The organism is Microbacterium sp. C5A9, from assembly GCF_022627955.1.
Lineage (GTDB): Bacteria > Actinomycetota > Actinomycetes > Actinomycetales > Microbacteriaceae > Microbacterium.
The window spans coordinates 1-56649 of sequence record NZ_JABXGD010000007.1; the positions used below are offsets into that span (position 1 = coordinate 1).

General features: G+C 65.8%; 53 protein-coding genes (1 of these 53 only partly in view). 30 read left to right on the forward strand and 23 right to left on the reverse strand.

Annotated features, from left to right (window positions below; all coding sequences use genetic code 11):
* Positions 1–275 precede the first annotated feature (275 nt).
* Positions 276–842 carry a dihydrofolate reductase family protein gene (locus HWD99_RS13525; protein ID WP_241796780.1) on the forward strand — a complete coding sequence of 189 codons (567 nt, stop codon included), beginning with the start codon at positions 276–278 and terminating at the stop codon, positions 840–842.
* A gap of 88 nt (positions 843–930) precedes the next feature.
* Here the strand turns inward: HWD99_RS13525 and HWD99_RS13530 are convergent, their stop codons facing one another.
* Both HWD99_RS13530 and HWD99_RS13535 read right to left on the reverse strand, forming a co-directional pair.
* Entirely contained in the window at positions 931–1299 is a 369-nt protein-coding gene (locus HWD99_RS13530; protein ID WP_241796781.1) for a hypothetical protein, read from the reverse strand.
* Positions 1300–1533: 234 nt separating this feature from the next.
* The gene (locus HWD99_RS13535; RefSeq protein ID WP_241796782.1) at positions 1534–1923 is read right to left on the reverse strand and encodes a cupin domain-containing protein; all 390 of its coding nucleotides are present in this window, start codon (positions 1921–1923) and stop codon (positions 1534–1536) included.
* Positions 1924–2111: 188 nt separating this feature from the next.
* On the opposite strand from HWD99_RS13535, the gene HWD99_RS13540 reads away from it, so the two are divergent.
* The 4 genes from HWD99_RS13540 (at position 2112) to HWD99_RS13555 (ending at position 4363) form a co-directional block, all read left to right on the forward strand.
* Entirely contained in the window at positions 2112–2699 is a 588-nt protein-coding gene (locus HWD99_RS13540) for a hypothetical protein (protein ID WP_241796783.1), read from the forward strand.
* Positions 2699–3220, forward strand: coding sequence for an RNA polymerase sigma factor (locus tag HWD99_RS13545; protein WP_241796784.1), 522 nt, complete (start codon positions 2699–2701; stop codon positions 3218–3220). The genes HWD99_RS13540 and HWD99_RS13545 overlap by 1 nt, the downstream gene beginning before the upstream one ends.
* An 89-nt stretch (positions 3221–3309) precedes the next feature.
* Complete coding sequence (locus tag HWD99_RS13550; protein WP_241796785.1) at positions 3310–3879, forward strand: TetR/AcrR family transcriptional regulator; 570 nt, start codon at positions 3310–3312, stop codon at positions 3877–3879.
* A 73-nt stretch (positions 3880–3952) separates the two neighbouring features.
* Positions 3953–4363 carry a DUF1428 domain-containing protein gene (locus tag HWD99_RS13555; protein WP_241796786.1) on the forward strand — a complete coding sequence of 137 codons (411 nt, stop codon included), beginning with the start codon at positions 3953–3955 and terminating at the stop codon, positions 4361–4363.
* A gap of 6 nt (positions 4364–4369) precedes the next feature.
* Here HWD99_RS13555 and HWD99_RS13560 read toward each other — a convergent pair whose 3' ends face one another.
* The 3 genes from HWD99_RS13560 to HWD99_RS13570 all read right to left on the reverse strand — a co-directional run bounded on the left by HWD99_RS13560 (position 4370) and on the right by HWD99_RS13570 (position 6180).
* A complete protein-coding gene (locus tag HWD99_RS13560) occupies positions 4370–4753 on the reverse strand; it encodes a hypothetical protein (protein WP_241796787.1) in 384 nt (127 codons plus the stop codon).
* A 32-nt stretch (positions 4754–4785) separates the two neighbouring features.
* Positions 4786–5097, reverse strand: a complete 312-nt coding sequence (locus tag HWD99_RS13565) for a hypothetical protein (RefSeq protein ID WP_241796788.1) — start codon at positions 5095–5097, stop codon at positions 4786–4788.
* 90 nt (positions 5098–5187) lie between these two features.
* A complete protein-coding gene (locus HWD99_RS13570; protein ID WP_241796789.1) occupies positions 5188–6180 on the reverse strand; it encodes an SDR family NAD(P)-dependent oxidoreductase in 993 nt (330 codons plus the stop codon).
* 133 nt (positions 6181–6313) lie between these two features.
* On the opposite strand from HWD99_RS13570, the gene HWD99_RS13575 reads away from it, so the two are divergent.
* The 6 genes from HWD99_RS13575 (at position 6314) to HWD99_RS13600 (ending at position 14546) form a co-directional block, all read left to right on the forward strand.
* Positions 6314–7591, forward strand: coding sequence for a DNA cytosine methyltransferase (locus tag HWD99_RS13575; RefSeq protein WP_241796790.1), 1278 nt, complete (start codon positions 6314–6316; stop codon positions 7589–7591).
* Positions 7592–7594: 3 nt separating this feature from the next.
* Positions 7595–8551 (forward strand): NaeI family type II restriction endonuclease, encoded by a 957-nt coding sequence (locus tag HWD99_RS13580; protein WP_241796791.1) that lies wholly within the window; start codon positions 7595–7597, stop codon positions 8549–8551.
* Positions 8552–8735: 184 nt separating this feature from the next.
* On the forward strand, positions 8736–11054 hold the full coding sequence (locus HWD99_RS13585; protein ID WP_241796792.1) for an ATP-binding protein: 2319 nt from the start codon (positions 8736–8738) through the stop codon (positions 11052–11054).
* Positions 11051–12235: a hypothetical protein gene (locus HWD99_RS13590; protein ID WP_241796793.1), complete on the forward strand. Its 1185-nt coding sequence runs from the start codon at positions 11051–11053 to the stop codon at positions 12233–12235. Before HWD99_RS13585 ends, HWD99_RS13590 begins: the two co-directional genes overlap by 4 nt.
* The gene (locus tag HWD99_RS13595; protein ID WP_241796794.1) at positions 12232–12942 is read left to right on the forward strand and encodes a hypothetical protein; all 711 of its coding nucleotides are present in this window, start codon (positions 12232–12234) and stop codon (positions 12940–12942) included. The genes HWD99_RS13590 and HWD99_RS13595 overlap by 4 nt, the downstream gene beginning before the upstream one ends.
* 2 nt (positions 12943–12944) lie before the next feature.
* Entirely contained in the window at positions 12945–14546 is a 1602-nt protein-coding gene (locus HWD99_RS13600) for an Eco57I restriction-modification methylase domain-containing protein (RefSeq protein ID WP_241796795.1), read from the forward strand.
* Positions 14547–14813: 267 nt separating this feature from the next.
* On the opposite strand, the gene HWD99_RS13605 is transcribed toward HWD99_RS13600, so the two are convergent.
* The 6 genes from HWD99_RS13605 to HWD99_RS13630 all read right to left on the reverse strand — a co-directional run bounded on the left by HWD99_RS13605 (position 14814) and on the right by HWD99_RS13630 (position 22448).
* On the reverse strand, positions 14814–15698 hold the full coding sequence (locus tag HWD99_RS13605) for a metallophosphoesterase (protein WP_241796796.1): 885 nt from the start codon (positions 15696–15698) through the stop codon (positions 14814–14816).
* 40 nt (positions 15699–15738) lie between these two features.
* A complete protein-coding gene (locus HWD99_RS13610) occupies positions 15739–16761 on the reverse strand; it encodes a LacI family DNA-binding transcriptional regulator (protein WP_241796797.1) in 1023 nt (340 codons plus the stop codon).
* Entirely contained in the window at positions 16758–18551 is a 1794-nt protein-coding gene (locus HWD99_RS13615; protein ID WP_308220733.1) for an iron ABC transporter permease, read from the reverse strand. The genes HWD99_RS13610 and HWD99_RS13615 overlap by 4 nt, the downstream gene beginning before the upstream one ends.
* 79 nt (positions 18552–18630) lie before the next feature.
* Positions 18631–19647 (reverse strand): ABC transporter ATP-binding protein, encoded by a 1017-nt coding sequence (locus HWD99_RS13620; RefSeq protein ID WP_241796798.1) that lies wholly within the window; start codon positions 19645–19647, stop codon positions 18631–18633.
* A gap of 40 nt (positions 19648–19687) precedes the next feature.
* Positions 19688–20764: an extracellular solute-binding protein gene (locus tag HWD99_RS13625; RefSeq protein WP_241796799.1), complete on the reverse strand. Its 1077-nt coding sequence runs from the start codon at positions 20762–20764 to the stop codon at positions 19688–19690.
* Positions 20765–20945: 181 nt separating this feature from the next.
* Complete coding sequence (locus HWD99_RS13630) at positions 20946–22448, reverse strand: SulP family inorganic anion transporter (protein WP_241796800.1); 1503 nt, start codon at positions 22446–22448, stop codon at positions 20946–20948.
* A 174-nt stretch (positions 22449–22622) separates the two neighbouring features.
* Here HWD99_RS13630 and HWD99_RS13635 point away from each other — a divergent pair, with 174 nt between their 5' ends.
* The 5 genes from HWD99_RS13635 (at position 22623) to HWD99_RS13655 (ending at position 27766) form a co-directional block, all read left to right on the forward strand.
* The gene (locus HWD99_RS13635; protein WP_241796801.1) at positions 22623–23897 is read left to right on the forward strand and encodes a hypothetical protein; all 1275 of its coding nucleotides are present in this window, start codon (positions 22623–22625) and stop codon (positions 23895–23897) included.
* A gap of 138 nt (positions 23898–24035) precedes the next feature.
* A complete protein-coding gene (locus HWD99_RS13640) occupies positions 24036–24791 on the forward strand; it encodes a Rossmann-like and DUF2520 domain-containing protein (protein WP_241796802.1) in 756 nt (251 codons plus the stop codon).
* Positions 24788–25669, forward strand: coding sequence for a pantoate--beta-alanine ligase (gene panC / locus HWD99_RS13645; protein ID WP_241796803.1), 882 nt, complete (start codon positions 24788–24790; stop codon positions 25667–25669). Before HWD99_RS13640 ends, panC begins: the two co-directional genes overlap by 4 nt.
* The gene (gene panB, locus HWD99_RS13650; RefSeq protein ID WP_241796804.1) at positions 25666–26535 is read left to right on the forward strand and encodes a 3-methyl-2-oxobutanoate hydroxymethyltransferase; all 870 of its coding nucleotides are present in this window, start codon (positions 25666–25668) and stop codon (positions 26533–26535) included. Before panC ends, panB begins: the two co-directional genes overlap by 4 nt.
* Before the next feature lie 232 nt (positions 26536–26767).
* The gene (locus HWD99_RS13655; protein WP_241796805.1) at positions 26768–27766 is read left to right on the forward strand and encodes a hypothetical protein; all 999 of its coding nucleotides are present in this window, start codon (positions 26768–26770) and stop codon (positions 27764–27766) included.
* A gap of 248 nt (positions 27767–28014) precedes the next feature.
* Here HWD99_RS13655 and HWD99_RS13660 read toward each other — a convergent pair whose 3' ends face one another.
* Positions 28015–29223 carry an MFS transporter gene (locus HWD99_RS13660; protein WP_241796806.1) on the reverse strand — a complete coding sequence of 403 codons (1209 nt, stop codon included), beginning with the start codon at positions 29221–29223 and terminating at the stop codon, positions 28015–28017.
* Positions 29224–29337: 114 nt separating this feature from the next.
* On the opposite strand from HWD99_RS13660, the gene HWD99_RS13665 reads away from it, so the two are divergent.
* Positions 29338–29643, forward strand: a complete 306-nt coding sequence (locus tag HWD99_RS13665; RefSeq protein ID WP_241796807.1) for a helix-turn-helix transcriptional regulator — start codon at positions 29338–29340, stop codon at positions 29641–29643.
* A 97-nt stretch (positions 29644–29740) separates the two neighbouring features.
* Here the strand turns inward: HWD99_RS13665 and HWD99_RS13670 are convergent, their stop codons facing one another.
* Positions 29741–30016, reverse strand: a complete 276-nt coding sequence (locus tag HWD99_RS13670; protein ID WP_241796990.1) for a helix-turn-helix domain-containing protein — start codon at positions 30014–30016, stop codon at positions 29741–29743.
* 38 nt (positions 30017–30054) lie between these two features.
* Between HWD99_RS13670 and map the strand changes: the two genes are divergently transcribed.
* Positions 30055–30825 carry a type I methionyl aminopeptidase gene (map, locus tag HWD99_RS13675; protein WP_241796808.1) on the forward strand — a complete coding sequence of 257 codons (771 nt, stop codon included), beginning with the start codon at positions 30055–30057 and terminating at the stop codon, positions 30823–30825.
* Between the two features lie 51 nt (positions 30826–30876).
* On the opposite strand, the gene HWD99_RS13680 is transcribed toward map, so the two are convergent.
* Positions 30877–32421, reverse strand: a complete 1545-nt coding sequence (locus tag HWD99_RS13680; RefSeq protein WP_241796809.1) for a glycosyltransferase family A protein — start codon at positions 32419–32421, stop codon at positions 30877–30879.
* A 143-nt stretch (positions 32422–32564) separates the two neighbouring features.
* Here HWD99_RS13680 and HWD99_RS13685 point away from each other — a divergent pair, with 143 nt between their 5' ends.
* The 3 genes from HWD99_RS13685 to HWD99_RS13695 all read left to right on the forward strand — a co-directional run bounded on the left by HWD99_RS13685 (position 32565) and on the right by HWD99_RS13695 (position 36997).
* On the forward strand, positions 32565–33164 hold the full coding sequence (locus tag HWD99_RS13685) for a PadR family transcriptional regulator (protein WP_241796810.1): 600 nt from the start codon (positions 32565–32567) through the stop codon (positions 33162–33164).
* A 24-nt stretch (positions 33165–33188) separates the two neighbouring features.
* Positions 33189–34892 (forward strand): AarF/ABC1/UbiB kinase family protein, encoded by a 1704-nt coding sequence (locus HWD99_RS13690; protein WP_241796811.1) that lies wholly within the window; start codon positions 33189–33191, stop codon positions 34890–34892.
* A gap of 107 nt (positions 34893–34999) precedes the next feature.
* Positions 35000–36997, forward strand: a complete 1998-nt coding sequence (locus tag HWD99_RS13695) for a BCCT family transporter (protein WP_241796812.1) — start codon at positions 35000–35002, stop codon at positions 36995–36997.
* A 272-nt stretch (positions 36998–37269) separates the two neighbouring features.
* Here HWD99_RS13695 and HWD99_RS13700 read toward each other — a convergent pair whose 3' ends face one another.
* Complete coding sequence (locus HWD99_RS13700) at positions 37270–38874, reverse strand: SDR family oxidoreductase (protein WP_241796813.1); 1605 nt, start codon at positions 38872–38874, stop codon at positions 37270–37272.
* A 91-nt stretch (positions 38875–38965) separates the two neighbouring features.
* Here HWD99_RS13700 and HWD99_RS13705 point away from each other — a divergent pair, with 91 nt between their 5' ends.
* The 3 genes from HWD99_RS13705 to HWD99_RS13715 all read left to right on the forward strand — a co-directional run bounded on the left by HWD99_RS13705 (position 38966) and on the right by HWD99_RS13715 (position 41153).
* Entirely contained in the window at positions 38966–39217 is a 252-nt protein-coding gene (locus HWD99_RS13705; protein WP_241796814.1) for a hypothetical protein, read from the forward strand.
* A gap of 63 nt (positions 39218–39280) precedes the next feature.
* Positions 39281–39451, forward strand: a complete 171-nt coding sequence (locus HWD99_RS13710; RefSeq protein WP_241796815.1) for a CsbD family protein — start codon at positions 39281–39283, stop codon at positions 39449–39451.
* Between the two features lie 100 nt (positions 39452–39551).
* Positions 39552–41153 (forward strand): MFS transporter, encoded by a 1602-nt coding sequence (locus HWD99_RS13715; RefSeq protein WP_241796816.1) that lies wholly within the window; start codon positions 39552–39554, stop codon positions 41151–41153.
* Between the two features lie 45 nt (positions 41154–41198).
* Here HWD99_RS13715 and HWD99_RS13720 read toward each other — a convergent pair whose 3' ends face one another.
* Both HWD99_RS13720 and HWD99_RS13725 read right to left on the reverse strand, forming a co-directional pair.
* A complete protein-coding gene (locus tag HWD99_RS13720; RefSeq protein ID WP_241796817.1) occupies positions 41199–41756 on the reverse strand; it encodes a MarR family winged helix-turn-helix transcriptional regulator in 558 nt (185 codons plus the stop codon).
* Entirely contained in the window at positions 41756–42019 is a 264-nt protein-coding gene (locus HWD99_RS13725) for a hypothetical protein (RefSeq protein WP_241796818.1), read from the reverse strand. The genes HWD99_RS13720 and HWD99_RS13725 overlap by 1 nt, the downstream gene beginning before the upstream one ends.
* A gap of 100 nt (positions 42020–42119) precedes the next feature.
* On the opposite strand from HWD99_RS13725, the gene HWD99_RS13730 reads away from it, so the two are divergent.
* The 4 genes from HWD99_RS13730 to HWD99_RS13745 all read left to right on the forward strand — a co-directional run bounded on the left by HWD99_RS13730 (position 42120) and on the right by HWD99_RS13745 (position 44643).
* Positions 42120–42575, forward strand: coding sequence for a MarR family winged helix-turn-helix transcriptional regulator (locus HWD99_RS13730; RefSeq protein ID WP_241796819.1), 456 nt, complete (start codon positions 42120–42122; stop codon positions 42573–42575).
* A gap of 120 nt (positions 42576–42695) precedes the next feature.
* Positions 42696–43028, forward strand: a complete 333-nt coding sequence (locus HWD99_RS13735; RefSeq protein ID WP_241796820.1) for a hypothetical protein — start codon at positions 42696–42698, stop codon at positions 43026–43028.
* Between the two features lie 3 nt (positions 43029–43031).
* Positions 43032–43328 (forward strand): hypothetical protein, encoded by a 297-nt coding sequence (locus HWD99_RS13740; protein ID WP_241796821.1) that lies wholly within the window; start codon positions 43032–43034, stop codon positions 43326–43328.
* 91 nt (positions 43329–43419) lie between these two features.
* A complete protein-coding gene (locus HWD99_RS13745; protein WP_241796822.1) occupies positions 43420–44643 on the forward strand; it encodes an MFS transporter in 1224 nt (407 codons plus the stop codon).
* Positions 44644–44783: 140 nt separating this feature from the next.
* Here the strand turns inward: HWD99_RS13745 and HWD99_RS13750 are convergent, their stop codons facing one another.
* The 5 genes from HWD99_RS13750 to HWD99_RS13770 all read right to left on the reverse strand — a co-directional run bounded on the left by HWD99_RS13750 (position 44784) and on the right by HWD99_RS13770 (position 49513).
* On the reverse strand, positions 44784–45536 hold the full coding sequence (locus tag HWD99_RS13750) for an SDR family NAD(P)-dependent oxidoreductase (RefSeq protein WP_241796823.1): 753 nt from the start codon (positions 45534–45536) through the stop codon (positions 44784–44786).
* 303 nt (positions 45537–45839) lie between these two features.
* Positions 45840–46886, reverse strand: coding sequence for an NAD(P)-dependent alcohol dehydrogenase (locus HWD99_RS13755; protein WP_241796824.1), 1047 nt, complete (start codon positions 46884–46886; stop codon positions 45840–45842).
* 342 nt (positions 46887–47228) lie between these two features.
* The gene (locus HWD99_RS13760; RefSeq protein ID WP_061016784.1) at positions 47229–48032 is read right to left on the reverse strand and encodes a hypothetical protein; all 804 of its coding nucleotides are present in this window, start codon (positions 48030–48032) and stop codon (positions 47229–47231) included.
* A gap of 72 nt (positions 48033–48104) precedes the next feature.
* Positions 48105–48824, reverse strand: a complete 720-nt coding sequence (locus HWD99_RS18580; RefSeq protein ID WP_079112065.1) for an RES domain-containing protein — start codon at positions 48822–48824, stop codon at positions 48105–48107.
* Complete coding sequence (locus tag HWD99_RS13770; RefSeq protein ID WP_061016786.1) at positions 48740–49513, reverse strand: hypothetical protein; 774 nt, start codon at positions 49511–49513, stop codon at positions 48740–48742. The genes HWD99_RS18580 and HWD99_RS13770 overlap by 85 nt, the downstream gene beginning before the upstream one ends.
* Positions 49514–49825: 312 nt before the next feature.
* On the opposite strand from HWD99_RS13770, the gene HWD99_RS13775 reads away from it, so the two are divergent.
* Positions 49826–53527: a hypothetical protein gene (locus HWD99_RS13775; RefSeq protein ID WP_241796825.1), complete on the forward strand. Its 3702-nt coding sequence runs from the start codon at positions 49826–49828 to the stop codon at positions 53525–53527.
* Positions 53528–53573: 46 nt separating this feature from the next.
* On the opposite strand, the gene HWD99_RS13780 is transcribed toward HWD99_RS13775, so the two are convergent.
* The gene (locus tag HWD99_RS13780; protein WP_061016790.1) at positions 53574–54224 is read right to left on the reverse strand and encodes a hypothetical protein; all 651 of its coding nucleotides are present in this window, start codon (positions 54222–54224) and stop codon (positions 53574–53576) included.
* A 282-nt stretch (positions 54225–54506) separates the two neighbouring features.
* On the opposite strand from HWD99_RS13780, the gene HWD99_RS13785 reads away from it, so the two are divergent.
* Positions 54507–56649, forward strand: partial view of an NACHT domain-containing NTPase gene (locus tag HWD99_RS13785; protein ID WP_241796826.1) — the 5' portion only. 590 nt of this gene lie beyond the right edge of the window; the window shows 2143 of its 2733 coding nt (coding positions 1–2143); the start codon lies at positions 54507–54509; the stop codon falls past the right edge of the window.

Sequence of the window (56649 nt, forward strand, 5' to 3'; positions counted from 1 at the left end):
ACGAAACGTGGTGACTTTCCGGGATCGGCTCGCGACGTTTCGTCTCAGTCGACTTCGTCGTCTTCGCTCAACGACCGTGACTTCCCCGGTCGTTGAGCGAGGCCCGCGGAGCGGCCCGAGACGAAACGTGGTGACTTTCCGGGATCGGCTCGCGACGTTTCGTCTCAGTCGACTTCGTCGTCTTCGCTCAACGACCGGTCCTCGTGCGTCGCTGGTTGGCTACGCTGACCCATATCCCGCACCACCCACCGTCCGCATCGAAGGAGATCGGCGAGATGAGACCACTGCGCTACGCGATCAACGTCACGCTCGACGGATGCGTGCATCACGAGGCGGGGGTCGCGCCGGACGAGGAGCTGATGGGCTTCTGGACCGCTGAGATGCAGCGAGCGGATACCGTGCTCTACGGCCGCACGACGTACCAGATGATGGAGTCCGCCTGGCGGCGTCCGGAGTCGGGGGTGTGGCCGGATTGGATGGACGAGTGGGAGGTTCCGTTCGCGGACGCCCTCGACCGCATACCGAAGTACGTCGTCTCACGCACGCTGGATGCCGTCGACTGGAACGCCGAGCTCGTGCGGGGCGATGTCGGTGAGGCGGTGCGCGCCCTCAAGGAGCAGCCGGGTGAAGGGCTCTCGGTGGGTGGCGTGACTCTGCCGCTGACGTTGGCCGAGCGGGGACTGATCGACGAGTACACCTTCGTCGTGCATCCGATCATCGCCGGGCACGGTCCGAGACTGCTCGACGGGCTGAGCGAACGCACCCGTCTCGAGCTCGTCGAACGGCGGGAGTTCGCATCGGGAGCGGTCGCGACGCGGTATCGGTCTCCGGGCGGTTCTTGAGCACGCGGGGAACAAGGGCTCACCTTCTACCGCCGAGTCGGGTTCGACGCCACCCCGATCAACTGGTCACGGCCACCGAGAATGGCCGTCAGCTCTGATCGAGGGCGACGTCATCGCGGTGGTGACCGTAGAACTGCGATTGGCTGCGCATCACGTCACGCATCGACACGTCGTTGCCGACCCCATAGACGGTGCCGACAAAGTCCAACTTCTGTTGAACGGCCCAGATCTCGTCGTGGCGTTCAGCCGGCAGAATGTGGGCCGGGTTCCCCACGGCGACCCAGCCGATCGGCACGACCATGCCAGGACCGACGGTGGTGTTCACCTGCACGACGCCGTTGATCCGAACCTCGGCACCTGCACCGATCACACTCCCTGGGAACAGTGATGCCCCGGTGGCGATGAATGCCTCGTCTTCGACGGTGCTGCCGTTGATGTGCGTGTGGGGGCCGATCATGACGGCGGCTCCCACCACTGCGGGGTGTGTGGCCCTGCCCCGCACGAGGGCGTGCTCCATGATGACGGTGTCTTCACCGATGGACACGAACCCGTCTTCACCGCTGAGGACCGCACCGTGGAGGACACGAGCACCGGCAGCGACTCTGACGTCACCGACGAGTACCGCTGTCGAAGCCACGTATGCGTCCGGATCGACCGACGGTTCGAGGTCGCGGTGTCGAATCAGCATCCGTCACTCACGATCGGATCGGTCATCGTCGCCCAGTTCGCGAAGGGGCGAGGTCATGTCCCCTCCGGCGTCGCCGGTGTTGACCGTTCCCTGCGGTTCGAACAGCAGCGCCTGAACCTCGTTCTCGGCCTTGGGGCAGTGCTCGACACCCTTGGGGACGACGAACATGTCCTGAGGCCCGAGAACGACGTCGCGGTCACGGAGTTGAATCGTCAGCTCGCCGCTCACGACGAAGAAGAGCTCGTCTGTGTCGGGATGCGTGTGCCACACGAACTCGCCCTGAATCTTGACGACCTTCACGTCGTAGTCGTTGATGCGGGTCAGACGGTGGGGCTGCCATGGATCCGAGATGGCGGACAGAGCCGCCAGCACATTGTGAACGTCGTTACTCATGGCTCCACCGTAACGATTCCACCTTCTGGGTCTTCTCGCCCGGTCAGGCCCCGGGGATGCAGAGGCATCGGCCGCGTCTGTGAGCGCGCCGGGGGCAGAAGGCCCGGCGAGTTTCAGACAGCTCGGACAACACGCAGCCGTGCGGACATGTACTGCACAAAAGACATCCGTGAGAAAGGCTTGCACTGATGAACGACAGTGAACTGGGAGCGCTCCTGCGCGAGGCCGCGCCGCAGGTGACGGCGCACCACAACCTCGACGCTCACAGCACTCGAATCCTGAGAGAGGCCAGGCAGCGTCGAGGACGAGGCATGAGCTGGGCGGTCGGAGCGATCGCCGGCATCGTGGCCATCGGCGGCGGCTCGGTCGCGATGGCCGGGGGCGGCAACGAGACGCCGTGGGGATGGGTCGCCGACAACGTCTTCAACATCGAGAGTGCCGACGGCTCGGCCTGTTTCCAAGGCTTCCTGGTCAAGTGGGAGGGCCTGGCCGAAGACGATCCCATCGTGCAGGACGCGAAGACGATCGTCGACACGATGGATCTCGACGCACTCGACCTCACGGCTGCAGAGGCTGCGGTGCGCGACGACTACGCGAATGCCGTCGACGAAGACGGTGAGCTGAGTCCGATCGAGGCCAGCGATACCGAGATCACGCGCGATGCCGTCAACCGCGTCGTCGCCGAGACGCTGTTCGCTGAACTCGAGGCTCGCGGGCATGAGATGTCGCCAGGACACGAGGTCAGCCTCTACTCGCAGTCGACGGAGTGCCGTTGATGGGCGGCGGTGAATCAGCGGCTCGGTTCGAGGCCCTCATACGTCGAAACGGCGAGGATCTGTCTCGCTACTTTCAACGACGACTTCTGAACGCATCCGACGCCGCTGAGGCCTATGGCGAGTTGCTCCTCACCGCGTGGAAGATCAGGCGCAAGATGCCGGCTGATGAGCTCGATGCCCGGATGTGGCTGTTCGCCACCGCGCGGAACGTGCTGCTGAATTCGCGACGCTCGCTCGCCCGTCGCTCAGCGGCCGTCCAACGGTTCATCGACGAGGCGCGGGCGACGCATCCGGTGTCTGACAGCGTCGACCTGTCTCTGGAGGTCAGGGAAGCGATCGAGTCGCTCAGCGCCGATGACGCCGAGCTCGTGCGTCTCGTCTACTGGGATGGCTTGCGTTCGCATGAAGCAGCGGTCGTGCTGCGGATCAACCCGTCGACCGCCCGATCTCGACTGTCGAGCGCGAAACGTCAGATCCGCGCGAGGCTCGAAGCGACTCTCGCGGGCTATCCGGCAGTCTGAACGCGTTGCCTCTTCCGGTCGTCGAGCAAGCCCGGCGAAGTGGAGCCAGACGAAACGCGCCATCCACAACCCTCGATACCCTTGACCCCGTGCCCCGTCCCCGAAGTGAAGCCGCGCGCCAGTCGGTGCTCGAGGCGATGCGCGCCTCCGTCGTGGGTGGTTCGTACGAAGCGGTGACGATCGAGGGGCTCGCCGAGACCGCGGGCGTCGCCAAGCAGACGATCTACCGGTGGTGGCCGTCGAAGGCGGCGATCCTCGGCGAGGCGCTGCTCGAGGGAGACCTCCCAGGAGCCGACCCCGCCATCGCGATGAGCGACGACATCCGGGCTGATCTGCACGCCTGGTTCTCGGCGATGTCCGCCGGGCTCGCGCGTCCCGAGGGCGTGGCGCTCGCCCGGGCGCTGATCGCGGTGACGGCCACCGATCACGAACTCGGACTCGCCCTCAACGAGCGACTCGCGGCGCCGATCCGCGCGTGGGTCGCCGAGAGGATTGCGCGTGGACAGGTCGACGGGCAGGTGCGGGCGGATGTGGATGCCGACGCGATCGCCGACCAGCTCATCGCCATGGCGTCGTACGCGGCGCTGATCGGTCAGCCGCTGAGTGCCGGCCGGATCGAAGAGACGGTGACGCGGCTGCTGCGGGGGATCGCGCGGTAGGTCACGCCTGGTCGTGTGAGGCCGGCGATGGGTAGCCTTGCGCTGTACTCGAAGCCGAGGACGGGAGCTTGAGATGACGTTCGCTGACATCACCGTCGTGCCGGTGGCGACCGAACGGAAGGCCGCCTATCTGGACTTCTCGACGCGCATGGCCCAGGTGTACCGCGATCACGGTGCGATCAGCGTCGTCGATTACTGGCAATCGAGCGAGTCAGCCGATCCGTCTGATTTCCACGCAGACGGGACGTCGTACGAATCGGGTGAGCTGAAAGGCATCGCTGACCTGGTGGGTGCGAGCGCTGCGGAGTCGGTCGTGATCACGGTGACGACGTGGCCGTCGCGCGAGGCGCGGGATCGAGGGACCGCCGCCGTCACGCGGGATCCACGTGTGACCGAGACGCTCGATGAAGAGCCCGTGTTCGATGGGGGCCGCGTGCTCGGTGACAGCTTCGAGATCGCGATGAGCGTTCAGCAGGACGAGTGACAGGCCTCAGTTCGGGGTGCAGTGGGCGACCATCGCGTCGGTCGACGTGCGCAGCTGGGCGGATGCCGCATCCATTCCGCTGACGTCGCCCGCTATGGCCTTCTCGCCGGCCGCGGCGAACGCGTCGATGCTCGTCGTCCACTCGTCGCGCAGTGTGACGAACTCGGCGGGACCATCGATGCCGCGGATCTTCTCCGCCACCGCTCTGACTTCACCGAGCGCCGCCTGCGCGGCCTCGGGCGTCGGCGAGCTGAAGCTCTCGAGCACACCGGATACCTGCACAGCCTGACCTGCGACCTGGCCGCAGGCTGCGAGGGTCGATGCCTGCGAGCATCCGGAGAGCAGCAGGATGCCGACGGCGAGCGACGCGAGCGCGGGGAGCTTCTTCATGGGAGCCAGGGTAGGCGGTGGAGATGTGAGTGCTACTGCGAACCCCGGGCGACCCCGACGAAGGTCACGGGCTTGCCCGCGGCTTCTGCGTAGGCGAGCTCCCGAAGCGTTGATTCGCCGAAGTGCTCGCCTCGGTTCACGACTTCCACGCGATCGGCCAGGTCGATCCTGCGCAGGTGCAGTTCGCCGAGCGCGGCTTTCTGTTCGTCGGTGATCGGAAAGTCGATCTCCGTCGGCATGAGGACGATGAAGCCGGCGAGCGTGAGGGACTGGCTGATCAGGCGCATGTCGTCGGCGTATTGCAGGGAGCCGCAGATACAGACGATCTCGGGGCGGGTAGGCATGGGGTCAGTCTCTCACCCGTCGTCACAGGGGTCGACGAACGAATAACGCCCCTGCCGTTCGGGTCGGCAGGGGCGTGGTCGTCGGGGTGCTTACTGCACCGACCATCCTCCATCGGATGCCAGCACGGCACCGTTGATGTTCACGCCGTCGTCCGACAGCAGGAACGTGATCGACGCGGCGAGCTGCTCGGCGGTCGCGACCGTCGGGATCGCCTGCTGGAACGGACCCAGACGGCTGGAGCCGTACTCCGACATGTTCGGTGGCATCGGGATGCCGGTGGCGACCCCGCCCGGAGCGACGGAGTTCACGCGGATGCCCTTCGGCCCGTACATGAACGCTGCGGACTTCGTGACGCCGATGATGCCGTGCTTGCTGGCCGTGTAGGCGTTGCCCGACGCGTTGCCGCGCAGCCCCGCTTCGCTCGAGACGTTGAGGATCGACCCGCGACCGGCCTTCTCCATGATCGGCAGCACCGCGCGCATGAGCTTGAACGGGGCGGTGAGGTTGATGGCGATGACGCGGTCCCAGACGGCATCCGTCGTCTCGCCCGCGGGGGAGAAGTCGTCGTTGATGCCCGCGACGTTCGCGAGGCCGTCGATGGTGTCTCCCGCGGCGGCGATGACGGCGTCGATCGCGTCCTGCTTGGTGAGGTCTCCGGCGACGGTGGTGATGTCGGCATCCGGCAGCTCGGCCTTCAGAGCGTCGAGCTTGTCGGCGGCGATGTCGGAGGCGATGACGCGTCCGCCTTCGCGGGCGATGCGGGTGGCGGTGGCCTTGCCGATGCCGGATGCTGCGCCTGTGACGATCACGGTCTTGCCGGCGAAGCGGGCTCCGGTCGGGACCTCGGGTGCTGCCTCTTCGACGGGGAGCTCGCCGCCGTTGGCTGAACGGACGAGGTCGTCGACGACGGACTGCGGCATCGCACCCTGGCTCATCGCGACGAGCTGCTGCAGCGGCAGGCCGAGCACGGGCGTGAGGAGCTCGGGGTCGGCGCCCGTCTGCTGGAAGAGTCCGCGGATGAGCGGCCCGCCGGTCGGGTCGTTCAGCCAGTCGCCGATGGTGGAGTGTGCGGTGAGGGCCATGGTGTGAACTCCTTGAGGCTTGTATTTCGCAACGGTGCGTCTACTTATAAGACAGTGTACGCCTGCTGTTGGCGGACACTCGTGCTCGGCGGTGCGACGCCGCGATGTCGGTGGTGAGACTTAAGATGATGGGGTGGTAGAACACGAGCAATCAGGCGACCAGATGTTGAGCCTCGTCGAGGCATGTGCCGGCGCTGGTGGGCAGTCGCTTGGTTTGCACAAGGCAGGGTTCTCCCACTCACTCGCCATCGAGATCGATGAGACAGCTGCCGAGACTCTTCGTTCGAACCTGCACCTTCAGGTGGCCGTTGGTGACGTGGCCGATTCGTCGGTCTGGAATCCTCGGTCATATGCGGGAGTCGACCTCTTCGCGGGTGGAGTGCCGTGCCCACCATTCTCTGCTGCTGGTAAGCAGCTGGGTACCTCCGACGAACGCGATCTTTTTGCTTGGGCAATAGAGCAAGTCGCGATCCTCCAGCCTCGAGCCGTGATGCTGGAGAACGTTCGCGGTCTCGCGGCACCTCGGTTTGCGGCATACCGTCAACGAATATTGGACCGGCTCGATGAGCTCGGATATGTCGGCGATTGGAAGCTGCTTCACGCTTCGGATTTTGGCGTCCCGCAGCTCCGCCCGCGTTTCGTCCTCGTCGCGATGCCTGCAAGCGAGATGCGGTTCTTTCAATGGCCCGAGCTACAGGTCGGCGCTCGACTTACAGTCGGGGCGGCACTCCATGACTTGATGGCAGCCGATGGTTGGAAGTACGCGGATGCTTGGCGGGAAGCCGCGGGCGATATCGGCCCAACCCTGGTCGGAGGCAGCAAGAAGCACGGAGGGGCGGACCTCGGTCCGACACGAGCTAAGGCAGCCTGGGCCAAGTTGAGCGTCGATGGCCGCGGCATCGCCAACACGGCACCAGACCGAAGGTCGCCCTCGTTTCGAACTTCTCCGCCGCGCTTGACGATCGAGATGGCAGCTCGCATTCAAGGCTGGACGGCGAAAGACGGTTACGAGTTCGCCGGCCGCAAGACCTCGCAGTACCGGCAGATCGGAAACGCTTTTCCGCCGCCCGTGGCGGAAGCGATTGGGCGAAGCATTCGCGCAGCGCTAAACCACGAAGGGCCCGAAGCTCTCAACAATCCGGGCACTGTGAGCCTTCAGGACCCGGTGTATCGAGCTCTTGCTCGTAGCGACAAGCCCCTAAGCCTGGAGGACTTGATCGGCGTCTTCAACGAGGGAAGCGCGTCAGCCGTGCAGCAGCGCCTTGCCGCTATCCGACACGATTTCGATCTCCACACGATCGATGTCGATGGAGTCGAACGCTATCTCCTCGGTGACTTCAAGGGCTTTACGGGGCAGGCTGATCACTGGCGCCACGAAGTTGTGACGCGCTTCCGGAACCGCGTCAGCTGAATCATGAGCTCAGAGCTGCTCCAAGGTTGGGAGCCGGATCCGCTCGAAGGCGAGGGCGACCAGGAGTTGATCTCCGTTTTCAACGTGCTGCGCCAGGCGGATCCCGACGGCACGCGAGTCGGCCGTCTGATGCGACGCACTCTGGATCAGCTCTATGACGGGCAACGAACGGGGCGATACTCCTGGGATCAGCTGCACAAGACAGAACGAACTCACTTCGGCACGCTCTTCGAAATAAACCTTCGGCGTGAGTTCGACGATGTGATCGACGAGGGCTCAAATCTTGACTACAAGATTGCGGGCGTTGACGTCGACTGCAAGTTCTCTCAGCGGATGAACGCGTGGATGATCCCGCCCGAAGCCCTAGGGCATCTGCTTGTCGTCGGCTACGTCAGCGACAAGGAGAGCGAGTTCGCATTCGGCGTTGTGCGGGCATCGGCGGACCACTGCCGAACGACGACAAACCGGGACGCGAAAGTCCAGCTGAACAAAATGGGTAGGGAGGCAGTTCGATGGCTTCAACGCCCAGGTGACTTGCCCCCAAACGTCTTGCTCGAATGCGGCCCAGACACGCTGAAAGCAATCTTCGCGCCCTCGTCCGGTCAGCAACGAGTCAATCAGCTGCTTCGTCTAGTGACGAATAGGCGGATCGGGCGAAACGTAATCGCGACTGTTGCTCAACAGGACGACTTCATGAAGCGGGTGCGAGAGAACGGCGGCGCTCGCACGACGCTCCGGCATGAGGGTTACGTGATTCTCGGAGGCGACTACGAGAAACATAGATTGCTCGCTCGCCTGCTCGGAGCCGAAGTTCCAAGACCTGGCGAAGTCGTGAGCGTTCGCATCGTTCGTGGCGATTCTGAGGATGGTCCAGGTGCTGGCCTTGGAGACGGCTTCTGGCGCATAGCTGACGATGACGAGCCGAGCACCGAAGGCACGCCCCCAGTCACATTCAAGTGATCCTTGGCCATTCAAACCGCTTGCCTCGAAAGATCGGAGTGTCCGACAAGCCGTGCGAAGTGACCACGCAGTTCCGTCAACGGAGCGCGATCGCATGGGTGGGCAAGTCGAACAGAGCGGTTGAGGATGGCGGGCGTCTCGCCAGCTTCGATAGGTTAGACACTGGCATCGGCTGGAGGACGAGATGACGACGTATCACTTCACGGTGGACGCCGAGCTGTTGCGTGAGCTCGGAGAGAGACTTGTCGGGAAGCCGTACATCGCCCTAGCCGAGCTCATAAAGAACTCTTATGACGCAGACGCGACCGAGGTCACGATCAGATTCAGCGCTGATGAGATCGTAGTCACCGACAACGGACACGGCATGTCTGAAGACGCCTTCGAGGCTCGCTGGATGCGAGTCGGAACGACCAACAAGCGCGGACAGTCGGTTTCGCCCTTCCTGGGGCGGCAGCTTACCGGTTCTAAGGGAGTCGGCCGCCTAGCCGCTCAGCTGCTCGCTAGACGTACTCAAATACAGTCTCGAGCGCTGGTCAACCCGACAGACCCCGTCAACTCCGCATTAGCGGATGGGATAGACGCACGAATCAACTGGGATGCCGCTGTGGCCTCAGGGGAACTGACCGCCGTAGCGGTAGAGGTATCTCCCGCAGGAGCACTAACTTTTGCGCAGAGAAGTAGGCACGGCACCCGCGTCTCGATGACACAGCTCTCACAGGTTTGGGGTACGAGCGAATTGTCGGAGCTCGCTCGTGAGATCTGGGCGTTACAGCCGCCATTCGAGACTAAGAACGTGGGCTCCTTCAAAGTCAAAGTGGAGGCGCCGGACGAAACAATCGTTCAAGCTTTCGACACAGAGATGTCCAACGTCTTCGACCTTTGGACCGGGCGAATTTCAGGCAAGCTTCTTCCGGCCACAGAAACGTCGAACGCCGGTCAAAAGCTGCGACACAACAAACTCCCCGCGGTGCGTTCAATTGCTGAATCAGCCGCCGCAAGCGACACAAAAGTCACACAGGAGGTTTGGAAACCACTCCTTCCGACTCGTCAGCTCGCTGTAGAGGTTCAGGTGAGAGGTGAGGATCCGCGAAATGTCATCTGGGAGATCGATAACTGTGAAATCGACGAGGTGGAGTTCGAGGTCCGAGTCTTCTCGTTATCGGGCAGGCAAAAGCACCAGATACCGGTTGACGAGGCGCGAAACTACATATCCCAATTCGGCGGTGTGGGGATCTACGACAGCGGATTCCGGTTGCCGACATACGGCGGTAGCGAAGACGACTGGCTAAGCATCGATAGCGATGTGTCTAGGCGATTGAGCTCTTCACGTCTATTGCCGCAGGAGCTGCAGGTGTCAGAGGGCCTCCAGGATCTCCCCGGCAACCGGAACTTAATCGGGTGGGTCGCGGTGTCGACTAATCACGAGCAATCTGTCCGTGAAAACTATGGCCCAGAAGGTGCGCCTTCGTTATCGATCCAGGTTACTCGCGACCGACTTGTCGATAACGGCGCTTTTCAACGCCTAGTGGTAATGGTACGCGCATCGATTGACCTGTATGCGATGGAACGGGCGCGACTGAAGCTCAAAAAATCAGCCAAGAAGAAGAACGCGAGCGGGCGGCCAAGCGAGACCACACCATCGCAGGCCGCTCGCTCGGCGATGAAGACCCTTGACTCTGTGCGGTCCGAGATACCCACACCAGCCTTCTCGCGACTCCATGACGCCTTGTCCGATGTTCGCGACAGCGCCGAGCGAGCTCAGACGAGAACGAGGGCTTACGCATCTCTTCTGGGAACATTGGCCACGACCGGTATGACGTCATTGGCGTACGAGCATGAGATCAGTAAACAAGTTCGGACGGTTAGATACGCTGCAAACAAGCTGGAAGCCTTGGCCGAGGAGCTATCACCCCCGGCCGCGGTAGGAGCCCACGAGATCGCGAAGACCCTGCGGGACTGGGAGATTCGAGCCGTCGCGCTCCGACAGATATTCGCTCCGTTGCTCCGGCCCGAAACACGGGACGAGGTTCGGCGATATCGTGCAAAAACAACCGTAACCGACGTCGCTTCCCGGCTAAGCATTCTCGCGAGGCAGGCGCCTGTTGACACCTCGCGAATACCCGAGGACTTGATGCTACCGATGGCCACATACCCTGCGTGGTCTTCAGTTTTTCAGAACGTCCTGATTAACGCCTTTAATGCGCTGCATGACGAAGACTCTCCCCGCGTCACGGTGGACGGTGGTGGTGATGAGAGTTCAGGGTGGATTCGATTCCTGGACAACGGCGCGGGCGTCGATCTCGCGTCAGCCGACCAATTGTGGGAGCCGTTCGAGAGAGCCTTGGTTCTTCCGCCAGCCCTCGAACAAGCTGGTCTCGGAGGAATGGGCCTCGGGCTGGCGATCGTAAAGATGATCTTGGATGAGATCGACGTTTCAGCGTCCTTTGAAGCGCCTCCGGACGGATACAGGACGGCACTGCGAATAAAGTGGAGAGACCAATGACAAAACTTGCGCTTGTCTGTGACGACAAAGCAGATCGCGTTCAGGTATGGCGCGATACGATCGCGAGCCATCTCGAACCTTCAAGTTGGGCGGTGCATGCACGTACGGGTCAGGAACTCGCGGCTGTCATCATCGCCCTTTCGAACTCGGACCTAGGTCGTCCTTCCGCGGACGATTCGGAAGTCTTGCGGACAATAAGCCAATACGACCTCGTCGTGCTGGATTCGGACTTGTCGGCGGATCCGCAGGACCTGGATGGTCTCGATACCGAGGCGGCGCTCGCGCTTCGGAACCAATACGGCGATGAGGTAGCGCGACAGCTCCGGACTCATACCTCGGCGGGATTCATCTCTGTCGTAAACATGTTCACAGGTCGTGACTCGCACCGTGTTTTTGACCTGACAATGCAACAAGATGTCGCGACCAACGCCGATCTCCACATCGGTGAGGACGACCTGAACGATCCGCATCTGTGGACCGGCGTAAGTACTGACGGCTACGCACCTTGGGCACGACCGGCGCTTGGTTTGGCGGATGACTGGGTCCGTCGATCTGAGTCCGCGATTGACGATCTCGACGCACCCGTATTGCAGCGATTGGGCCTTGACCCGGGACAGCTCGCGACTCGCCAACTCGACGTATTTGGGGCCGTTCGTCCGGAAGATATGACATTCCGTATGCTCGCTAGCTCGAAGCTCGGGTTCAAATACTCAGGTCCGCACGACGATGACGCCACGCGAAGGATGGCAGCGTCCGTGGTGCGCCGCTGGTTGAGCAGGACAATTCTCGCATCGCAGGATGAAGTGGTGGACGCCCCGCACCTTCTGGCGAGAATTCCTCACTTCTTTTCGGATTTCGGAGATCAAGAGGCCTTGGCGCGTATCCTTGCGAAGGATACCGCACAAGGGAAGGTGGCGGCAGCGGAAAGCTCGTCGGTTCCGAGCCTTGATGTCTTCCTTGATCGATCTGTTTATCGGCTTTCGCAAGCACGCGAGATACGCCCCGAAAGACCGTTCGAGGGTCCGGGGATGGTATTTCTCGAAGATACCTCCACTTTCGTGTCTCGTGCGGAGGCGACGCAGGTCGAGACGGATGTTCCGGGACGAAATTACAGGAGGTATGTCAGTTCCGCGAGGCCAGTTGATGTGCAGTACGAGCCATTCACCAGACTTCTGCAATGAGCGACAAAATTTGGCAGCACCAGCTTGAGGAACTTAAAGTCGTAATGGCGGGTTGGGAGCAAAAGGCGGAGTTAACGCGTGATATCGAGGTTGGTCAAGCCTCTGAGCTTCGCGAGTGGTTCCCCTCGGTCGACTATCGCAAATTGCACACCTCTCTTGATGACTTCGGGCGTCGGGCGGTCAGGGAGCGTGACCGCGAAATCAAAGAATTTCTGCGGCTCCCTGCGGTAACAGCTGACGAGCCCGTGATGTTCCCTATTGCAAAACTGGTATTAAAAGTACGTCATGATGAATTGCATCTTGGTTTGAGGATAGCTGTGCTATATGACCATGAAGGCGAAACTCATGCCCATGGCTGGCGTTTCGAATCCGCAGACGATAGGTCGGATGGTGTTGCGTCCCGGTTTCATCACTTTCCGCACGTGCAACGTATCATCGGGTGGAGTAAAGGTGTCCCAGGCTTGCATCCTCAGGCGTGGGCGCCGGGCATAGGTTATCCAATGGGCGTGCAAAACCATCTGCATGAAATTCGACCCGCCTTTCCGCTCCGTGGAAGGACCCCCGCCGGAATTGCAGTGGCAGCCATGGCCTCTCTCTATGGAGCACCCCTCACGCTCGAGTACCTAGAGGGAGCGGATGCGAGCTGCACGACCTGTAATACTGAGCGACTCGATGTGCTTTGCCATGATGGTGGCGGTGTTGGATAAGCGTGCTGCAGGGTGAGGTCACCAAAACGGTAGGTGCAGGCGTCGTCTACACGCGGCAATGGACGGTCGAGCTGATGCTCGATCTGGCCGGTTACACTCCAGATCGCGATCTGGTCGGTGGAACTATCGTGGAGCCGTCTTGTGGCGAGGGCGCTTTTCTGATTGAGATTGTCCGTCGTCTTCTCGTATCGGCGACGAGTCGGGCGGTGCCGATTCGTGATCTTGTCAATGCCGTCCGTGCATTCGAAATCGATGGGCGAGCAGCGAACATGGCGCGAGCGAGAGTCAAGTCCGTTCTTTTGGAAGCGGCGGTTGACCCGGAGATAGCCGAGTCGCTCACAACAGCTTGGATCCTCGAGCGCGATTTCCTGCTCGAGGCGCCCAGTGAGAGTTCGGCAAGATGGGTTGTCGGGAACCCGCCATACGTGCGTGTTGGCGAAGTCGACCACGACTTGGCCGTTCGTTACCGCAACTTGTGGCCGCTGATGCGGCGTCGAGCGGATCTCTACATCGGCTTTTTTGAAGCGGGCCTACGTAGCTTGGAAGACGGCGGTGTCCAGGTCTTCATCGCCCCTGATCGTTGGATGCGAAATCAATATGGAGAGCCGCTAAGACGCCTTCTCGATGAGGATTTCGCGCTGGAGTTGGTGGTGGATCTTCACTCAACGCAGCCCTTTGCTTCGCGGGTTGCGGCTTACCCTGCAGTCACTGTCATTCGCCGCAGCCCCCCTAGCAGCACGGATGTACTTCGGGTTCGCAAGGGAGTCGAGTCGGTAACTAGTGGGATGATCACTCAAGGCCGAGCGGCTACTCAAGAGCCGCTGATAGAGCGAAGCGAGTTGCTTCGCGAGAGCGGACACCGATGGGCATTCGCGCCGCAGGCTCATGTCGAACGTTTGCGGCGTTCATCTTCCACTTTTCTATCCTTGGAGGAGACTGGCGCGGTTGTGCGTGCTGGTATCGCAACCGGCGCGGATAGAGTTTTTGTCACGTCAGATTCGACTCTTGTCGAGAGGGCCGCGTTGACGCCGGTAGTGGGGCCGAAAGATCTTCGATCGGGAGAGCTCAGCTGGGTTGGTCGTTATCTGGTGAATCCGTGGCGGGATGGGGATCTGTTGCCACTTGCGAGTCAGGATCTTCCTAGATTGTTCTCATATTTTGAGGATCATAAGCGAGAGCTCCAGAATCGCTATGTCTCGAGGCGAAACCCTGAAACATGGTGGAGAACCATCGATCGCCCAGTAGACGAGAACTGGCGAAGACCAAAACTACTTATCGCGGACATCAATCACCAGATCGAACCCGTCTTGGCTGGGGAAGAGTTTCTTCCGCTGAACACGTTGTTCTACATCACTTCGTCGACCTGGGACCTTGAAGTTCTCGGAGGGCTCCTAATGTCGGAGACCGCGGGTGATTCGGTGCGCGCCTATTCAGTAGCGATGTCGTCCGGCAGCCTGCGAATGAGCGCGCAATACCTTCGTCTACTCCGCATACCGGCTCCCGACGAGATATCCGCTGAGGATGCGAAGCGTCTAACAACTGCCTTCAGGTCGCGAGACCGTGGAGAAGCATCCCGCATAGGCGCGAGACTTCTTGGGGGTTAGAGCCTCGATGGCTCCTTTCGCCCGTCCAGCACGACCGCCTGGATGCGAACGTCGGACGACGCTGATCGAGGAGTGCGGTCTGGGGCTGTGTGTTCGTTGGGATTGATTCGGATGGGCTCGCAGAACTCATGACGTTGGTGGACAGCGGAGTGCTCACTTTAGAGGTCACTGCTCGCCTCCCGCTCACGGAGCTTCCTCAAGGCGTACCCGTCCATGCGTCTGAATGGACGGTGCGGAGTCCGCGGTCTCGCTCAGGGAGCCAGGCGGCTATACCCGCTCCCGCCAGCTAATCCCCCGCCCGGCAATCCGTCTCCCGGCCTCCTCCGCCGCCACCGGCTCCCCCACATCCGCACCGACTTCAAGCCCGACGACCGAGTGCACGATCGTCCCGTCGTACACGTGCACGAGGTTGTACCCCTGCGCAGCATCCTGCCCGCGCGTAGCTCCGACCGGCTGAGCCAGATCCTGCCCGTACGCACTCGACGACGCCGCCGCCACGGGAATCCCGGCGAACGTCCCGAACGACGGGTGGTGCACATGCCCCGACAGGATGCCCCGCACGTCCGACCCGGCCAGCACTGCCGCCAGCGCGGCTTGCTCCCGCAGCTCCACCGTCACCGCGAGGTCGAGCACGGTCGGCAGCGGCGGGTGATGGATCAGCAGCAGCGACCCCTCCGGCGCAGGCGTCGAAAGCTCGGCCGCCAACCACTCCAACTGCGCCTCATCGACCCGCCCCCAGTGCTCCCCGGGAACGGTCGAATCCAGCACGATCACCCGCATCCCCCCGAACCAGCGCACCTCGACCACAGCATCCGAAGGTCCCCCCGCAAGCCCCAACTCCGCCCGCATCGCCCCGCGCTCATCGTGGTTTCCCATGGCCCAGACCACATCGCAACCCAAAGAAGCAACCGCCGGCGCCACCAACTCCCGCAACCGCCGATACGACGACGCGTCCCCTCGATCCGCGAGATCCCCCGTGAACAACAGCGCATCAGGGCGAAGCCCCGAATCCACCAGCCGCGACAGCACAGAAGAGAGGTTGGCATCGGCATCCGCCCCGCTGCCATACAGCGGCGCGCGTTCACCGGGAAGGTGCGTATCGGAGATGTGCACGAAGGTGTGCGACGGGCGAGAGTGTTCGGTGAGGATCATTTCTCTTCCAGTGAGACGACGTACAGGTACAGATGAGAAGTCAGAGGGCGGCGGCGGTCGTTCCGGGCACGAGGGTTCCGACGAACGGCTGCCTGACGGTGGGCACGGCATCGGCATCCGATCCCGAAAGCAACCGCTGCATCGTCTCGACAGCAGCGGCAGCCACGGCCTCGACCGGAATCCGCAGCGTCGTCAGCCCCAGCAGGTCGGCCCCGGGAAGGATGCCGTCGCACCCCGTCACACTCACATCGCCGGGCACCGACAGCCCCGCATCCCGCAGGGCCCGCATGACGGCGAGCTGCCGGTAGTCCGACGCGCACATCACGGCCGTGGCTCCGGCGCGCACGGCATCCAGCGCCTCATCCACGCCATCGGTCGGCGCGGCACCCACGGACAAGAGGGTCACGGACGCCCCGCCGGCACGCAGAGTCTGCTCCATCGCCGTCGCCCGCAGATGTTCCGCCAGCGAGACGTCCTCCGCACCAGACAGCACGACCACCCGACTGTGCCCGAGCGACAGCACGTGCGACGCCAGCAGCTCTCCATGCGAGGGATCGTCGTAGTGCGCGGTATGAATCCCCTCAGCCGTCTCGACCCGACCCGCGCGCACGATCGGCACCTGGTCGGCGAACGGCGCGAGCTGCGCGGCCGTGATCCCACCGGTCGCGACGATCAACCCCGCGACGCGCATGCCGAGCAGCCGGTGCAGCGCGTTGACCTGCTCGGCGCCCTGCTCGTCGGCGCCGATCGTCACGGTCACCAGGTCGAGGCCGCGCCGGTGCGCCTCATCCTGCAGCCGCGAGAACAGCAGACCGTAGGCCGGGTTGCTCGCGTCGCGCAGCATCAGCCCGACCGTGCCGGTGCGCCCGGCGGCGAGCTCGGCGGCCATCGTGTTGCGCACGTATCCGAGGCGCTCGGCCTCGGCGAGAATCCGCTCCTGGGTCTCGGGAGCGAACCGCCCCTCGCCCTTGAGCGCCCTCGTCGCGGTGGCCCGGGAGACCCCGGCAGCGGCCGCCACATCGCTGATCGTCACCCGCAGCGCGGGCCGCTCGTCAGAACTCACGCGCGAGCCTTCTTGCTCTTGCGGGGCGCTCCGCCGCGCGAACCTCGTCCATACACGAGATACATGGTGACACCCATGATGATCATCAGCAGCACTGTGTAGACGAACGTGATCGGCATCGCATCGAGGTTGTTCTCGCCGCGCGTGCTCTCCTGAATCGCCACACCCAGCGGCTTGAACAGCGGGTGGTAGAGGAAGATCGCCGCGTCGTAGTCGTCGAGCAGGCTGTTGAAGTTCAGCGCCGTGATCGCCGCGGCCGTCGGCAGCACCAGCGGGATCAGCACCCGACGGAACGTGGTGAGCGACTTCGCCCCGAGGATGCGCGAGGCGTCTTCGAGCGAATCGGGCACCGACGCGAACCCGGCCTTGAGCAGGCGCAGGGTGAACGGGATCTTCACGCAGATGTACGCGATGAGCAGCAGGATCGGCGTTCCGGTGAGCACGAGGCCGCCCACGATCGCCCGTGGCTGATCGAACGCGGTCACCAGCGCGAGCGCGATGAGCACGATCGGCAGGATCCACGGGATGTGCAGCACGTACTCGATCGCGGTGGTCAGCAGGTTGCGGTGCTTCTGCAGCATCCGCGCCACGAACAGCAGTCCGCCGACGACGACGATGGAGGCGACGGCGCTGTAGACGACGCTGACGATGAACGGACGGAGCGCCGCGGCGCTCGAGAACACGGTGATGTAGTTGTCGAGCGTGAAGCTGTCGAGCGTGATGGACCCGGCGAGGATGCTGCGCGCATCGACGAACGAGAAGATCACGATCAGCACCACCGGGATCAGGTAGATCACCCACAGCAGATACGCGACGACGTGCACGACGACGTTCGCGAACGGGTTGCGGATCTTCTGCTTCTGAATCGGCGTCGCGACCTTCGCGACCGAGAAGTACACCCCCGACTTCTCGAAGCGGTTCATGACCGCGAGCAGGATGATCGTCGCGATGCCGAGCACGATCGCCAGCAGCGCGGCGATGTCACGCGTGATGGGGCTGCGCGAGAGGTCGATGATGAGCGGCGCGACGGTCTGGAAGTCGGGCCCGCCGAGCACGAGCGGCGCGGTCAGCGCGCCGAGTCCGATGAGGAACGTCAGCACGGTCACGGCGAACAGCATCGGCTTCATGACCGGCAGCACGATGCGGCGCAGGATCGTCCACGTCGAGGCGCCCATGAGCTTGGCCGCCTCGATCGACGCGTAGTCGACCTTGCCGAGCGACGACGACAGGAACAGCATGTGGTTGGTCGTGGTCGCGAACGTCATCACGAACACGACCGCGAAGTACCCCGAGAACCAGTCGCGGTCCATGTCGGGCCACCAGTTGACCATCATGTTCGTGAAGAACCCGAACCGGCCGTAGATGAAGTTGTAGCCGGCGGCCAGCACGATGCCGCCGTAGATGAGGGTGGTGGCGTAGCCGAGCCACAGGACCTTCGCGCCGCGCACCTGGAAGTACTTCGTCACCAGCACGATGAACACACCGACCACGTTGACCGTGATCGACAGGGTGATCGCGAGCAGGAAGCTGTTGCCGAGCGTCTTCAGCGCACGCTCGCTGCCGAACAGCTTCTCGACGGCGCGGATGCTGAACTGCCCGTCGGGGAAGAACGTGACCCCGAGCAGGGCGGCGTTCGGCAGCACGAGGAATGCCGCCGCGAACCAGATCACGATGATGCCGGTCACCCACGCGAGCGGGGAGCGGAGCATCGCCCGCACACTGCCGGGGCGACCTCTCGTGCGGAGCCGCGGTCCCGCCGTCTGACCCTCGACGACAGCGGTGGTCGTCAAGGAGCCGGCTTCTCCGGTCACGGCCGCTGAGGGCGGGACCGCGGGGTCTGTGTGGTTCTGGGGAGTCTGATCCGACATGTCACGCCGCCGGGTACTGCAGGATCCAGCGGGGGTCGACGTCGACGCGCACCGCGTCGCCCGGGTTCCACGGGCGAGCGCTCGCCGCGGCGGGCACGCTCACGCGCAGCGGAGCATCCTCGGCCTTCACCGTGTAGACGCTGTGGCTGCCGTGATAGGTGCGGTCGACGATGGTGCCCTCGAGAGAGGCGGGTGCCGTCGAGCTGTCGCCGGCGCCGGCGAGGTGCAGCTTCTCGGGCCGCACATACGTCTGCGCCGTGGCATCCAGACCGGTGCCGAGGCTCGTGATCTGCGCCGGGCTCAGCCTGTTGTTCTCGCCGATGAACCGGCAGACGAACGGCGTCGCGCTGCGGTCGTAGATCTCCTCGGGGGTGCCCACCTGCTGCAGCGTTCCCGCATCGAGCACGGCGATGCGGTCGCTGAGGGTCAGCGCCTCCTCCTGATCGTGGGTGACGTAGACCGTGGTCACGCCGACCTCGTGCTGCAGGTCTTTCAGCTGCTCGCGCAGCTGCACGCGCAGCTTGGCGTCGAGGTTCGACAGCGGCTCGTCGAGAAGCAGGATGCTGGGGGTCAGCGCGAGCGCGCGGGCGATGGCCACGCGCTGCTGCTGCCCGCCCGAGAGCTCGGACACGTTCTTCTCGAGCTGCGAGAGCGCGAGTCCGGTGCGGTCGGCGACCTCGTCGACGCGGCGGCGCTGCTCGGCCTTGGGCGTCTTCTGGATCGACAGCCCGAACGCGATGTTCTCGCGCACGTTCATGCTCGGGAACAGCGCGTAGTTCTGGAACACCATGCCCACGCCGCGCTTCTCGCTGGGCACGCGCGTCACGTCGCGGCCGTTGATGTGGATGCGCCCGCCGGTCGGCTCGACGAACCCGGCGAGGGCGCGCAGGGCGGTGGTCTTGCCGCACCCGGACGGACCCAGGAGGGTGAAGAACTCACCCTCCTGGATCTCCAGATCGAGATGCGAGACCGCGTGGTGATCGCCGAACGCGACCTCGACGTCTTCGAAACGGATCATGGTGTCTTTTCCGGTGTCTCTCTCGCGGGGGTCGGTTGGCTCAACCGATGTACTCGAGCGTGACCTTCTCGACCCACGCTCCGAGGTTCTCGCTCACGAAGCCGAAGTCGATGTCCTGACGGTCGAGCGTGCCCATGAGCTCGACGACCTCGGCGTTGGCCTTGTCGATCGCGTTCTCGTTCACGGGCATCGCGTTGAACTCGGCCGCGAATTCGCCCTGCACCTCGGCGCTGCCGAACCAGTCGATGAACTCCTGCGCCTTGGCCTCGTTGCCCGTGCCGGCGATCTGGGCGATCTGCTCGGTCACGTACGGCACGCCGTAGTCGGGCACGATCATGCCGGTCGTGGTGCCGTACTCCTCGTCGCGGGCCGAGATGCCGCTCGACGGGATGACGCCGTAGTCGATCTCGTCGCGCGAGATGCGGGCGTACAGGTCGGTGCCCTCGACCGCGGGCGAGCCGTTCGCGTAGTACGACTTCACGAGATCCCAGCCCTCGTCGCTGACACCCAGGTCGCCGTCCTCATCGAGGTGGCGCGACAGGATGCTGGCGAGCACGAGCTGCGGGGTGGCCTGGCCGAGCGCGGGGTTGACCTCGTAGCGGCCCGCATACTCCTCGTCGGTCCAGAGGTCCTCCTCGTCGGAGGGGGCGTCGGTGATCCTGTTCTCGTCGTAGACCGTGACGATGGCCTGCTCGACGAGCGGCCAGAACGCGCCGTCGGCGGGGTCGCCCGCGTCGGCGGGAACCTCTCCGCTCCACTCGGGCTCGTAGGCGGTGATCGCCTCTTCGCTCTTGAGCTGCTCGAAGAACATGTTGTTCAGGCCGAACACGACGTCGCCGACCGGGTTGTTCTTCTCGGCGATGATGCGGTTGGTGAGGTCGGCGCCGCCGAGACCCACGATCTCGATGTCGATGCCGGCGTCTGCCGCCTGCTCGGTGATCCACTCGCCGCGGCCGTCGCTGTTCGAGTTCGTGTAGACGATGAGCGTCTCGTCGGAGCCGCCCTCGCTCGAGCCGCCGTCGGACTCGGTGCTGCCGCCCGCGCATCCGGTCAGGGTCACGGCCGCCACGGCCGCGATACCCAGGAGAGACCAGCGCTTCTTTCGGATGTCGACCATGGTCGCCTTTCTCGTCATCGAGGAATGTCTGATCTGACTGTACCTCGGTGTTGTGGTTTCCGTACAATGATCTGTCTGATTCTTAGCCGCGTTCGCGCGACCGCACTCAAGATAGGCGGCGGAGATGAACACCGAGAAAGCGGGGGATGAACGGTGGTGCGTGTCGCGGCGCGCTGCGGCGTTACTCGAACCCGCCCGACAGCCGTCCCCGCATCCGCTGACTGCTCTCGTTCATCCCGACGATCTCGACCGTCTTCCCGAGTGCGGCGTACTTCGTCTCGATCGCGTCCAGCGCCGCGACGGTCGAGGCATCCCAGATGTGCGATCCCGACAGGTCGATCACCACGTGCTCGGGGTCGTCCGAGTACTCGAACAGCGTCGTCAGGTCGTTGCTCGACGCGAAGAACAGCTCGCCGTTCACGACGTAGGTGACGGAATCATCCGACGGGGAAAGAGTCCGGGCGACCGAGACGAAATGCGCCACGCGTCGCACGAACAGCACCGACGCGACGAGCACGCCGCCGACGACGCCCACCGCGAGGTTGTGCGTGAGGAGCACGAGTACGACGGTCGCGATCATGACGAACGTCTCGCTCTTCGGCATCCGCTTCAGAGTCGAGGGCTTGATGCTGTGCCAGTCGAACGCGCCGATCGCGACCATGATCATGACGGCGACGAGGGCGGCCATCGGGATCGTGCCGACGAAGTCGCCGAACACCACGACCAGCAGGAACAGGAAGACACCGGCGAAGAACGTCGAGATGCGCGTGCGCGCGCCGGATGCCTTGACGTTGATCATGGTCTGACCGATCACCGCGCATCCGCCCATGCCCCCGAAGAAACCCGACAGCATGTTCGCGATGCCCTGCGCCCACGATTCGCGACTCTTGTTCGAGTGGGTGTCGGTGATCTCGTCGACGAGCTTGGCGGTGAGCAGCGACTCCATGAGTCCGACCAGTGCGACCCCGAGCGCGAACGGCGCGATGATGCCGAAGGTCTCCCAGGTCCAGGGGATGTCGGGCAGGAACAGCGAGGGCAGGCTCCGGGGCAGCTCGCCCTGGTCGCCGACGGTCGGCACGGTGATGCCCATCGTGAGCACGACCGCGGTCACGATGATCACCGAGACGAGCGGAGCCGGCACGATCTTCGTGATCTTCGGCATCACGATCATGACGACGATTCCCAGCGCGACCAGCGGATACACCAGCCAGGGCACGTCGATAAGCTGGGGGAACTGCGAGCTGAACACGAAGATCGCGAGCGCGTTGACGAAGCCGACCATGACGCTGCGCGGGATGAACCGCATCAGCTTCGCGACGCCCAGCACCCCGAGGATCACCTGGAAGACGCCCGCGAGGATGACCGTGGCGATGAAGTAGTCGAGGCCGTAGGTCGGTGCGACCGGTGCGATCACGAGAGCCACGGCCCCGGTCGCCGCGGTCACCATCGCCGGGCGGCCGCCGAGGAACGCGATCGACACCGCCATGATGAACGACGAGAACAGGCCGACCTTCGGGTCCACACCCGCGATGACCGAGAACGCGATCGCCTCGGGGATCAGCGCGAGCCCGACGACGAGACCCGCGAGCACCTCGCGCGTCAGCATGCGGGGGCTCGTGAGCGCGTCGAGGACGGACGGCTTCGCCCGATAGCGGGCACGATCGTCGATCGCGGATGCAGACATGGGGGATGCTCCAGAGAACGCGGCCCGGGGTGAGGCCGACGTTCCAGCGTAGAGCGGATGCGGGGATGCCGCGTTCGTGCCGCTCTCTGCACCGTTCAGGGGTGAGGCGGATTCCTCCCCAGTGCCCGGGATCTCGGTGCCCGGTCGTCCGTCAGGGTTCATAGCCTCGCTCGCATGACCATTCAGATCCCTGTCCGCATGCCCGCCTTCGTGCCCGTCGAGCTCACCGTCGACGGCCACCCCGAGTTCGATCGCGCGATCGAGCTGCCCACTCGTGCGCCGCGGGAGTGGATCGTCGAGGCGTATCGGCTCAGTGTCGGGCTCGAGCCGCGGGAGGGCTCGGAGTACGACGGCATCGACGACTGCCACCACGACGAACCGTACGGGTACCCGTGGGCCGAGGTGCCCGACGCTGGCGACATACCGGGACTCCCGCACGACCCGATGATCGTCGTCCGGACGATGGACACTCCGCCGATCGGGACGCCGTGGGTGACGGTGTCCTCGGTCTCCGCTGCGTCCGGCGTGGCCTCGGAACCCGAGAGCGCGTCCGCTGGGACGCCGTCTGGCTGGCTCACGGCGGAGGCACCCTTCCGCGAAGACGACGTGAACCGGGAGCTGCTGCGTCGGCATGGCGTGGTGCAGCCGTACGTCGACGACAGCGATCTGTGGTTCGTCGACCCTCGACTCCCCGCCCCGTCTCCGATCTCGACCCTCGTGTCGGTGGTGACGCCGGCGCGCAGGCTGGCTCTGCTCGCGCATATCGACGCGACCGGGCTGCTGCGGCCGGCGGCGCCCGACTTCGGCGACGCGGAGTCGGCGCTCGCTGCAGTGGCGCGGCTGGTCGATCGGCTCGGCGCGGAAGGGATCGAGCAGGATGCGGAGGGCGGCTGGATCCCGCAGATCGAGATCGACAGGATCGTGAACGCGCTCGGTTGGGACGCGACTCTCGGCGAGGTGCGTGCCCGCGGTGAGGCTCTGGTCGCTTTCGCGCGCCGGGCGAGGCTGATCCGACGCTTCCGAGGCCGGGTGGTCGCGACCGCGCTGGCCCGTACGATCCGCGTTCCCGCCCCGCAGACACTCGAACGACTCGCCGCGATGGTCGTCTCCTCGGAGACCGGGTGGCACGACTCCCGGTCCTCACGGACGAAGGCGGCGGAGGCTGTCGCCCTGCTGGCGATCGCGGATGGGAGCGCAGACCGTCTCGACGATCTTCCGGGTCTCGTGGCGGCGGGATCGCACGCGTTCGCCGAATCGGATCTGCGGGTGCGCCTCGATGACGGGGAGCCTTCGGGGGAGGGCGTGGGCTCGTCCGGTGGGGAGGGCGAGGTCGCCACTCGGATGGGCGTGCTGTCGGCGCCGAACGCGTTCGGGATCGTCACCCCGGCGATGCGGGAGGTCGCGCGGTGCGCACTGCTCTCGGGATTCTCGAAAGAGTGTTATGCATGATCATGATTTCTGATAATGAGCAGTATGCGCGGTAAAGGTGCGTTCTGCATTGTGTTTCTGCTCCCCGATTTTGTGGGCACGCCATTCGCGGCGGATACTCATCCCATCCGCGCCGACCTTCTCGGCCGAGGAATCGACATGCACAGCACCCCTGTTCTCAGCCTTGATGCGACCATCGCCATCGTCGGCGCCGGCCGTCTCGGCGGCGTGCTCGCGCGGGCGCTCCGCGCGGCGGGCTTCGTCGTCCTCGGGCCTCTCCGCCGAGAAGACCGCGCTCCGGATGCCGACATCGCGCTGCTCTGCGTTCCGGACTCCGCGATCCCGGCAGTCGCATTCGCCGTCCGTCCCCATGTGCGACTCGTGGGGCACGTCTCGGGGGCGACGCCGCTCACCGACGTCGACTTCAGCGTCCACCCGCTGCAGACCTTCACCGGCGGCGAGACGCCCGACGTCTTCCACGGCATCGGCGCCGCTGTCGACGGCCGCACTCCCGAGGCGCTCGCCGTGGCCGAGCAGATCGCGGCAGCACTCGGGGCGCAGCCGTTCCGCGTCGACGATGCCCACCGCGCGGAGTATCACGCCGGCGCATCCTTCGCCTCGAACTTCGTGCTCACCGTGCTCGACACCGCGGAGCGGCTCGCCGGCCCGGCCGGGGTGGAACGGGCGCACCTCGCCCCGCTCGTGCGGCAGACCGTCGAGAACTGGGCGACGTCCGGCGCGGCGTCTGCGCTCACGGGACCCATCGTCCGGGGGGATGAGGAGACCGTGGCCCGGCAGCGTGCGGCATCCGCAGATGTCGTCGACCTGTTCGACGCGCTCGCCGCAGCCACCCGCGACATCGCCCACCCAGAGGTCGCCGATACGGACATGCCGGCAGAGGGGGCACGCGAATGAGAATCCTCCGTACGATCGCCGAGGTGCGCGCCGCCGTCGGCGCTGCACGCGGCGCGGGCGCGTCCGTCGGGCTGGTGCCGACGATGGGGGCCTTCCACGAGGGGCACCTGTCGCTCATGCGCCAGGCGCGCGCCGAGACCGGACTCGTCGTCGTCTCGCTGTTCGTGAACCCGACGCAGTTCGCGCCGAACGAAGACCTCAGCACCTATCCGCGCGACGAACACCGCGACGCCGCGCTCGCCGAAGCGGAGGGCGTCGACATCCTGTTCGCCCCCTCGCCCGCCGAGGTGTATCCCGACGGCTTCGCCACGAACGTCCATGTGGCGGGACTCACCGAGGTGCTCGACGGCGCGAGTCGCGGCGCGCATCACTTCGACGGGGTCGCCACCGTGGTCACCAAGCTGTTCGGCATCGTGACGCCTGACGTCGCGTACTTCGGTCAGAAGGACGCGCAGCAGGTGCTCGTGGTGCGACGCGTCGTCCGCGACCTCGACCTCGCCGTGCGCATCGAGGCCTGCCCGATCGTGCGCGAGCCCGACGGCCTCGCCATGAGCTCGCGCAACGTCTACCTCGACGCGGATGCGCGCGCGCGAGCGACTGCGCTGAACCGGGCGCTCGATGCGGCGGAGGCGGTACTCGGCTCCGGCGAGCACGGTGGCGAGCGTATCCTCGCGTCCGCTCGCGCCGTTCTCGTCGATGCGTCGATCGACGCCGAGTACCTGGAACTCCGCGATGCCGAGACCCTGCAGCCCGTGCGCGTGGTCGAGCGCGACGCGCTTCTGCTGGTGGCCGCTCGCGTCGGTGCGGCACGCCTGATCGACAACCACCTGCTGCGCGCCGGTGGCGCCGAGGAATCCCGAGGAGAGGCCGCCGCATGAGCGCCCATGCCACACCGACCCCGCGCCTGACCCTCGGCGACATCGCGAAGAAGAAGGCAGCCCGCGAACCGATCGTCATGGTCACGGCATACGACTATCCGAGCGCGCAGATCGCCGATGCGGCCGGCGTCGACATGGTGCTCGTCGGCGATTCGGGTGCGATGACCGTGCTCGGCTACGACAGCACGGTGCCCGTCACGATCGACGAGATGCTCATGCTGACGAAGGCGACGCGACGCGGGCTCACCCGTGCACTGCTCGTGGGAGATCTGCCGTTCGGATCGTACGAGGCGTCCGACGAGCTGGCGATCTCGACCGCGCAGCGCTTCGTCAAAGAGGCCGGAGTCGACCTCGTCAAGATCGAGCGCGGGGGCACCACCGTGCACCGTGCCCGCGCGCTCGTGAACGCGGGCATCCCGGTGGTGGGTCATGTCGGTCTGACGCCGCAGACCGCGACCGCGCTCGGTGGATACCGTGCTCAGGGGCGCACGGCCGAGGCCGCGCTCGCGGTGATCGACGATGCGCTCGCGCTGCAGGAGGCGGGGGTGTCGCTGATCGTGGTCGAGGCCGTGCCCTCGCAGGTTATGGCGGCTCTCGCCCCACTGCTGCGCGTTCCGACCATCGGCATCGGGGCAGGATCGGATGCCGACGGCCAGGTGCTCGTCTTCCACGACCTGCTCGGGATCTACGACGGCCCCGCCGCGAAGTTCGTCAAGCGCTACGCCGACGTGCGCGCGGCATCGGTCGCCGGGGTCGCGGCGTACGCGGCGGAGGTGCGGTCGGGCGTGTACCCGGCACCCGAGCACGGGTACGGGATGCCCGAGGGGGAGGCAGCGCGGCTGCGCGAGTCGCTCGACACGCGCTAGGCGATAGGCGACCGCCATTCGGCCGAGGCAGGCAACAGTCGGCGGTAGTCGTGCCGTTCGGCGGTAGGCAACCAGAGAGGGGTGCACGCCGCCGCGGCATCCGTCCTCTCCGTCTGATCGCGCGCCCGCATGCGGATCTGAATCGCATTCCGAGATACCGCGCGAGGCTGCGCGCGTCTGGATATCGTCCGCCATGAGCCCCGCATGCGCGGGGCAGGAGGCGAGGCGCCCGATGGCGGACATGTTCACCGAGATCACGATCCAGAGTGTCTCGGCATTCATCGGCGGAGGGGCGGTCGCGGCGATCCCTCCGATCGTCCAGCTCGTGCGCAGGCGGCGACGGGGCGCGCGGGATGCCGCGTCGGCAGCGGACGGCGTGGTGATCTTCCCCGGGTCGTCACTCGAAGACGTGGAGATCGACAACAGCAGACACGTCGACAACCGCCGGTACACCGACAGGAGCCGGCACGTCGTCGACAACCGCAGCACGGTCATCACCAACATCACGGAGTCCCGGGGCGCGGCAGGTACGGCGAGCGGTGCGTCCTCCACCGAGAGCACGTGGCTGATCGTGTTCGGGATGCTCGTCGCCGCCGCCCTCTTCGCGAACTACTACGTCGTCGTGAGCTGGTTCGCGCTCGGGCTCGGCGTGGGATTCGGGCTGACGGCGACTCTCGGTGTCATCCGCGCGCTGCGATGGAAGCTGTGGGACAGGCGCGCTGCGATAGTCCTGGCGGAATCGGCCCTCGCCGTGACCGCCGTGATCTGGACCTGGGTCGCGGTCTTCTCCTCGGAGCACGACGGGTCGACGCTCGAGACGCTGCGCGCACAGATGGCCGTCGACGTCGCCCAGACGCCCATCACCCCGGGACCGCTCGAATGGCCGCAGCGTCATCTCCTCGTGCCGATCGGCGCGTTCGTGAACGTCGCGATCGGAAGCGGACAGATGATCTTCCTCATCTCGCTGTTCGGCGCGTTCGTGCTGTCGTTCATGGTGATGCTGTTCGTGTGGGTGCGGCTCTACAACTGGTACGTCTATCTCGGCTTCCTGTTCGGTGTCGGCAGTGAGGGCGCCGCGAAACGCGCAGCACGGCATACGCAGCTCACCGTCGCCGACCTCGGAGTGGTCCTGATCATGGCGGCCATCGCGATCTTCTTCGCGAGCGGGATGTTCGTGGGGCTGGCCGACGCCGGCGTGCAGGCACCCGTGCCCGTGCCGACGGGCGGCTGATTCGCGCCCGGCCGAGCCGCGGGTGCTCGCGCTCCCCGTGGCGCGCCGTGTCAGGTGCTTCGTGTGGGGCGGCCTTCTCCCCGTGGGGAGGAGTTCTGGCGCGTGAGCGTCCGCCCATCGCGTTGTTCTCCGCCCATCACGGTTCGGTGTTCCCGTCCGTCGGGCTTTCCCGTCCGTCAGGATCCGCGTCCCTCAGACCTTTCCGCCCCGCGCATCCCCACCAGGCGCCGCAGTCCCCGGCCTGCGGCTCACTCCGCGCGGCGCACCCGCAGCACGAGGGCGATGATCGCGAGCACGATGACGACCGCGCCGTATCCGACGCACACGGTCTCCAGGCCCAGCGGACCGACGAGCGTGCCGGCGATGACGGTCGGCACGCCGAACGCCGAGTAGGCGAGCACGTAGATCACCGCGAAGGTGTCGGCGCGTTCGGTGGCGGGAATCCGCGGTGCGAGCGAGGCGACGACCCCCGAGAACGCCGTGCCGAAGCCCATGCCGGTGACGGCGGTGGCCGCGAGATAGAAGGGGAGCGATGCCACGCTCAGGGCGACGAGCGAGAGCGCGGTTCCCGTCGCCAGGGCGGCCGTGCCGAAGAGCACCGAGGTGCGGGGGCGGCGATGCCGCAGGAGGAACGCCGTGATCGCGCCGACGCCGGCGAGCATTCCGACCGCGAGGCCCTGCCACGAGTGCGCTTCGCCGCCGAGTTCGCTGTGCACGATCGTGGCGCCGAGTGACAGGAAGAGCCCGCCGGTCGCCCAGCCCGCGATGACCGCGGGGGCGCCGCGCCAGAAATCTCCGCGCACGCTGGCGGGGATCGAGAGGCGGAACCGCAGCGACGACCACGCACCGGGGCGGCGCGGTGCCGTCTCGGGGGCGAGGAGGAACAGGCCGGCGAGGATCACGTAGATCGCGGTGAGCGGTGCGAAGACATCGAGCAGCGGTTCGCCCGTGACATCGAGGGCGATGCCGGCGAGGATCGCGCCGAGCCCGAGTCCGATTCCCGGACTCAGGGCGTTCCAGAGCGCGGCGATGCGGGCCTTCCCCGCGGGCGCGAGGTCGAGCGCCGCGGCCGAGAGGGTCGAGATGAGCACGCCGCTCGCCGCACCCTGCAGGATGCGCGCGAGCACGAGGGTCGCCACGGTGTCGGCGTGCCAGAACAGGAGCATGCTCGCGCCGAGGAGCAGGAAGCCCGCGATGGCGACCGGTCGGCGGCCGATGTGGTCGGAGAGGGATCCCGCGCTGAGCAGCGCGAGCAGCAGCGCGATCGCGTAGACGGCGAAGACCGCGCTGATCACGATCGAGTCGAAGCCGATCTCGGCCGCGAGGACGGGGTAGAAGGGCGACGGGGCGCTCGCCCCGACCATCATCGCGATCTGAGCCGTGATCGCCAGCGCGAATCCGAAGCGCGACCGAGGGACGGATGCTGTCGCGACGGGTGTCGGGGCTGTCATCGTCATGCGGGCTCCTCGGGTCAGGGGGCGATGTGCACCGGTCGGGACCGATAGGTTCGAGAATCATCGAACTGTTGGAGCGTACTCGCCCTCACGCGATTGTTCAACTATTCTCGAACCATGCCCGGTGACCTCCCGCATCCGGATCGCTCCGAGATCCGCCTGACCGACGTGCTGTTCGCGCTCAGCGACCCCGAGCGGCTCGCGATCGCTCGACAGCTCGCCGATGGCCCGCTCGACATGGCCGAGTGCCACGCGACCGACCCGAACCTGCCGAAGTCGACCAAGTCGCACTTCATGAAGGTGCTGCGCGAGGCCGGCGTGATCCGCAATGAGCCGAACGGGCGGCGGCGCATGCTCACCCTTCGGCGCGATGATCTGGACGCACTGTTCCCCGGGCTGGTGGAGTCGGTGCTCCGCGGATGATCTGAGGTCCGCTTCCCATCTGTGCGGGCACCTCAGCCGGTGAGAGCGCGCTCGTTCCCCGGGTGCGTCGACTCGGCGAGGGCCGGATGCGGCTCGGTCAGGAGGCGACCTGGGGCAGGCTGGCGGCGCGCGGCGGTTCGACCTCGGCCCACACGGCGTCGAGTGACAGGTGCAGCACCCCGGCGACGGCGGCGATCGTCGAGAACGACGGCGTGGCGACGCGGCCCGATTCGATCTTGCGCAGCGTCTCCGGCGAGATCCCGGCGTCGAGGGCGACGCTCAGCATCGACCGCGAGCCTCGCGCGCGACGCAGCAGGGCGCCGAGGCGCTCGCCGCGTTCGACGTCGGCGGGAGTGAGCGGCAGGCGAACCATCATGCACCCATACTAATACCGGGATAGTATTACCGGTCATGATCGAAATCCTGAATGCAGAGCAACTCGACAGGGCGCGCGAGACCGGTGCGCTGGTCGGCTCGATACTCCAGACGCTCCGGGGGAGGGCCGTGGTCGGGGTGAACCTGCTCGACCTCGATCGGTGGACCAGAGAGATGATCGAACGTGCCGGCGCCGAGTCCTGCTACGTCGACTACGCGCCGTCGTTCGGCCGCGGACCGTTCGGCCACTACGTCTGCACGGCGGTCAACGACGCGGTGCTGCACGGGATGCCGTACGACTACGTCCTCGCCGACGGCGACCTGCTGACGCTCGACCTGGCGGTGACGCTGCACGGCGTCGCGGCCGACGCGGCGATCAGCTTCGTGGTCGGCTCGAACCCCGCAGCGGACGACCTCGCGATGATCGCCGCGACCGAGCGGGCGCTCGCGGCCGGCATCGCCGCGGCTCGACCGGATGCCCGCATCGGCGACCTGTCGCACGCGATCGGCTCCGTGCTGGCGGCCGCCGGGTACCCGATCAACCTCGAGTTCGGCGGACACGGGATCGGGTCGACGATGCATCAGGACCCGCATGTCGCGAACGATGGGCGCGCCGGGCGCGGCTACAGGCTGCGCCCCGGACTCCTCCTGGCGCTCGAGCCGTGGGTCATGGCCGACACCGACGTGCTCGTGACGGATGCCGACGGCTGGACTCTGCGCAGCGCGACGGGCTGCCGCACGGCGCACACCGAGCACACCATCGCGATCACCGACGACGGGGCCGAGATCCTGACCCTCGCGCGATGACCCTCGCGCGATGAGTCCTGCGCGGTGATTCCTCCGCGGTGACCGGCGCGCTCAGTTCCCGCGTGACCTGCTGCGCACCCGGCGCGCGGCGCGGCCGGCGAGATCCTTGAGTCGGCCGCCGGGCCAGACGCGGCGCAGCTCGACCGCACCGCCCCGCGTCGCGACGGGGGTGCAGGTACGGCCGGCGAGCAGCGGCGAGTGGCCGGCTCCGGCGAGCGTCGCGGCATCCGACTTCAGGGGAACATCGAACGTCCACCCGGCCCGTCGCACCTTGACGAGCAGTCGTGCCCCGCGCGTCTGATCCGAGGGGCCGAACACCTTCAGGGGGTCGATCGCGAGCGTCACGGTGCTGCGGTCCTGCAGCGACGATGTGGCGATGCGGCGCTCGTCGCCGGTGGTCGTGTCCTGCAGGAACAGCTCCACCTGATCGTTGCCGAGCTCGCGGCCCGCGAGCAGCAGGTCGGACGGCAGATCGGCGGCCGAGAACGGGAGAGAGGTGAGTCGACCCGAGCCGGGTTCGAACACGAGAGCCTCCGCGCCGTCGCGCGTGACGTCCACGCGGACCGTCAGATACAGGCCGCCGCCCCGCGACCAGCGCGCCTGCGTGACGGCCGCGCGGCACGACATCTCGGATTCGAAGCGTGCGAACTCCACCAGATCGTCGCGGCGGTTCGAGCGGAGCAGCGCAGCGCGGATCCGCTGCGGGAAAGCCAGGCCGCCGTCGACGCCCGGGCCGAAGCGGCGCTGAGACAGCGGCACGACTACGGCGAGAAGGCGCGTCCGGTAGTCGGCGGGGTAGGCGACCATCCGCTTTCCCGACAGCCGCTTGAGGATCTTGCCGCGGAACCAGTGCCGCAGCAGCCGGTCGCGCAGGCGCCCCGGTGCCGTGTACTCCTCCACGAGGTCGAGGACCGCCTCGAGATGCGGGAAGTACGATTCCGGGTCGATGCGCGACGAGCTCGCGCTGCCCGGCTGCTTGACCCACGCGTAGCAGGGCTCGCTCGCGAAGATCGAGATCGTCTCGGCCTCGAAGTACGCCCGCATCACGAACAGGTGGTCCTCGAGCCGCACCTTGCCCTCGGGGAAGCGGATGCCGCGGTCGCGCAGGAACTCGGTGCGGAACATCTTGTGCGGCGTCAGCATCTCGAGCAGCGGATCCTCGCCGAGGCGTGCACGCGGCACATCGCGGCGGAAGATCCTGCTCGGCAGGCGCCGTCCGATCCCGACCTCCTTGCCGACGATCACATCGGATCCGTGAGCATCGGCGAAGTCGCACAGTCGCTCGAGCGCGGAGTCGAACAGCCAGTCGTCCTGATCGACGAACTGCACGTAGGTGCCCCGCGCGGCCTCGACGCCCCGGTTGCGCGGGGTTCCCGGCCATCCGGAATGCGGCAGATCCAGCACGCGGACGTTCGGGCGGTCGGCGGCCACGGCTGCGAGCAGCTCGCGGGTCTCTTCGCCCGATCCGTCATCGCACAGCAGCACCTCGAACAGCGACGCGTCCAGGGTCTGCCGGTCCAGCGACGCGATGAGCTCGTCGATGGCCTTTCCGGGGCGGAACACGGGCACGACGACACTCACACGCAGATTCGACATCCTGTGCAGTCAAACATCATGACCTGTGGAGCACACGGGGGTTGCATTCAGGTCGGCGTGCGTGCTGGCATCCGAACTCCCACCACACACTCAGCCTTAACGATATATCGTTGACTATCGCTCACCACTCCAGGGAGGTCACCATGAACAACGCATTCCCCTCGAACCCCTTCGGCGGATCCGGCTTCGGTGCAGGCTCCGGGGGTCCCGCATCCGCGATCTTCGATGCCATGGACCAGCTCCGCAAGAGCTTCGAGAAGTCCTTCGAACAGCGCCCGAGCGGCGGATCCCGCATGGCCAAGGGCGACGTCCGCACCGCTGTGCTGTCGCTGCTCGCCGAGAAGCCCATGCACGGCTACCAGATCATCAACGAGATCGCCGAGCGCAGCGGCGGATCGTGGAAGCCCAGCGCCGGCTCGGTCTACCCCACCCTGCAGCTCCTCGCCGACGAGGGCCTCATCGAGGCCGACGAGCAGAACGGTCGCAAGACCTACTCGCTCACCGAGGCGGGCCGCGAGGTCGCGGTCGAGAGCACCGAGACCCCCGCACCGTGGGAGTCGCAGTCCAAGGGGGAGGGTCTGCACGACAACCCCCGCTACAGCGCGCTCCCCAAGGCGGGCGTCGACCTCGCCGCCGCGGCAGCGCAGGTCGGACGCAGCGGCAGCACCGAGCAGGTGCAGCAGGCGGTCGAGATCCTCGACGAGGCTCGCCGTAGGCTGTACACGATCCTCGCTCAGGACTGATCGCACTCGACCCAGGGACGACACATGACGGATGCCGCGGCGCAGGGCGCCCATCGCGCCCGCTACCGCCGCATCCTGTCGTTCGCGGCGCGCGAGTTCATCAAGATCTGGTGGTTCGAACTCGTGCTGCCGCGCCTCGGCATGACCTCGATCGCGGAACGCACACGCGGTCCGCGGATGCAGCGCTTCGCGAAGCGGTTCCATGTGCTCGCCGTCGATCTCGGCGGCCTCATGATCAAGGTCGGGCAGTTCATGTCCTCGCGCCTCGACGTGCTGCCGCCCGAGATCACGAAAGAGCTCGAGGGGCTGCAGGACGAGGTCCCCGCGGTGCCCTTCGCCGACATCCGCGCCGCGGCCGAGGTCGAACTCGGCATCCCGCTCGAGCAGGCCTACGCCTGGTTCGACCCGACGCCCGTGGCCGCGGCATCCCTCGGCCAGGCGCACCGTGCCCGCCTGGCGGAGCAGGATGCGGCGGACACCGGACTCGACAGCGTCATCGTCAAGGTGCAGCGTCCGGGCATCGATGAGATCGTCGCGGTCGACCTCGCGGCGCTCCGCCGCGTCGCGACCTGGCTCACCCGGGTGCGCCTGGTCTCCGACCGTGTCGACGCCCCCGCGCTCGTCGAGGAGTTCGCCGAGACGAGCCTCGAGGAGATCGACTACCTGCATGAGGCGGCGAGCGCCGAGCGCTTCCGCGAGAACTTCGCCGAGGACCCGCGCGTCGACACCCCCGAGATCGTGTGGGAGCGCTCGACCCGACGCGTGCTCACGCTGTCCGATGTCACCGCGATCAAGATCAACGACACGGATGCCCTGCGCGCGGCGGGCATCGATCCGGCCGCCGTGGCCGACGCGTTCGCCGAGGTGATGTTCGACCAGGTCTTCACGCACAGCTTCGTGCATGCCGACCCGCACCCCGGCAACATCTTCGTGACGCCGCTCCCGGCGACCGAACCGGGGGCGCGCGAGACGGGGCAGAGCTTCCGCCTCACCTTCATCGACTTCGGCATGATGGCCGAGGTCCCCGACAATCTGCGTGACGGATTGCGGATGCTGCTCATCGCCGTGACAGCGCGCGACAGCCGCGGACTCGTGAAGGCCGCGCAGGAGATCGGGGTGCTGCTGCCCTCCGCCGACACCGCCGAGCTCGAGCGCGCGCTGCGTGCTCTGTTCTCCCGGTTCGGCGGCATGGGCTTCGCCGAGCTCGCGACCGTCGACCCCCGTGAGTTCAAGGATTTCGCCGACGAGTTCGGCGACATGGTGCGCTCGCTCCCCCTGCAGCTGCCCGAGAACATGCTGCTGCTCATCCGCGCGGTCTCGCTGACCTCGGGCATGTGCTCGAGCCTCGACCCGACCTTCAACGTGTGGGATGCCGCGGAGCCCTACGCCGGACGACTCCTGCGCGACGAGTCGGGCAACCTCATGCAGGACATGGCCCAGCAGGCCATGGAGACCGCCGCGGTCACCTACCGCCTGCCCAAGCGCATCGACGCGATCATCACCCGCGTCGACGACGGCAACGTCACGTTCGACACCTCGGCCCTCGAGCGCCGCCTCGACCGGCTCGAGGGCATCGCCCGCCGCATCGGCTCGGGGGTGCTGTTCGCGGCGATGCTCGTCGGGGGAGCCCTGCTCGTCCCCGCGATCCCGCCCCTCGGCATCACGCTCCTCTGCGTCTCGGCCCTGCCCCTGCTGCACTCGGTGTTCGGCGGGCGTCGCGGGCGCTGACTCGCGTCCTCGGTCGGTGAGCGAGGCCCGCGGAGCGGCCCGAGACGACGCGTGCTGCGACCAGGGCCTGCCACTCGCAGAATGCCGGCATGGGAGAATCGGTTCTCATGGATACTCCGGACGATAAGACGCCCCCGAGGAACGACGCTCCGAAGACCTCCACCGCGGCGATCCGTCAGGCCGCGAAGGCCACCGAGACCGCGCAAAAGATCGTCCGTGACATCGCCGCCGTGCCGCCGCGCGGCGTGCATCCGGCGCTCGTCCCCGGCGTCGCGGTCGAGGAGACCGGCCGCACCTACCGCACCGACCCGCTGGTCTTCGGCGTCGCCGTCGCGCTGACCGTCGCGTTCATCGCCTGGGGCGTGTTCGCGGGCGACAACCTCTCGGGCACGACCTCGACCGTGCTCGCGTGGGTGGTCGAGTACTTCGGCTTCTTCTTCACCACGATCGCCACCGTCATCCTCGTGTTCATGCTGTTCGTCGGCTTCAGTCGCTACGGACGCATCCCGCTCGGACGCGACGACGAGGAGCCCGAGTTCTCGATGTTCTCGTGGATCTCGATGCTCTTCGCCGCGGGCATGGGCATCGGCCTCGTGTTCTGGGGCGCCGCCGAGCCGCTCACCTTCTTCGAGAACCCGCCGCCCGGCACGGTCGAGGCGAACACCCTCGAGGCCATGCACACCGCGCAGGCGCAGGTGCTCTACCACTGGGGTCCGCAGGCGTGGGCGTTCTACGCTCTCGTCGGCGGCGCGATCGCCTACGGCGCGTTCCGCCGCGGCCGCACCCCGCTGATCTCGTCGATCTTCGCCCCGCTGCTGGGCGAGGGCCGCACCGCCGGGCCGCTCGGTCGCACGATCGACATCTTCTCGATCATTGTGACGCTGTTCGGCACCGCGGCCTCGCTCGGACTCGGCGCCCTGCAGATCGGCCACGGCGTCGAGATCGTCAGCGGCATCGGCGAGCTCGGCAACGGCGTGCTCATCGCCGCGATCGCCGTGCTCACGGCCTGCTTCATCGCCTCCGCGGTCTCGGGGGTCTCGAAGGGCATCCGCGCGCTGTCGAACATCAACGCGGTCGTCGCGCTGCTGCTCGCCTTCTTCGTGTTCTTCGTCGGCCCGACGCTGCTGATCCTCAACGTCATCCCCTCGGTCGCCGTGCAGTTCCTCGGCGACCTGCCCGAGATGGTCGCGCGCTCGGCGTCGCAGGGCGATGAGGCGCAGATGTTCCTCTCGAGCTGGACGATCTTCTACTGGGCGTGGTGGATCTCGTGGTCGCCGTTCGTCGGCATGTTCATCGCCAAGATCTCGCGCGGACGCACGCTGCGTCAGTTCGTGTCGGTCGTCATCGTCGTGCCCGCGGTCATCTCGCTCGTCTGGTTCGCGATCTTCGGAACCACGGCGATCCAGCAGCAGATGGACGGCGCGAACCTCACCGTCGATCCGCCCGAGGAGGTGCTCTTCGGTGTGCTCGAGAACCTGCCCTTCCCGCTGATCACGAGCATCGTCTTGATCCTGCTGATCGCGATCTTCTTCATCACCGGCGCCGACTCCGCATCCCTCGTGATGGGCACGCTGTCGCAGCAGGGGCGCCCCGAGCCGTCGCGCTGGGTCGCGGTCGTCTGGGGTGTGCTGGTGGGGGTGATCGCCGCGGTCCTGCTCGTCTCAGGTGAGGAGGGCAGCGGGCTGCGCTCACTGCAGAACGTCACCATCATCGCCGCGCTGCCGTTCGCGGTGATCATGGCGTTCATGATGGTCGCGTTCATGAAGGATCTCCGCCGCGACCCGATGATCCTGCGCGACCGGTACGCCCGCATGGCCGTGCGCCACAGCGTCATGGCGGGTCTCGAGGAGTACGGCGACGACTTCGCGCTCGTGCCCGTCGAGTACGACCACTCCGAAGACGACCTCGACTGGATCGACGAGGCCGACGTCGACGACAGCCTCGCCGAGGTCTACGCGACCGCGACCGAGGCGATCGACATCATCCCGGATGCCGGGGCGGCTGGAGATTCGGATGCGGATGCGGATGCCGGTGCGGCTGCTGATGCCGATGCTGACGCGGCTGCGACTGCCGGCCCCTCCGACCTCGCGGACCGTCCGTCCTGACGCCGCGCGCGGTCCCCGGCGGTGCCGCGACATCGGGCGGGGTCGAAAAGGCACCGGATCCGACCGATTCGGGTGCGGAATCGACCCCGGCTGGTTCGGCAGCATCGGGCGGGGTCGAAAAGGCACCGGATCCGACCGATTCGGGTGCGGAATCGACCCCGGCTGGTTCGGGTGCGGAATCGACCCCGGCTAGTTGGGGGCGAGCGACCCCGCAGGAGGTGGGCGAGCGACCCGTGCCGGGCGCTCAGATGCGGGCGGTCAGATGAGGGCGCTCAGAGGATGGGGGTCGTCTTCTCGGGTGCCGGCGCGACCGTCTCGACCGGCGTCGCCGCGGTGTCGGTGATCCGGGCGGCCATGCCCGCGAAGATGAACCCGTGGAAGGGCAGCACGCCCAGCCAGTACAGGCGCCCGGCGAGTCCGCGGGGGAAGAACACCGCGCGCTGCTCGTAACGGGATCCCTCGCCGTCGGGCAGTGCCCGGAGCTCGAGCCAGGCCTCGCCCGGCACCTTCATCTCGGCGCGCAGCCGCAGCAGCCCGCCGCTCGCGGGTGAGGCGTCGGTCTCGCGCCCCGGTTCCTCGACGGCTTCGACGCGCCAGAAATCGATCGCGTCGCCGACGCGCGCCTCCGACCTGCTGCGACGCCCCCGGCGCAGTCCCACGCCGCCGACGAGGCGGTCCATCCACCCGCGCACGGCCCACAGGAACTTCGACGAGTACCACCCGTTCTCGCCGCCGATGCCGACGATCACGCGCCACAGCGCATCGACCGGTGCTTTCGTGCGCAGCGACCGGGCGTCCGTGAACACGGTCCGCCCCGCCCACTCCGGGTCGCTCGGCAGCGGATCGCTCGGTGCGCCCGAGACCTCGGCATCCTGCCAGCTCGTCTCGATGGTGTCGGCGTCCACGCGACCCAGCGCCATCGCGACCGCCCGGCGATACGGCGTCAGGCCGCTCTCCGGCCGGGGGATGAGCTCGTCCACCGCACGGTCCTTGACGATGCACTCGTTCTGCAGCGACGCCACCAGCGGGCGGGCGATCGAGCGCGGCACCGGCGTCACGAGGTTCACCCAGTGCGACGCGAGTCCGGGCGTCAGCACCGGCAGCGAGGCGATCGCGCGCTGGCGGAGTCCCGCCTCGAGCGCGTAGCCGTTCATCATCTGTCCGTAGCGCAGCACGTCGGGTCCGCCGATGTCGACCGCGCGGTTGACGGTGTCGTCGACGCGGGCCGCACCGAGCAGATAGTGCAGCACGTCGCGCACGGCGATGGGCTGGATGCGGTTGCGCACCCACTTCGGAGCCGGCATGTACGGCAGCACATCGGTGAGGTGGCGGATCATCTCGAACGACGCCGAGCCCGAGCCGATCACGACGCCGGCCTGAAGTACGAGCGTCGGCACGCCGGATTCGAGGAAGATCTCGCCGACCCGCACGCGCGAACGCAGGTGCGGCGACAGCTTCGCGTCATCCGGGTGCAGCCCGCCGAGGTAGACGATGCGGCGCACGCCGGCCTTCGCCGCGGCCTCCGCGACCGTGGTCGCCGCGCGCTCGTCGCTCTCCTCGAAGCCCTTGCCCGCGCTCATCGAGTGGATCAGGTAGTAGACGACATCGACGTCGTCCATGGCCTCGGCCACGGCATCCTCGTCGTCGGCCGATCCCTCGACGATCTCGCAGTCCGCACCCCAGGGGAAGGATGCCGCGCGTGCGGCGTCGCGTGCGAGCAGTCGCACCCGGTATCCGGCGTTCACGAGCCGCGGGGTGAGGCGGCCGCCGATGTAGCCGGTGGCTCCGAGCACGAGGGCGCGAGGCGCCGATCCGTCGTCGCGGGGATGTGCGCGCAGGGCGTCTTCGTGCCCGGTGGGCTGGGTGAGCTCGGTCATGTTCCCGAGCGTAGGCGCGAAGGCTGAGTTTTTCACTAGGTTGGTATATGACTAGTTCATCTAGTAATCTTCTGCCCGAGGAAGGTGAGACATGGCCGCGATGACGGACACCCGCACGAGAGTCACCCGTTCGTCGCGCCGCGCGCTCGTCGCAGCAGACTCGATCAGCCTCGCTCCGCTCTCGGCACGAGAGGCCGTCGGACGATCGACCGGCATCGAGCCCGTGGTCGTCGGCGTCGCCCGATCGCCCCTGTGGCGGGCCCTCGGCATCGCCGGGCTCGTCGCCCTCGTCGCCGCCGGATCGCTGCCGCTGATGGCCGACCTCCTGTCGCTGCCGCTCTGAGATCGCAGACCGCGCGGATCGCAGCCACCACAGACCACCGTTGGAAGAGAGAAAGGCCCCCCCATGGGACTCGATGACAAGATCAAGAACGCCGCTCAGGACCTCACCGGCAAGGCCAAGGAGGCCGTCGGAAAGGTGACCGACAACGAGAAGCTCGAGGCCGAGGGTCGTGCCGACCAGGCCAAGGCCAGCGTCAAGAAGGCCGGCGAGAACGTGAAGGACGCGCTCAACTGAGAGCCGTCACAGTGTGCGGGGAGGCGACGACTGTCGCCTCCCCGTCGTCTGTTCCCGCGCATGATCTGATGCCCGGGGATGCAGGAGAGAGAAGGACAGCATGTCGGAAACCGTGAAGAAGGACTCCCTGTGGCGGCGCCTCGGCCGTCGAGTGGGACTCGTCAAGGATGACGAGCTCCGTCGTCTCACCGTCGACGACGTGACGGTCGTCGACCGACCCATGCTGAAGCGCGCGGTCGCCGGCACCGTGGTCGGCAACCTCATGGAGTGGTACGACATCGGTGTCTACGGATACCTCGCGGTCATCATCGGCCGTGCGTTCCTGCCGGATGCCTCGGCGGGCGCGCAGTCGCTGTTCTCGCTCGGCGTGTTCGCGGTGACCTTCGTCGCGCGTCCGCTCGGCGGCATCGTGCTCGGCCAGCTGGGCGACAGGATGGGTCGCCAGCGCGTACTCGCGTTCACGTTGATCATGATGGCCGCAGCGACCTTCCTCATCGGAGTGCTGCCCGACTTCTCGGTCATCGGCGTCTGGGCGCCGATCCTGCTCATCGTGCTCAAGCTCGCGCAGGGCTTCTCGACCGGCGGCGAGTACGCCGGTGCGACCACCTTCATCACCGAGTACGCGCCGGACAAGCGCCGCGGTTTCTACGCCTCGCTGCTCGACCTCGGCTCGTACATGGGCTTCGCGATCGGCGCGGCGTTCGTGTCGATCCTGCAGCTCACCCTGTCGGCCGAGGTCATGCAGGGCTTCGCGTGGCGCATCCCCTTCCTCGTGGCGCTGCCCCTCGGGCTCATCGCGATCTACTTCCGCCTCAAGATCGAAGACACTCCGGCCTTCCAGGAGGCTCAGGAGTCCGCGCAGCGTGCGGCCGACGACGCCAAGTCCTCGGCGGATGCGCCCAAGGGCGTCATCGCGCTGATCCGCGCGTACTGGCGCGAGCTGCTCACCGCATTCGTGCTCGTCGCCGCCGCCAACACGGTCGGATACGCGCTGACGTCGTACATGCCGACGTACCTGACCGGAACCCTCGGCTACGACGAGGTGCACGGCACCCTGCTCACGCTGCCCGTGCTCATCGCGATGGCGCTCTGCATCCCCCTCACGGGAAAGCTCTCCGACCGCATCGGACGCAAGAGGGTGCTGTTCATCGGCTCGGTCTCGGCGATCGTGCTGGCCGTGCCGTCGTTCCTGTTCATGATGCACGGCGAGATCTGGTCGACCCTGCTCGGACTGGTGCTCCTCGCCTTCCCGGTGACGTTCTATGTCGCGAACCTCGCGTCGTCGCTGCCGGCACTCTTCCCGACCTCGTCGCGATACGGCGGCATGGGCATCTCGTACAACCTCGCGGTGGCGCTGTTCGCCGGTACGGCACCGGTGGTCATGGAGGCGCTCGTGCAGATGACCGGCTCGTCGCTCGCTCCGGCGTTCTACGTGATCGGAACCTCGATCGCGGGCTTCATCGCCGTGGTCGTGCTCAAGGAGTCGGCGCGCCGGCCGCTGCCGGGAGCGATGCCGAGCGTGCAGACGATCGAAGAGGCGATCGAGCTCGTCGAGACGCAGGAGGAGAACCCCGACCTCGACCTCGACGAGCTCTTCCCCGAGCGCCTCGAGAACGCGGAGTACGTGGCAGAGCTCGCCGAGCAGGCGCAGCAGGATGCCCAGGCCGACCAGCAGGCCGAGGGGCAGGCCGAGAAGGCCTGATCGTCCCGTCGGGCGGCCGGTCGATGTGCGACCGGCCCTCGGCGGTCATTCGCCCGAGGACTCCGATTCCTCGTGCGAGCGGATGACGTCGCGGAGCTCCTGATCGAGGTCCGTCGCCTCCTCGATCGCCGAGGTCATGCCGGCCAGGAACCGCGTGACCACGGCGCGCTCCTTGTCGCTCATCTCGTCGACGAGCGCGAGCATCCGGCGGTGCATCGCGCCGAGGGTCTCGCGCACCTCGTCGTCGCTGCTCACGGTCGGCACCACCACGCCGGCGCGACGGTCGGTGGGGTGCGGCTCGCGGCGGGCGTGCCCGCCCTTCTCGAGGCGATCGATGAGGGTGGTGGTGGACGCCGTCGAGATGTCGAGCACGCGGGCGAGGTCGACCGGGCGCACGATGCGGCCGGCGCGCTGCTCGCGCAGCAGGAAGCGCAGCGCCACGAGGTCGGTCTCGTTCATGCCCATCGAGACGCGTGTGCGGGCGCGCATCGCCGTCTCCGCCGAGCGGTAGCGGCGCAGGAGGTTGAGGACGTCGACCGTGCTGGCGCTGTCGGAATCCGGGTACCAGTAGCCGGAACGGGAGAACTCTTCAGGACCGGGCATCACGCCACCTCGCCGTCATCGCTCAGGTCGTCTCGCTGGTCGCGCTCGAGCATCTCGATCACGCCGGATTCGACCTCGGAGGGCACGATCTGAAGGATTCCGCCCGTGATCGCGTCGTGTTCTGCGGTGACGATCTGGTCGAGACGCCACGTCGGCACCGTCGGAAACCGCTCGTGCAGGCGCTCGAGCATCTCGGCATACAAGATGTATCCCGCCTCCTCGAGAGTGAATCGCTCGACCATGACGTCCTTTCCGACAGACATCCATCTTCGCATCCGAAAGGACTGGCTGGTGGCATTGGATTTTGCTAGTCCGACTCGTTACGTGTCTTTCGAGTAGCATGGAGGCGTCAGGGGGTGACGAATGGCTGGCACAGTCCACCGCGACACACGAACGATCACGTCGGAGCTCGTCATGCGAGTCGACGAGCTCCGTCGAGCCGAAGCGCAGTTCGCGCGACGGCTCTCTGCGGTGCGTGCGCCCAACGACACGGATCGCGAGGCGATGCGCTTCATCGCCGAGGCGCCCGATGACGCCCCGGCCACCCCCGGTGGGCTGGCGGCGCATCTGAGTGTGAGCACGGCGGCGGTCACGAGCATCCTCCGCCGGCTGCAGGACCGCGGCCAGGTGATCGTCGCACCGCATCCCGCTGACGCGCGGTCGAAGGTGCTGCGCCCCTCGCTCCGTGACCTGAACTCGCCCGCCGACGATCTCACTCAGCGCATCGAGTCGATCGCGAGCGAGTTCACTCCCGATCAGGCCGACGTCGTGACCCGGTTCCTCCGCCGTCTGACCGAGGAGATCAGCGAGCTTCCGTGACCCCGCGTGGCGGGTTCCGTTAATCAGCCTTTGCTAAATAGCTAGGTAACCTAGTAATCTTTCTCTAGAGCGAATCGCCTGCGGTCTTCGCGATCGAATCGTCTACGACGAGGAGGAATCATGGGTCACCTGGCCTACGGAAACACCAGCACGCCGATCGATGTGGATGACGCGCTGATGGCGCACCTGCGCACGGTGATCGTGACGAAGCTCCGGCGCAACGAGTCCTTCCCCCTGACCATCGAAGCCTCGTCGGGTGTCGCCGAGACTCTCTGGATCCACGCGTCCATCCCCCTGCGGTTCGTGATGGAGGATGACGATCACGCTCTCGACCGCTCACTGCTGGTCGCGATGATGAACGCCGCCAACTCCGCCCGCGGTCTCGACATGACGAGCGACGAGTTCTCGTCGGCGATGCAGGCCACACGAGGCGTGCACGCACTGAGCGCATGAGCCATGTCGACACGCATACGCAAGGCCGCGAAGGCGGCCACGAGTTCCACCGCTAAGAAGGTCGGTGCATCGGTCGCACCGCGCGGGCTGTGGGTCGAGGTCGACCCCGGATTCCATGTCGGCAACGACCGGCGCCAATACCTCGGATCGATCACGGAGATCCCGGGAGAGGGGTTCGACGCCTTCGGGCCGACCTCGGACTTCATCGGTCGGTTCGACGAACTCGATGAAGCCAAGGAGGCCGTGATCATGGTGGCCGGCGCATCCGCTCCCTCGATCTCGCCGGAGTCCCTCGTCTAGATCCCCCCAGAAGCGCCGTCCGCCGAGGCGGCGCTTCTGCGTGCGTGGAGCGCGTTCCCGAGGGGCCGAGTCTCCGTGTACGATCGTACGCATGACTTCCGCCGAATCGATTCGACGACCCGCCCCCGACAGGGCCGCGCGCCGCGCGCGCATCGCCGTCTCGGCACTGTTCCTCACGAACGGCGCGCTGTTCGCCAACATCCTTCCGCGGTATCCCGAGATCAAGTCGGCCCTCGGGCTCGACAACGTCGGGTACGGCCTCGCGATCGCGGCCTTCCCTGCCGGAGCGATCGCGGCAGGACTCCTCGCCGCGGTGCTGATCCGACGGTTCGGCTCCGCGAAGATCGCCGTCATCGGCACGGTCGCCACGGGCATCGGTCTGCTCGCCGCGGCGCTCGCGCCCTCCGGCATCCTGTTCGCCCTCGCGCTGCTGCTCGGAGGGGCGTCCGATGCCATCACCGACGTCGCTCAGAACGCACACGGGCTGCGGGTGCAGCGTCGGTTCGGCCGCTCGATCATCAACTCCTTCCATGCGATCTGGTCGATCGGCGCCGTGATCGGCGGAGGCATGGCCGCCGCTGCGATCGCCCTGCAGCTGCCCCTGGGCGTGCACCTCGGCATCTCGACCGCGGTCTTCGCGGCGGTGGCGATCACCGCGCTCGGCTTCTGCCTTCCGGGGCGCGACGACGAGGAAGACGCCGAGGCCACGGCCGACCCCGCGGAGCTGCACGCGGCCGTGCGCCGGGGCATCACCCCGCGCGTCGTGCTGACCGTGATCGCCCTCACGCTCATCGCCATGGCGGGCGCCATCGCCGAGGATGCGGGCAACTCCTGGGCGACGCTGTACCTGTCGGAGTCGCTCGGAGCGGCGGCTGCGGTCGCGCCTCTCGGATTCATCGCCCTCGTCGGCGCGCAGTTCATCGGGCGGATGCTCGGCGACGGCATGACCGACCGGTTCGGGCAGCGCGCGGTCGCCCGGGTCGGCGGTCTCATCGCGACGGCCGGCATGACCCTGGCGTTGCTGTACCCCAGCGTCCCCGGCACGATCGCAGGGTTCGCGGCCGTGGGCTTCGGCATCGCGACGCTGATCCCGGCGGCGATGCACGCCGCCGACGAGCTGCCCGGGCTGCGCGCCGGTGTCGGACTGACCATCGTGTCCTGGCTGCTGCGACTCGGGTTCCTGCTCTCGCCGCCGTTCGTCGGTTTCATCGCCGAGAACGAGAGTCTGCGCGCGGGGCTCATCGTCGCCCCCGCGGCCGCGTTCGTCGCGGTGCTGCTCGCCGGAGTGCTCGAGGGGCGCAAACCCCGGGGCTGAGGTCGGCCGCAGCGCCCCATGCCGGACGAGAGAACGCACACCGGATGACAGAAACGGATGCAGGGTGAGATCGGTGATCTCGCCCCTGCATCCGTGTCACGTGCTCGGCAGGTGTGCCGCGGCACGCGGGGTGCGGAACCTCAGAGGGCGGTGTAGCCGCCGTCGACGAGGTGGTAGCTGCCGGTGATGAAGCTGGCGGCGTCGCTGGCGAGGAACGCGATGAGGTTCGCGACCTCGTCGGCCTGGCCGAGGCGGCCGATCGGGTGCTTGCTGATGAGGAAGTCCTTCGCCTCGTCGCCCATGGTGGCCAGCAGCGGGGTGTCGATGAAGCCGGGGCCGACCGAGTTCACGCGCACGCCCTGTGCGGAGTACTCCAGGGCGGCCGACTTGGTCATGCCGACGACCGCGTGCTTGGCGGCGACGTAGGCGGGCGAGCCGGCGAAGCCGACGCTGCCGAGGATCGAGGCGATGTTGACGACCGAGCCGCCGCCGTTCGCGAAGATCGAGGGGATCTGCGCCTTCATGTTGCGGAAGACCGCGTTGAGGTTGATCGAGATGACCTTGTCCCAGGCCTCATCGTCGTACTCGGCGGTGGGGGCGGACGCTCCGCCGATGCCGGCGTTGTTGACGCCGATGCGCAGTGGTGCGAGGGAGTTGGCGAGCTCGACCGAGCTGGCGATCCAGGCGACGTCGGTCGCGTCGCCGACGGATGCCTCAGCGGTGCCGCCCGCGGCGCGGATCTCCTCGACGACGGCGTTCGCGTGCTCCGCGTTCAGGTCGTTGACGACCACGGATGCGCCGTTCTGCGCGAGCAGCAGAGCGGTCGAGCGTCCGATGCCGCTGCCTGCTCCCGTCACGATCGCCGAGCGGTTCGAGACATCGTACTGAGCCATGGGTGGGCTTCTTCCCGGGCGGTCGCGGTGCCGGGAGATCTTCTCGGACGCTCCGTCCTTCTCTTCAGCCTACGCCTGATATCGAGAGATGGATGCGTGTGAATGGATCTTCTCGCATCGGATCGAGGCGGGCTCTACTCTGATCCTGAGGCGGCAGTCGCGGAGGGTTCGCTCCTGCGGATCGGCCCCCTCGGAATCGATGAGGACGGACGCATGACCGGCGCGCTCGGGCTGCTGATGTCGGATCGGGCTCGCGCGACCGGGAGCGCCGTGCGGTCGCACGCGACCGCACGGCGCTGTCTGTCAGGGAACGATGACCGCGCGACCGCGGATGCTGTTCGCGGCGAGATCCTCGTAGGCCTTCGGTCCGTCGTCGAGCGAGTACGTCTCCGTCTGCACGTGGATCTTGCCGGCGCGGGCGAGATCGAGCACCTCGATCAGCTCGGAGCGAGAGCCCCAGTAGGGGATGCGCACGGCCGCGTCGTAGGCGATGGAGCCGAAGCCGAGGCTCATGGTGCCGCCGCCGATGCCGACGATCGTGACGTCGGAGTCGAGCGCGGCCACGCTCTGCGCCAGGGCCATCGTCGGGTTCGCCCCGACGAAGTCGAATACGGCGTTCGCGCCGAGGCCGCCGGTGATCTCACGGATCTTCTCGGCCGCGGACGCATCGCTGATCAGCACGTGATCGGCGCCGACCTCGGTGGCGAGGGCGAGCTTGGTGTCGTTCACGTCGAGCGCGATGACGGTGGCCCCCGAGATCGCCTTCAGGATCTGGATGCCGACGTGGCCGAGTCCACCGGTGCCGATGACGACCGCGAAGGTGCCGGCGCCGAGCTTCGGCAGCGAGCGCTTGATCGCGTGGTACGGGGTGAGGCCGGCGTCGGTGAGCGAGACGTTCTGTACGGGGTCGAGGTCGCCGAGCGGCACGAGGTGGCGGGCGTCGTCGACGATCATGTACTCGGCCATCGAGCCCTGGCTGCCGAGGCCGGGAGGGCGGATGCCCTCGGCGGCGGCGTTGGTGCAGTAGTTCTCCATGCCCTGCGCGCAGTTGTGGCAGCGGCCGCAGCCCCACGGTCCGTAGACCGCGACGGCATCCCCGACCTTGAGCGTCGAGTCGACGCCCTCGCCGATCTCGTGCACGATTCCGGCGCCCTCATGACCGAGCGTCAGCGGCAGCGGGTAGCTCTGCTCGAGATAGTCCTTCTCGGGCAGGCCCATGACGTAATCGTCGGAGTGGCAGACGCCACCGGCGGTGACCTTGAGCAGGACCTGGCCCGGACCGGGCTTCGGAATCGGGATGTCGACCACGACCGGGGGCTTGCCGATCTCGACGTAGCGGAGAGCTTTCATGCGTGTCTTCCTTCCGGCAGATCGAGTGGTCTGCCGCGCGGTGCGGAAGGCGGGAGCGCTCGAACCTGCCACCTCAATTATCGGACGTCGGCGAGCGGCAGGAGGCGCGGCGGGAGGGGGCGTCGCCGATCGCGTCGATGATGCCACGCCGTGGCGAACCAGATCTGTCAGAATCGCGATGAAATCGGACTAAGTCCGATGTAAAGCGCTAAGTTCACTGCCTCACGAAGGGGCTGATCCGATCATACGGATCGGGTCGGACATCTCGCCTCACGGAGTTCTGAATCCCCATGGCGCGCATCTCGGCGACCCAGCGTTCCCCGTCGGCCAAGCAGGACAGCTCTAGCGTCGAAGCTCGTAACCCTGTTCGTTTAGTAGGTTGATTGCGATCTCGAGCAGCGTCCCAATGAACTCGATGAGGTCTGCAATCAGCTCCTCGTCTGGTTCGTACAGAGCCCCGCCCATCTGAGGCGTAGATGGGGGCGTCTCGATCGCGTGGCGCAGAGTGGTGATGAACTGCCCGTGCGCGTGGGCCGAGGTTATCGCCCAATAGTTGAAGGTCTGCAATGTGGGGCCCGGAACGCGACTCGCTATCTTCCTTGTGATCGAGGAGGGATCGATCAATGGTGCGCTGAGAACGTCTTCCGGATCGGATCCGAGGTTGCTCGCCGTGGTCCTGAGAAAACGTCCGAGTGCTGCTATTCCCTGTTCGGTCTTGTCATCCGGCGTTCGCGCTTTGCGCAGAGCGTTGGTCAGCTTCAGCCCGTGCCTGTGCTCGATACGAGCAATCTCAAGTGCCCTGCGGACTCTAGAAGGGGAATCGGTACCATCCAGAATCCAGATCACCTCCACGAGCCCCTCCAACACAGGACGGAACAAGGTGTAGTCAGCCTGCATATGAAGGAGCAACACGTCCTCTTCGGGGCTGGCGGCAAGCTCCGCCCAGGCGGATACGTGGTCTGCAACGGTGAGGACGAGCCCGGAGACTATGGCATGAGGGATGACGATGTTTCCTGCGAGGGCTTGATCTTCCTCCGCCATCGACCCCTTTCGAACCGTGGGCACTCCACTCTTGATCGCCGCCGCGAAGTCCCGGAATCCTTCGACAGCACCGCTGAGAGTCTGCAAGGTGGAACGCTGTGTCATAGCACTGAGCGTACGGGGGGATCGAGCGTCATCTGATAATCCGAGATCGCAGATTGCCGTCCTGGGGTGGTTCTACTTCTTGACGCGGTAGCCGAGTCTCTTCACGGCTTTCGCGAGGTACACGTTCGCACTGGAGGAGTCCAGTCGGGTGTGCACCAACGGCAGCTGCGGGAACGAGTCCTCGGCAGGCGAGAACAGCGTCACCATCGGGCCGAAGTCGATCGATGACACGTGGTAGAGCCCGTCGATGCTCGACCCAAGTTGGTCATGGATCGCATTCGCCCAGTTCCGTGTGTATCGCTTAGGCCCCATCTGGATCGAAGAGGTCGTCCCGTTGATTACAGGCCAGTTGCTGGTGAGATCCAGTAACCGAAGCTCACGCGTCGGACGCCAAGCCGCGAGGGTGTTTCCACGAACGCGCCGATTGATTAGTCGGCCCTTCTGAAAAACCTCGCCGAGAGCTGTCGTAGATCCAGCAGCTGCGTACATCACGCCATAATCAGCATGATGCTGCTGTGGCTCGGGATGCGGGTCAAAGCGCATGGTTCTGATCGGCCCGAAGTGCCGCAGCTCATCCCACGCCTGCGGGTGAGGACCTCTTGTAGCGAAGACCCGCCAGAGGATCCCATCGAATGATCTCAGGTGCTCACGAGCGTCGAGTGTGAGCGGCGCCGGGGGTGTTGCGGGGACTTTCGCGTTCGACGGGCTCACGTGATGTCGGCGTCTTCGAGGATGTCCACTACGGGTGCAGGATCCTTCGCGGCAGCCAGCCACTCGATCGGCGTCATCCATTCCTGGGGGTCGACAGACTCATCGCTCGACCGCAAGTCGTCTTGAGGTGTAGTCATGAAGCCTTCGACGTCGGCCGGATCCCAGTCGGACGGGATCGCTCGGACGAGCAGGGGAAGGTGGGGGATCGTCGAGACCTTTTCGCCGGGAATGAACTGCCATCGAGGGTAGAGGCGGATCCTTCCCGCCCGGAAGCCGTACAGGGTGTTCTTGCTCTGGCGGTGACGCACACTGGAGGCATCGATGCCGAGGAGCGCTGCGACTTCGGATGCGGTGTAGGTGTTGGTTAGGGCGCGCACGTGAGTCTCGCGTTCGAGTTTGGCGAGCCCACCGCTGGTGACGAATGCGGCTGCCTCGGCGAACTCCTCCGGAGTGAAATCGCCGGACTCGATCAGGAAGTCGGCTTGCTGCTCTGTGAGGCCCAGCTCGGTCGATTGACGGTCGGTCATGGCATCGGCGAGCTCGTCGATGAGTGCGTTGAACACGGATACGTCGACGTTTGACGTCTTCGCCACCTGTGCAAGGCGCTCAACACCGGCTTGTACGTCGGTCTTTTCTGGGGCCTTGGTCGCCACGACGAGCTTCGGTTTCCCGTCGAGGAATCGACCTGTCGCGGTGCCGCGGTTCACAGTCGTCTCGCGGGCGGCGACGCGAGCTGAGGAGGCACGGGTGCGACTCTTCTTCACAGCCATCTTGCCTCCTCGTGGCGGCATCTAGTTAGTGCGTACACGCATTATCTTACGCGCGCTTTTGCGTGTATGCATCCCCGTGTGGTGCCGAAGGTGAGAGCGGTCAAGCGCTCCTGGACCGGGAGCAGCGGCGTTGTAGGGGGCATGTCGTGCGCCTTCAAGGCGGCTCCCCAACTCTTGCCACCTTCCTGCCCGGCGCAACGCTTTCAACGCGTAGCAATCAACGAGGATGTCGTTGGCCTACGCTTGAATGCTTGCGTGGGGAAGAGCAAAAACACTCGTAGAAACAAGCGGCCTCGATCTCAACGGTCGGCGGTGAGCACCGTGCAACGGGAGCCAGACGCACTCGAACTGGCCTTGTCAGCGTACGATCCGGACGAGCTCTGGACGTTGATTTTCGCCGCCGCCACGTCCCCGGGCAACAGGCATCGGTCGGTGACATTGGGAAGCAGCTTCGCGGCTGCGCTACGAGCCTCCGCCGCTCCGGCGCCGGACGAGTACCAACCGCTGCCGTCGATCCAAGCACTGTCCGATCTAGCGGCTACCACCTATGGGATCGGACTGGAGCGTGAAGATTTTATCGCCACCGACCCCACCCGAACTGTCTTCCTCGCCGTCGGCGCTGAGCCGCTGCGCGCGGTGCCTGGCCTCACCGAACGGCCGGTCGCCGACCTCACGCGTGCGCTCAGAATGGCGGAAGCGGTAGACGGTCGCCTCCACCGGCGATTTCGATTCGGTATCGCGAACGTGGTGAACGTGGCGATGAGGTACGGCGATTTCTGCGTGCGCCACCTTGCGGACGCATGGGTACCAGCCCCGGACCTGGAGCTCAACGATGAGGTCTCATTGCCGGACGTTGAGTATGAAGCGACGCGGGCCTTCCTCAACCTGGATCCCCTCGACCACATCGAACTCGGTGAGGCTGACAAAAGGGCGTTGGAATGGATGACGAACTCCGCAAGTAGGGCCGCGTTCGACGTGGAGAGTCTCTCCAGTCCGTTCGAAAGGTTCCTTCGCTTTGCTGACACGGCGGGTGGACACCGATGGGTGCCGCCACTCTTCATCCCGGAGATCATGGCTCATGCCGCCCGAGAGCTGGTGTCTGCGCTCGACCGAGACAGCCAAGCACGAAAGGCCCTCCGGAGCTCTTGCCTGAACCAGATCCGTCAAGCCCTGTGGCGTTTCTCCCACCAGTTGATCGAACCCCCGCCCTCCAGCGAAGGCGCCGCCATCCCGCTTCGAGGGATTGACGTTCAGTGGTTGGTACCAGTGAATCCGTCCACTTTCATCGCCGTCTCGGTCATCTACGTCCCCGACCTGGGGGCCTCGCCGCCGCCATACATCGGCTCAGTGGAGCTGGCGAAACAGGTGAGGGCGCAATCCGGCCCTGTGCCGGTGCGGATGGCGGGCGGGCGACGCGGAACCATCAAGTCGGGCGCGGAGGTCATCCCGTTGACGGTGTTCGCGGCGCCCGGTCACATCGCTGTGCCGCAGGCGGTCGGCGAGGCAAAACTCGCGCTTGAAGACCTGACATGGATTGCGGAAACTGCCACGTCCGACGATGATCTTTACGCATTCGCGCGGGATCTGAGCGCTCCCGATTTCCCTGAGAGCTTCGGGTGGGAGGCGATCAACTACTGGGAGCCGTGGAAAGCTAATGGCAAGTCTTTTTTCAAGGGTGGTGTGGTACCCAATGCCGTCTACTTTGAAGCGCACGCGGGCGAGGCCGAGTGGGATCGAGCGGTAGAGCTATCGGATCTCGAAGTGGCGCTCATCGGGGTTGGGCTTCCACCGATTCGAGACCTCCGAGCGGCAGAAGTCGCCCCGGGGCCCGTCGCAAACGTCGCGATAATCGCAGGCGACCCCACGTATGACGCCACCCGCGGTGTCAACACCGCGCCGAGTGTTGACGGGTGGTCGCTCGCTCTCACCGAACCCCCCGTTGCCGTGGCACGGGGGGTTCTAGAGGCAGCATCTACCGACCACCGACGGTTCGTCTTCGACTTATGCGGCGGGCTAATCTACGGCTTCGCTGCGCTTGGTGATCGATGGCGTTCCGCGCACCAGGCGATCGATGTGCCCGGATACGTCCTCTACCTCCACGTATCGGAAGCAGTCCCGGGTGAATCGTCCGGCGTGGTCACGCCGTATCTCGACCCGCATGTGCGTGCCATCGACGAACCGGTCAACGTTTTGTGGCGCATCGATGTCGAGGGCTTCGCCGACTCAGCGAATGGAGATCCGCAGGCGGCGAATCTCCTAACAGCGGACGCAGTGTTCGATCTGCTCCGCGCGGGAGGCATGGATGTCGACACCGCAGCGGCGCTCCGCGACCAGTGGCGCTCAGCGAAACCCTTTCTCATCTTGGAGATGAAGCAGGCACGGACCACTCTCAATCACCTGCCTGATCCGTGGCGTCTACGACCCTCTGACGAAAGCCGTATGGTTGCGGCGTTGGGGCGACGACTCCACGATGCCGGCGTTCAACCTGGCGAGTACCGAGCGGATGATGCGAATCGACTTATCCGCGAACATCTTGCGCCCCTTGCTCTCGAAACCCTGACTGAAGGAATCAAGAGCCACGATGGGAGCGAGGTGGTGCTGACGGGTATGGAGCAACTGGCGAGGGTGATGGACAGCGCCATTCATCAGCAAGACGATCTATCCCGAGTCGCAGCGAATCTCTCGACCGAATGGGATCCGCTCACCCGCACGGCCGAACTCTCGGCGGAGACACTTCAGCTTCGTCAATGTAACGAGATCGTGGTGGAAGCCGCCCTGCGCATCCTGGACAAGCCGGCGGCGACGAAGCCGATCACTCCTCAGGCATGGAGCGGTCTCCTTGCCGCCGCAGATGCGTACCTCACCGCGACCACATTGAGCGAGCGGATGTATCACCAAGTCGCGCCCGCAGTCATCACCCTCAGCCCGATGTACGAGCTGACCGTGGACGACGATCCGCATCCCGACGCATCGGCGTGGGGCCTACGAAACGACGAACTGACCCGTGCAGCTGCGGGCATTCGGCTGCACGGCACGCAAGACGACGACTCGCTGCAACAGGCGAACGAAGAAGACCACGTCGAAGATGCGTTCCAGCAGGCATGGGGAGCGACGTCGCAGGACATGTTCTCCACCCTCGCCGCGCTCGCAAAGTGGGAGACGTTTGAGCCAGGCAGGACGACTGCCCACGTCACCGTGGCCGAGGCCACAGTGTGGGTCTGTGATGCGCTGGGCTCGGGCGCGGATGAGTCGCAAAGATCGCGTGTCGAAGCTGCCATCGAGATGCTCACGAGCACGGCCGTCCAGATGCAAGCCGTGGAGTGGAAGCCCTGGCAAACGCGCACTCGGCGCCATCGGCTCCTCGTGCAACCGCTGGTGCAAGATTCGGATGGACGACTCATTGTCAGCCCCCAGTACCTGCTGACCTCCTTTCAGGTCTACTACCGCCACCTCCTCCAAGGGGTTCTTCCCTGGGCGGGAGACGTTCCTCAGCCTGTCAGCATCGCGCTTGCGGACCGCCGTGCGCGCCGCAATATTCGGTTCGAGAGATTCCTTCAGAACCGGCTAGAGGAACTCGGCTACACCACGGTCGCCCGCGTGAAACCCAACGACCACGCGCGGCTCGGCGTGCCGACTCTCACCACCGAGGTCGACCTCGTGTGCGGACGCCCTGGCGATAGCACCATCTGGTTGATCGAGGCGAAGGACCCTGCGTCGGTGCATGGATTCGCTGAGACGGCGCGACAACTGCGCACCTTCTTCCGCGACCAGGTAGGAGACCGCGGGACCAAGCCCAGCTACACAACTCAGCTCGCCCGCAAGGAGAGCGAACTAGCGCCCCACGTCGCGAGCATTGCGACGCGTCTCGGGATCGGCGACCCCCCTGACGGCGAGGAGTTTCACCTAAGCACCCTCTTCGTAACCCGAAACCTCACTCCGGCAAGCTACGTCGACGAGCAGTTTCAGGTTGAGACGGCGACGGAGTTTCTCGCAGCTCGAGGCCACACACATTAGACGACGTGTGAGCGGTGCGCGCTACGCCGTTGCGTTGCCACGAGCTCTATCGCCACTTCTGACCTTCGATAATCCGGGCCAGAGCTGCTACGTCGCCGCCACGCCTGAACCATTCCACAGGGCTGTGCTGACCGTCGGTGACCATGGTCGACTGCGGCGTCGCCATCAGAGCAGATACCGACATCCATCCCTTGTCTTTTACGATGTCGATGATCTCGGTTAGGTGCGGTAGGAGTTTCCCCGGCGAGGAGAGGCTGAACTGCCACGACGGAAAACGCCGGGACTGTGCAACATCGACCATGTACAACTCGCCGCGGTCGGCGGCAGCAAAGAGCGACTCTTCGTCCATATGCAAGAAGCCAGCGGCTGCGGAAGCAGATACGGTCTGGAGCACGCTCGTCAGAAGAGTGCTCGCTACACTCGCGAGAAGACCCCCGCGAGCAACTTCGATCGATGTCGCCTCGAGCGACTCTGGCGTGAACGCCTTGGACTGGATGAGATAGCTGACCTCCTGCGGAGTCAGCTCTTCCTGATCCGCGATCGGTCGCTCTGCGCGGAGCTGGTCAGTCAGCGCTCGAACGATGAAGTCCCCGTCCGCGTTCAACCGGCCGACGGCGTCGACGAACGCCGCGATCGCATCGGTGGATGGCTGTGCCTGCCAAGGGCGGGTTCGTGGCTGGCCTTTGGTTTCATCCATGTGCGACAGCGTAGATGAGCCTCCGCTGGAAGGGGAGGTCTCCCGGGGAATCGACGGCGCGCATCCCATAGAGCCGATGACAGTCGGCGAGATCGCAGACGTCGTCTGCTGGGCCCGGGCGCGCCTGCGGGTCTGGTTGGGGCGCGTTCGCTCGCTACCCAAGAGAACCCCGACGCTATCGAACGCCTCTGCTTGCTTGGTTCAACCGGATGGGAGAACAGCACTGGTGCAGAATGTCACTGGAGCGCCTGTTCGGCGTCGACGTTGACCCGGAAGGACTTCGTGGGCCACTACAACCTCAACCGAATGGGCTGGCAGCAATTCGAGCACATGCTCCAGGCGCTCGCGAAGGCTGAGTTGGGCAATGGTGTCAGGCCGTTTGGTTCAGGTAGGGACGCGCAGCGCGACGCTACGTTCGACGGCCGCGTCGACTTCCCGGTCGGGGCGGGCGCGAAATGGGATGGCTACGGCGTCGTTCAAATGAAGTACAACGAGAAACCGGTCTCAACGACGGCTGACTGGCGGTGGTTCCTTGACGAGGTCCGCTCCGAGCTGCGTGGCTGGCTCGTAAAGAAGAGGGTCGGCGAGAAGACGCCGGAGTACCTGCTTTTCTCCACCAACGTCGTGCTGACCGGGACGAAAGACACTGGCGGTCGTGACCAGTTCGACCAGCTTCTTGCCGCCAACGCAGAAGACTTGGGGCTGCGTGGATGGTACGTGTGGGACTACGACGAGATTCGCGTCATGCTCGACACCCACACGTCTATTCGACAGCGATACCTAGAGCAGATCGTCACCGGCGACTTTCTTGCGCAAGTCGCCGAATTGCTCCCCGAGAAGACGGCTCTCGAGGCGGATCGGCTCGCTGGGCACGCCGTCGCCGAGCTGATCAACCGGCAATGGGTTCGAACGGGCGATGCGGGGTACAACGATGCGTCGAAAGTGACACTCGCGGACATTGCAATCGATCTGCCCTTCACGGCGGGCGTGACCGCGGACGCGGAAGGCCAGTCGCGGAGGATGACCGCCGCCGAGACGGTGCGCATCGGCGACCTCCACCTGTCAACCACCGCCGGCCGTGGGCCCCATGGGGTGGTCATCGTCGGAGGCCCGGGTCAGGGCAAGAGCACGATCGCCCAAGTGATCGCCCACACGTATCGTGTCGCCTTCCTCGCTGACACGAACGTCGAGGAGTACGGCGAGAGGGCTAAGCGCGCCTTCGATGGCCTCGACACACGGCTCAGGAAGGCGGGTATCCCGAACCCGCAGAAACGTCGATGGCCGTTCGTGATCGAACTGGCGAAGGCGGGGGCCGTGATCGCATCCTCCCCGTCGACGTTTTCGTTGCTCACCTACATCGCCGATTCCATACTGATTCGGGGGAAGAAGTCGGACCCGAGTGCGTTGCTGGACTGGTTGCGCACCTGGCCGTCATGCCTCGTGCTCGACGGCCTTGATGAGGTGCCTGACGCGAAGATCCGCAGCCGGCTCATCGAGGCGGTCACAGCGCTGGTGAGCGAGCTGAGCTCGGAGAAGGCGGACGTGCTCTTCGTCGCCACAACACGCCCACAGGGGTATCGACGGGAGTTCGACGACGCGTTTCCCTGCACGCAGATCACCCTGTCTGAACTCACCGAGACGGAAGCGATCAGCTACTCGGAAGCTCTCACCGCGTTGCGGGCAGCCAATGATCCAGACCTCGCTGAGCAGGTTGCACAAAGGCTCATCACGGCGGTCCACGAACGAGTCACGCAACGACTGATGACCACACCGTTGCAGGTGACGATCATGACGGCTCTCGCTGAAGAGGCAGTCGACCTTCCGACGGATCGATTCGAGCTGTTCGACCGGTACTATCGCGTCGTCTACGACCGTGAACTGGCGAAAAGCGAAGCCTTCACGGAACTGAAGTCGCTGCGCCCCCACATCGACCATCTTCACGAGCAGGCCGGGCTCAAGTTGCAGGCACGAACTGAGCGACCAGGGAACTCGGACGCTGTCCTCACGAAATCCGAGATCTCGCGTATTCTTCGCCACCGGCTCAGCTCGGCCGGATTCGAAGAGAGTGAATCGGAGTCGATCGCGACGACCCTCCTCAAACTTTCGACGGAACGACTGGTCATGCTCGTCTCTCCGAAGACATCGAAGTACGAGTTCGAAGTGCGATCGTTGCAGGAATATATGGCGGCTCGCGCGATCACCGATGGTGACGAACAGGTCGTCTTGCAGAACCTGCGCGAACTCGTTCCATCGAGTCACTGGCGCAACACGTGGCTGCTCGCGGCGGGACGCCTGCTGAAGCGTCGAGAGCACCTCATCGATGACGTCATCGACATCGTCGTTCGATACGACATTCAATCTGCCGAGTCGCCGATCACAGCCCTCGGCGCGAGCCTCGCTGGCGACCTCTACCTAGACAACTTCG

Coding starts and splice junctions, on each gene's coding strand:
- HWD99_RS13620 (WP_241796798.1), bottom strand. CDS start 19,647: ATGATCCGTTTCGAAGACGTCGAGGTCGCGTTCGGCGATCACCACGCG.
- HWD99_RS13580 (WP_241796791.1), top strand. CDS start 7,595: ATGAGCTCAGAGCTGCTCCAAGGTTGGGAGCCGGATCCGCTCGAAGGC.
- HWD99_RS13685 (WP_241796810.1), top strand. CDS start 32,565: ATGAACAACGCATTCCCCTCGAACCCCTTCGGCGGATCCGGCTTCGGT.
- HWD99_RS13660 (WP_241796806.1), bottom strand. CDS start 29,223: ATGACGATGACAGCCCCGACACCCGTCGCGACAGCATCCGTCCCTCGG.
- HWD99_RS13740 (WP_241796821.1), top strand. CDS start 43,032: ATGTCGACACGCATACGCAAGGCCGCGAAGGCGGCCACGAGTTCCACC.
- HWD99_RS13725 (WP_241796818.1), bottom strand. CDS start 42,019: ATGTCTGTCGGAAAGGACGTCATGGTCGAGCGATTCACTCTCGAGGAG.
- HWD99_RS13780 (WP_061016790.1), bottom strand. CDS start 54,224: ATGGATGAAACCAAAGGCCAGCCACGAACCCGCCCTTGGCAGGCACAG.
- panB (WP_241796804.1), top strand. CDS start 25,666: ATGAGCGCCCATGCCACACCGACCCCGCGCCTGACCCTCGGCGACATC.
- HWD99_RS13540 (WP_241796783.1), top strand. CDS start 2,112: ATGAACGACAGTGAACTGGGAGCGCTCCTGCGCGAGGCCGCGCCGCAG.
- HWD99_RS13760 (WP_061016784.1), bottom strand. CDS start 48,032: ATGACACAGCGTTCCACCTTGCAGACTCTCAGCGGTGCTGTCGAAGGA.
- HWD99_RS13690 (WP_241796811.1), top strand. CDS start 33,189: ATGACGGATGCCGCGGCGCAGGGCGCCCATCGCGCCCGCTACCGCCGC.
- HWD99_RS13715 (WP_241796816.1), top strand. CDS start 39,552: ATGTCGGAAACCGTGAAGAAGGACTCCCTGTGGCGGCGCCTCGGCCGT.
- HWD99_RS13680 (WP_241796809.1), bottom strand. CDS start 32,421: ATGTCGAATCTGCGTGTGAGTGTCGTCGTGCCCGTGTTCCGCCCCGGA.
- HWD99_RS13755 (WP_241796824.1), bottom strand. CDS start 46,886: ATGAAAGCTCTCCGCTACGTCGAGATCGGCAAGCCCCCGGTCGTGGTC.
- HWD99_RS13585 (WP_241796792.1), top strand. CDS start 8,736: ATGACGACGTATCACTTCACGGTGGACGCCGAGCTGTTGCGTGAGCTC.
- HWD99_RS13560 (WP_241796787.1), bottom strand. CDS start 4,753: ATGAAGAAGCTCCCCGCGCTCGCGTCGCTCGCCGTCGGCATCCTGCTG.
- HWD99_RS13545 (WP_241796784.1), top strand. CDS start 2,699: ATGGGCGGCGGTGAATCAGCGGCTCGGTTCGAGGCCCTCATACGTCGA.
- HWD99_RS13705 (WP_241796814.1), top strand. CDS start 38,966: ATGGCCGCGATGACGGACACCCGCACGAGAGTCACCCGTTCGTCGCGC.
- HWD99_RS13665 (WP_241796807.1), top strand. CDS start 29,338: ATGCCCGGTGACCTCCCGCATCCGGATCGCTCCGAGATCCGCCTGACC.
- HWD99_RS13730 (WP_241796819.1), top strand. CDS start 42,120: ATGGCTGGCACAGTCCACCGCGACACACGAACGATCACGTCGGAGCTC.
- HWD99_RS13670 (WP_241796990.1), bottom strand. CDS start 30,016: ATGGTTCGCCTGCCGCTCACTCCCGCCGACGTCGAACGCGGCGAGCGC.
- HWD99_RS13565 (WP_241796788.1), bottom strand. CDS start 5,097: ATGCCTACCCGCCCCGAGATCGTCTGTATCTGCGGCTCCCTGCAATAC.
- HWD99_RS13605 (WP_241796796.1), bottom strand. CDS start 15,698: ATGATCCTCACCGAACACTCTCGCCCGTCGCACACCTTCGTGCACATC.
- HWD99_RS13555 (WP_241796786.1), top strand. CDS start 3,953: ATGACGTTCGCTGACATCACCGTCGTGCCGGTGGCGACCGAACGGAAG.
- panC (WP_241796803.1), top strand. CDS start 24,788: ATGAGAATCCTCCGTACGATCGCCGAGGTGCGCGCCGCCGTCGGCGCT.
- HWD99_RS13530 (WP_241796781.1), bottom strand. CDS start 1,299: ATGATCGGCCCCCACACGCACATCAACGGCAGCACCGTCGAAGACGAG.
- HWD99_RS13535 (WP_241796782.1), bottom strand. CDS start 1,923: ATGAGTAACGACGTTCACAATGTGCTGGCGGCTCTGTCCGCCATCTCG.
- HWD99_RS13630 (WP_241796800.1), bottom strand. CDS start 22,448: ATGTCTGCATCCGCGATCGACGATCGTGCCCGCTATCGGGCGAAGCCG.
- HWD99_RS13770 (WP_061016786.1), bottom strand. CDS start 49,513: ATGGCTGTGAAGAAGAGTCGCACCCGTGCCTCCTCAGCTCGCGTCGCC.
- HWD99_RS13590 (WP_241796793.1), top strand. CDS start 11,051: ATGACAAAACTTGCGCTTGTCTGTGACGACAAAGCAGATCGCGTTCAG.
- HWD99_RS13720 (WP_241796817.1), bottom strand. CDS start 41,756: ATGCCCGGTCCTGAAGAGTTCTCCCGTTCCGGCTACTGGTACCCGGAT.
- HWD99_RS13570 (WP_241796789.1), bottom strand. CDS start 6,180: ATGGCCCTCACCGCACACTCCACCATCGGCGACTGGCTGAACGACCCG.
- HWD99_RS13655 (WP_241796805.1), top strand. CDS start 26,768: ATGGCGGACATGTTCACCGAGATCACGATCCAGAGTGTCTCGGCATTC.
- HWD99_RS13745 (WP_241796822.1), top strand. CDS start 43,420: ATGACTTCCGCCGAATCGATTCGACGACCCGCCCCCGACAGGGCCGCG.
- HWD99_RS13750 (WP_241796823.1), bottom strand. CDS start 45,536: ATGGCTCAGTACGATGTCTCGAACCGCTCGGCGATCGTGACGGGAGCA.
- HWD99_RS13525 (WP_241796780.1), top strand. CDS start 276: ATGAGACCACTGCGCTACGCGATCAACGTCACGCTCGACGGATGCGTG.
- HWD99_RS13700 (WP_241796813.1), bottom strand. CDS start 38,874: ATGACCGAGCTCACCCAGCCCACCGGGCACGAAGACGCCCTGCGCGCA.
- HWD99_RS13735 (WP_241796820.1), top strand. CDS start 42,696: ATGGGTCACCTGGCCTACGGAAACACCAGCACGCCGATCGATGTGGAT.
- HWD99_RS18580 (WP_079112065.1), bottom strand. CDS start 48,824: ATGGATGACGCCGATCGAGTGGCTGGCTGCCGCGAAGGATCCTGCACC.
- map (WP_241796808.1), top strand. CDS start 30,055: ATGATCGAAATCCTGAATGCAGAGCAACTCGACAGGGCGCGCGAGACC.
- HWD99_RS13695 (WP_241796812.1), top strand. CDS start 35,000: ATGGATACTCCGGACGATAAGACGCCCCCGAGGAACGACGCTCCGAAG.
- HWD99_RS13635 (WP_241796801.1), top strand. CDS start 22,623: ATGACCATTCAGATCCCTGTCCGCATGCCCGCCTTCGTGCCCGTCGAG.
- HWD99_RS13710 (WP_241796815.1), top strand. CDS start 39,281: ATGGGACTCGATGACAAGATCAAGAACGCCGCTCAGGACCTCACCGGC.
- HWD99_RS13595 (WP_241796794.1), top strand. CDS start 12,232: ATGAGCGACAAAATTTGGCAGCACCAGCTTGAGGAACTTAAAGTCGTA.
- HWD99_RS13625 (WP_241796799.1), bottom strand. CDS start 20,764: ATGGTCGACATCCGAAAGAAGCGCTGGTCTCTCCTGGGTATCGCGGCC.
- HWD99_RS13640 (WP_241796802.1), top strand. CDS start 24,036: ATGCACAGCACCCCTGTTCTCAGCCTTGATGCGACCATCGCCATCGTC.